53 protein-coding genes, 1 tRNA gene, 1 pseudogene and 1 riboswitch (1 of these 56 only partly in view) are annotated in these 54,729 nt (G+C 63.1%); of the genes and pseudogenes, 27 read left to right on the top strand and 28 right to left on the bottom strand.

The features are described from left to right. The first annotated feature begins 132 nt into the window (after positions 1-132). Positions 133-1,026: a sugar phosphate isomerase/epimerase family protein gene (locus AC0L2U_RS12395; protein WP_127809117.1), complete on the top strand. Its 894-nt coding sequence runs from the start codon at positions 133-135 to the stop codon at positions 1,024-1,026. A 339-nt stretch (positions 1,027-1,365) separates the two neighbouring features. Next, entirely contained in the window at positions 1,366-1,719 is a 354-nt protein-coding gene (locus AC0L2U_RS12400) for a cupin domain-containing protein (protein ID WP_127266678.1), read from the top strand. A 1,260-nt stretch (positions 1,720-2,979) separates the two neighbouring features. Here AC0L2U_RS12400 and AC0L2U_RS12405 read toward each other — a convergent pair. The 3 genes from AC0L2U_RS12405 to AC0L2U_RS12415 form a co-directional block, all read right to left on the bottom strand. Continuing rightward, entirely contained in the window at positions 2,980-4,902 is a 1,923-nt protein-coding gene (locus tag AC0L2U_RS12405) for a hypothetical protein (protein ID WP_473601979.1), read from the bottom strand. Positions 4,903-5,429: 527 nt separating this feature from the next. Next, positions 5,430-5,506 (bottom strand) — tRNA-Arg (locus AC0L2U_RS12410). 83 nt (positions 5,507-5,589) lie between these two features. Then, positions 5,590-6,753, bottom strand: a complete 1,164-nt coding sequence (locus AC0L2U_RS12415; RefSeq protein WP_127329985.1) for a M20 aminoacylase family protein — start codon at positions 6,751-6,753, stop codon at positions 5,590-5,592. 216 nt (positions 6,754-6,969) lie between these two features. Between AC0L2U_RS12415 and AC0L2U_RS12420 the strand changes: the two genes are divergently transcribed. Together AC0L2U_RS12420 and AC0L2U_RS12425 are read left to right on the top strand one after the other, a co-directional pair. After that, positions 6,970-8,133: a D-alanyl-D-alanine carboxypeptidase family protein gene (locus AC0L2U_RS12420; protein WP_127266676.1), complete on the top strand. Its 1,164-nt coding sequence runs from the start codon at positions 6,970-6,972 to the stop codon at positions 8,131-8,133. Positions 8,134-8,136: 3 nt separating this feature from the next. Beyond that, entirely contained in the window at positions 8,137-9,261 is a 1,125-nt protein-coding gene (locus AC0L2U_RS12425; protein WP_473601980.1) for a CobW family GTP-binding protein, read from the top strand. A 9-nt stretch (positions 9,262-9,270) separates the two neighbouring features. Here the strand turns inward: AC0L2U_RS12425 and AC0L2U_RS12430 are convergent, their stop codons facing one another. The 5 genes from AC0L2U_RS12430 to AC0L2U_RS12450 form a co-directional block, all read right to left on the bottom strand. After that, positions 9,271-9,507 carry a sulfurtransferase TusA family protein gene (locus AC0L2U_RS12430; RefSeq protein ID WP_164761850.1) on the bottom strand — a complete coding sequence of 79 codons (237 nt, stop codon included), beginning with the start codon at positions 9,505-9,507 and terminating at the stop codon, positions 9,271-9,273. Between the two features lie 8 nt (positions 9,508-9,515). Then, a complete protein-coding gene (locus AC0L2U_RS12435; RefSeq protein WP_128288227.1) occupies positions 9,516-10,814 on the bottom strand; it encodes a L,D-transpeptidase family protein in 1,299 nt (432 codons plus the stop codon). A 217-nt stretch (positions 10,815-11,031) separates the two neighbouring features. Further along, positions 11,032-11,982 (bottom strand): acetyl-CoA carboxylase carboxyltransferase subunit alpha, encoded by a 951-nt coding sequence (locus AC0L2U_RS12440; protein WP_027038080.1) that lies wholly within the window; start codon positions 11,980-11,982, stop codon positions 11,032-11,034. 99 nt (positions 11,983-12,081) lie between these two features. Next, positions 12,082-12,999, bottom strand: a complete 918-nt coding sequence (locus tag AC0L2U_RS12445; protein WP_473601981.1) for a site-specific tyrosine recombinase XerD — start codon at positions 12,997-12,999, stop codon at positions 12,082-12,084. Positions 13,000-13,016: 17 nt separating this feature from the next. Next, positions 13,017-13,169 (bottom strand): histidine kinase, encoded by a 153-nt coding sequence (locus AC0L2U_RS12450; RefSeq protein ID WP_127266685.1) that lies wholly within the window; start codon positions 13,167-13,169, stop codon positions 13,017-13,019. 210 nt (positions 13,170-13,379) lie between these two features. On the opposite strand from AC0L2U_RS12450, the gene AC0L2U_RS12455 reads away from it, so the two are divergent. From AC0L2U_RS12455 to AC0L2U_RS12465, 3 genes are read left to right on the top strand one after another with little or no spacing between them, the layout of a single operon-like run. Continuing rightward, complete coding sequence (locus AC0L2U_RS12455) at positions 13,380-13,991, top strand: shikimate kinase (RefSeq protein WP_473601982.1); 612 nt, start codon at positions 13,380-13,382, stop codon at positions 13,989-13,991. Then, positions 13,988-15,130: a 3-dehydroquinate synthase gene (gene aroB, locus AC0L2U_RS12460; protein WP_473601983.1), complete on the top strand. Its 1,143-nt coding sequence runs from the start codon at positions 13,988-13,990 to the stop codon at positions 15,128-15,130. The genes AC0L2U_RS12455 and aroB overlap by 4 nt, the downstream gene beginning before the upstream one ends. Continuing rightward, positions 15,127-16,023, top strand: a complete 897-nt coding sequence (locus AC0L2U_RS12465; protein ID WP_127396955.1) for an HlyC/CorC family transporter — start codon at positions 15,127-15,129, stop codon at positions 16,021-16,023. The genes aroB and AC0L2U_RS12465 overlap by 4 nt, the downstream gene beginning before the upstream one ends. A gap of 24 nt (positions 16,024-16,047) precedes the next feature. Here AC0L2U_RS12465 and AC0L2U_RS12470 read toward each other — a convergent pair whose 3' ends face one another. The 3 genes from AC0L2U_RS12470 to AC0L2U_RS12480 are packed head-to-tail and all read right to left on the bottom strand — an operon-like array spanning position 16,048 to position 20,876. Then, positions 16,048-17,589, bottom strand: coding sequence for a SpoVR family protein (locus AC0L2U_RS12470; RefSeq protein WP_127396956.1), 1,542 nt, complete (start codon positions 17,587-17,589; stop codon positions 16,048-16,050). A gap of 9 nt (positions 17,590-17,598) precedes the next feature. Next, positions 17,599-18,909: a YeaH/YhbH family protein gene (locus AC0L2U_RS12475; RefSeq protein ID WP_127809179.1), complete on the bottom strand. Its 1,311-nt coding sequence runs from the start codon at positions 18,907-18,909 to the stop codon at positions 17,599-17,601. Between the two features lie 17 nt (positions 18,910-18,926). After that, positions 18,927-20,876, bottom strand: a complete 1,950-nt coding sequence (locus AC0L2U_RS12480) for a PrkA family serine protein kinase (RefSeq protein ID WP_127398465.1) — start codon at positions 20,874-20,876, stop codon at positions 18,927-18,929. Between the two features lie 240 nt (positions 20,877-21,116). Between AC0L2U_RS12480 and AC0L2U_RS12485 the strand changes: the two genes are divergently transcribed. Continuing rightward, positions 21,117-21,923 (top strand): alpha/beta hydrolase, encoded by an 807-nt coding sequence (locus AC0L2U_RS12485; RefSeq protein ID WP_127809180.1) that lies wholly within the window; start codon positions 21,117-21,119, stop codon positions 21,921-21,923. 100 nt (positions 21,924-22,023) lie between these two features. After that, positions 22,024-23,577, top strand: coding sequence for an acetolactate synthase large subunit (locus AC0L2U_RS12490; RefSeq protein WP_127396396.1), 1,554 nt, complete (start codon positions 22,024-22,026; stop codon positions 23,575-23,577). A 30-nt stretch (positions 23,578-23,607) separates the two neighbouring features. Here the strand turns inward: AC0L2U_RS12490 and AC0L2U_RS12495 are convergent, their stop codons facing one another. Continuing rightward, positions 23,608-23,910, bottom strand: coding sequence for a BolA family protein (locus AC0L2U_RS12495; RefSeq protein ID WP_013529365.1), 303 nt, complete (start codon positions 23,908-23,910; stop codon positions 23,608-23,610). A gap of 181 nt (positions 23,911-24,091) precedes the next feature. Here AC0L2U_RS12495 and AC0L2U_RS12500 point away from each other — a divergent pair, with 181 nt between their 5' ends. The 4 genes from AC0L2U_RS12500 (at position 24,092) to AC0L2U_RS12515 (ending at position 28,769) form a co-directional block, all read left to right on the top strand. Beyond that, positions 24,092-24,721 carry a J domain-containing protein gene (locus AC0L2U_RS12500; protein WP_013529366.1) on the top strand — a complete coding sequence of 210 codons (630 nt, stop codon included), beginning with the start codon at positions 24,092-24,094 and terminating at the stop codon, positions 24,719-24,721. Between the two features lie 123 nt (positions 24,722-24,844). Beyond that, entirely contained in the window at positions 24,845-25,831 is a 987-nt protein-coding gene (cobS, locus tag AC0L2U_RS12505) for a cobaltochelatase subunit CobS (RefSeq protein WP_013529367.1), read from the top strand. Positions 25,832-25,842: 11 nt separating this feature from the next. Beyond that, on the top strand, positions 25,843-27,744 hold the full coding sequence (gene cobT, locus AC0L2U_RS12510; RefSeq protein WP_063169108.1) for a cobaltochelatase subunit CobT: 1,902 nt from the start codon (positions 25,843-25,845) through the stop codon (positions 27,742-27,744). Beyond that, positions 27,741-28,769, top strand: coding sequence for an esterase-like activity of phytase family protein (locus AC0L2U_RS12515; RefSeq protein ID WP_473601984.1), 1,029 nt, complete (start codon positions 27,741-27,743; stop codon positions 28,767-28,769). Before cobT ends, AC0L2U_RS12515 begins: the two co-directional genes overlap by 4 nt. A gap of 10 nt (positions 28,770-28,779) precedes the next feature. Here the strand turns inward: AC0L2U_RS12515 and AC0L2U_RS12520 are convergent, their stop codons facing one another. The 3 genes from AC0L2U_RS12520 to rpmB all read right to left on the bottom strand — a co-directional run bounded on the left by AC0L2U_RS12520 (position 28,780) and on the right by rpmB (position 30,671). Continuing rightward, the gene (locus AC0L2U_RS12520; protein ID WP_473601985.1) at positions 28,780-29,451 is read right to left on the bottom strand and encodes a hypothetical protein; all 672 of its coding nucleotides are present in this window, start codon (positions 29,449-29,451) and stop codon (positions 28,780-28,782) included. Between the two features lie 59 nt (positions 29,452-29,510). Further along, the gene (locus AC0L2U_RS12525; protein ID WP_127266961.1) at positions 29,511-30,191 is read right to left on the bottom strand and encodes a queuosine precursor transporter; all 681 of its coding nucleotides are present in this window, start codon (positions 30,189-30,191) and stop codon (positions 29,511-29,513) included. 183 nt (positions 30,192-30,374) lie between these two features. Continuing rightward, complete coding sequence (gene rpmB / locus AC0L2U_RS12530; RefSeq protein WP_013529373.1) at positions 30,375-30,671, bottom strand: 50S ribosomal protein L28; 297 nt, start codon at positions 30,669-30,671, stop codon at positions 30,375-30,377. A gap of 257 nt (positions 30,672-30,928) precedes the next feature. On the opposite strand from rpmB, the gene AC0L2U_RS12535 reads away from it, so the two are divergent. Genes AC0L2U_RS12535 through AC0L2U_RS12545 form a run of 3 tightly spaced genes read left to right on the top strand, consistent with a single transcriptional unit; the run spans position 30,929 to position 33,370 of the window. Next, on the top strand, positions 30,929-31,717 hold the full coding sequence (locus tag AC0L2U_RS12535; protein WP_023811078.1) for a DUF3108 domain-containing protein: 789 nt from the start codon (positions 30,929-30,931) through the stop codon (positions 31,715-31,717). Between the two features lie 34 nt (positions 31,718-31,751). Continuing rightward, positions 31,752-32,687: an aromatic amino acid exporter YddG gene (yddG, locus tag AC0L2U_RS12540; protein WP_127318422.1), complete on the top strand. Its 936-nt coding sequence runs from the start codon at positions 31,752-31,754 to the stop codon at positions 32,685-32,687. Then, entirely contained in the window at positions 32,684-33,370 is a 687-nt protein-coding gene (locus AC0L2U_RS12545; protein WP_127399012.1) for a lysoplasmalogenase family protein, read from the top strand. Before yddG ends, AC0L2U_RS12545 begins: the two co-directional genes overlap by 4 nt. Before the next feature lies 1 nt (position 33,371). Here AC0L2U_RS12545 and AC0L2U_RS12550 read toward each other — a convergent pair whose 3' ends face one another. Then, complete coding sequence (locus AC0L2U_RS12550; protein ID WP_127399013.1) at positions 33,372-33,800, bottom strand: cupin domain-containing protein; 429 nt, start codon at positions 33,798-33,800, stop codon at positions 33,372-33,374. A gap of 19 nt (positions 33,801-33,819) precedes the next feature. Next, complete coding sequence (gene gloB, locus AC0L2U_RS12555) at positions 33,820-34,587, bottom strand: hydroxyacylglutathione hydrolase (RefSeq protein ID WP_473601986.1); 768 nt, start codon at positions 34,585-34,587, stop codon at positions 33,820-33,822. 136 nt (positions 34,588-34,723) lie between these two features. Here gloB and AC0L2U_RS12560 point away from each other — a divergent pair, with 136 nt between their 5' ends. The 3 genes from AC0L2U_RS12560 (at position 34,724) to AC0L2U_RS12570 (ending at position 38,355) form a co-directional block, all read left to right on the top strand. Further along, a complete protein-coding gene (locus AC0L2U_RS12560) occupies positions 34,724-35,506 on the top strand; it encodes a class I SAM-dependent methyltransferase (protein WP_127811338.1) in 783 nt (260 codons plus the stop codon). Positions 35,507-35,638: 132 nt separating this feature from the next. Continuing rightward, positions 35,639-37,465 (top strand): ABC transporter ATP-binding protein/permease, encoded by a 1,827-nt coding sequence (locus tag AC0L2U_RS12565; RefSeq protein ID WP_127809184.1) that lies wholly within the window; start codon positions 35,639-35,641, stop codon positions 37,463-37,465. A gap of 86 nt (positions 37,466-37,551) precedes the next feature. After that, complete coding sequence (locus AC0L2U_RS12570; protein WP_473601987.1) at positions 37,552-38,355, top strand: DUF1194 domain-containing protein; 804 nt, start codon at positions 37,552-37,554, stop codon at positions 38,353-38,355. A gap of 70 nt (positions 38,356-38,425) precedes the next feature. Here AC0L2U_RS12570 and AC0L2U_RS12575 read toward each other — a convergent pair whose 3' ends face one another. Continuing rightward, a complete protein-coding gene (locus tag AC0L2U_RS12575) occupies positions 38,426-39,361 on the bottom strand; it encodes a glycosyltransferase family 2 protein (RefSeq protein WP_127396310.1) in 936 nt (311 codons plus the stop codon). Between the two features lie 15 nt (positions 39,362-39,376). After that, positions 39,377-40,333, bottom strand: a complete 957-nt coding sequence (locus AC0L2U_RS12580; protein WP_245482664.1) for a glycosyltransferase family 2 protein — start codon at positions 40,331-40,333, stop codon at positions 39,377-39,379. Positions 40,334-40,660: 327 nt separating this feature from the next. On the opposite strand from AC0L2U_RS12580, the gene AC0L2U_RS12585 reads away from it, so the two are divergent. After that, positions 40,661-40,981 (top strand): DUF1330 domain-containing protein, encoded by a 321-nt coding sequence (locus tag AC0L2U_RS12585; RefSeq protein WP_127396312.1) that lies wholly within the window; start codon positions 40,661-40,663, stop codon positions 40,979-40,981. A gap of 7 nt (positions 40,982-40,988) precedes the next feature. On the opposite strand, the gene metW is transcribed toward AC0L2U_RS12585, so the two are convergent. Both metW and metX read right to left on the bottom strand, forming a co-directional pair. Then, complete coding sequence (metW, locus tag AC0L2U_RS12590; RefSeq protein WP_127268377.1) at positions 40,989-41,606, bottom strand: methionine biosynthesis protein MetW; 618 nt, start codon at positions 41,604-41,606, stop codon at positions 40,989-40,991. Beyond that, positions 41,603-42,772, bottom strand: coding sequence for a homoserine O-acetyltransferase MetX (gene metX / locus AC0L2U_RS12595; RefSeq protein ID WP_127271091.1), 1,170 nt, complete (start codon positions 42,770-42,772; stop codon positions 41,603-41,605). Before metX ends, metW begins: the two co-directional genes overlap by 4 nt. 114 nt (positions 42,773-42,886) lie before the next feature. Beyond that, positions 42,887-42,964: riboswitch (SAM riboswitch) on the bottom strand. Positions 42,965-43,100: 136 nt separating this feature from the next. Between metX and hisC the strand changes: the two genes are divergently transcribed. Beyond that, the gene (hisC, locus tag AC0L2U_RS12600; RefSeq protein ID WP_128288221.1) at positions 43,101-44,210 is read left to right on the top strand and encodes a histidinol-phosphate transaminase; all 1,110 of its coding nucleotides are present in this window, start codon (positions 43,101-43,103) and stop codon (positions 44,208-44,210) included. A 5-nt stretch (positions 44,211-44,215) separates the two neighbouring features. After that, positions 44,216-45,151: a prephenate/arogenate dehydrogenase family protein gene (locus tag AC0L2U_RS12605; protein ID WP_206622036.1), complete on the top strand. Its 936-nt coding sequence runs from the start codon at positions 44,216-44,218 to the stop codon at positions 45,149-45,151. Positions 45,152-45,240: 89 nt separating this feature from the next. Here AC0L2U_RS12605 and AC0L2U_RS12610 read toward each other — a convergent pair whose 3' ends face one another. Together AC0L2U_RS12610 and AC0L2U_RS12615 are read right to left on the bottom strand one after the other, a co-directional pair. Further along, positions 45,241-46,164: a sugar kinase gene (locus tag AC0L2U_RS12610; RefSeq protein ID WP_128288219.1), complete on the bottom strand. Its 924-nt coding sequence runs from the start codon at positions 46,162-46,164 to the stop codon at positions 45,241-45,243. 7 nt (positions 46,165-46,171) lie between these two features. Then, positions 46,172-47,170, bottom strand: a complete 999-nt coding sequence (locus tag AC0L2U_RS12615; protein WP_473601988.1) for a DUF2125 domain-containing protein — start codon at positions 47,168-47,170, stop codon at positions 46,172-46,174. A gap of 142 nt (positions 47,171-47,312) precedes the next feature. Here AC0L2U_RS12615 and AC0L2U_RS12620 point away from each other — a divergent pair, with 142 nt between their 5' ends. From AC0L2U_RS12620 to AC0L2U_RS12630, 3 genes are all read left to right on the top strand, one after another. Then, positions 47,313-47,834 (top strand): gamma-glutamylcyclotransferase, encoded by a 522-nt coding sequence (locus tag AC0L2U_RS12620; protein ID WP_127318398.1) that lies wholly within the window; start codon positions 47,313-47,315, stop codon positions 47,832-47,834. Positions 47,835-47,955: 121 nt separating this feature from the next. Beyond that, a complete protein-coding gene (locus AC0L2U_RS12625; protein WP_128288217.1) occupies positions 47,956-48,903 on the top strand; it encodes an aldo/keto reductase in 948 nt (315 codons plus the stop codon). 91 nt (positions 48,904-48,994) lie between these two features. Continuing rightward, complete coding sequence (locus tag AC0L2U_RS12630) at positions 48,995-49,621, top strand: LysE family translocator (protein WP_473601989.1); 627 nt, start codon at positions 48,995-48,997, stop codon at positions 49,619-49,621. A gap of 25 nt (positions 49,622-49,646) precedes the next feature. Here AC0L2U_RS12630 and AC0L2U_RS12635 read toward each other — a convergent pair whose 3' ends face one another. Further along, on the bottom strand, positions 49,647-50,447 hold the full coding sequence (locus AC0L2U_RS12635; protein ID WP_128288215.1) for a lysophospholipid acyltransferase family protein: 801 nt from the start codon (positions 50,445-50,447) through the stop codon (positions 49,647-49,649). A gap of 124 nt (positions 50,448-50,571) precedes the next feature. Then, on the bottom strand, positions 50,572-51,474 hold the full coding sequence (locus AC0L2U_RS12640) for a LysR family transcriptional regulator (protein WP_127809195.1): 903 nt from the start codon (positions 51,472-51,474) through the stop codon (positions 50,572-50,574). Positions 51,475-51,591: 117 nt separating this feature from the next. Between AC0L2U_RS12640 and AC0L2U_RS12645 the strand changes: the two are divergent. Continuing rightward, a pseudogene (locus AC0L2U_RS12645) lies at positions 51,592-52,061 on the top strand (nuclear transport factor 2 family protein). Between the two features lie 24 nt (positions 52,062-52,085). Continuing rightward, positions 52,086-52,718: a pyridoxamine 5'-phosphate oxidase family protein gene (locus AC0L2U_RS12650; protein ID WP_128288213.1), complete on the top strand. Its 633-nt coding sequence runs from the start codon at positions 52,086-52,088 to the stop codon at positions 52,716-52,718. Here AC0L2U_RS12650 and AC0L2U_RS12655 read toward each other — a convergent pair whose 3' ends face one another. From AC0L2U_RS12655 to ftsE, 3 genes are all read right to left on the bottom strand, one after another. Continuing rightward, on the bottom strand, positions 52,719-53,444 hold the full coding sequence (locus tag AC0L2U_RS12655) for a YdcF family protein (protein WP_127270825.1): 726 nt from the start codon (positions 53,442-53,444) through the stop codon (positions 52,719-52,721). A 133-nt stretch (positions 53,445-53,577) separates the two neighbouring features. Continuing rightward, entirely contained in the window at positions 53,578-54,573 is a 996-nt protein-coding gene (locus AC0L2U_RS12660; protein WP_128288212.1) for a cell division protein FtsX, read from the bottom strand. Beyond that, positions 54,566-54,729, bottom strand: the 3' end of a protein-coding gene (ftsE, locus tag AC0L2U_RS12665; protein ID WP_010911739.1) for a cell division ATP-binding protein FtsE. Its footprint extends 496 nt past the window's final position; only the last 164 of its 660 coding nucleotides appear in the window; the start codon falls outside the window, past its right edge — the gene reads right to left on this strand; it ends in the stop codon at positions 54,566-54,568. The genes AC0L2U_RS12660 and ftsE overlap by 8 nt, the downstream gene beginning before the upstream one ends.

Genomic DNA, 54,729 nt, shown 5'->3' on the forward strand with positions numbered 1-54,729 from the left:
CCCCCCCCCCCCCCCCCCCCCCCCCCCCCCCCCCCCCCCCCCCCCCCCCCCCCCCCCCCCCCCCCCCCCCCCCCACGTCTTGTCCAGGCATCGGTTCCCCATGGGGCCGATGCGCAGAAGCCGGAGACGATGATGTCGCGTATTGGAATCCATTCTTTTGTCTGGTCGGCGGGCTCGGCTCAGGCCGATCTCGAGCGCACGCTGGCCAACACCAGGGAGGCCGGCTTCGACCTCATCGAATTCTCCTATCTCGACCCCGCCAATGTCGACATCGGCGGGCTCGCCAGGCGCATTGCCGATCTTGGCCTCGGCGTCGCGATCAGCATCGGATTGCCTGTTGATGGCGACATTTCGAGCGCCGACAAGGCGATTGCCGCGCGCGGCGTCGAAATCCTCAACGACACCATCGCGCTGACGCGCGATCTCGGCGGCCGGAAGGTCGCCGGCATTCTCTCGACCAGCCACGGATTGCAGGTCGAGGCGCCGACGCGCGATCAATGGCAGCGCAGTGCCGGCACGCTGGCCAAGGTTGCCGAGACAGCCAAGGCGGCCGGCGTCACGCTCAACCTCGAGATCGTCAACCGCTTCGAAAGCAATCTGCTCAACACCGCCGCGCAAGGGCTGGCCTTCATCGAGGACACAGGCTCGGACAACATCTTCCTGCATCTCGACACCTTCCACATGAACATCGAGGAGGCCGATGTCGGGCTGGCCATCCGTCATGCCGCGGATAAGATCGGCTATGTCCATATCGGCGAAAGCCATCGCGGCTTCCTCGGCACCGGCAATATCGACTTCGCCGCGATCTTCGATGCGCTGACCGCTATCGGCTACAGCGACGACCTCAGCTTCGAATCCTTCTCTTCGGAAATCGTCGATGAGAACCTGTCGAAGAAGACCGCGATCTGGCGCAATCTGTGGACGGACAACATGGCGCTGGCCAAGCACGCGCGTGCTTTCATCGGTCTGGGAATAGAGACGGCAAGGCGCAAGGCGGAACTCGTCTCGGCGCGGCACAAACCCTGACCCGCCCGTCGAGGGCCGAAGGACGCGGCGTGCGCCACAGGGCAGGGTGCCGAACTCAGATTAACAACAGGCCTCGAGGCAGCCGGTATTGGCGGCTTTTGTGCCGCCATTTTTCCGAGATAGGAATTTTTTCTTGACGCGGTGACCTCAGCTATGGTACATATTTGCCTATGGTGCTGACTTGCGCCAGTGACCCGCCGCACAGGCGGGTTTTTTGTTTGATGCACCGTCAGCCAAGGTGCCGGCCGTATGGCGCCGGCATTGCTCGCGGCAGGTGCATCGGTTATCTGACCGGCCAGGCAAACAACGCCACGCAATCCACCAAACGGAGCCCAGCACATGACCCGCGAGACAATCCTCAAATTCGGCACCGTCGAACACGCGGACGCCGGCGATCTGGCTGGCTGGATCGTCGTCGAGGGCAAGCCGACCATGCAAACCGCCGTCCAGCACACGACCGAGGACGGCAAGGTGTTGTCGGGCACCTGGCGCGCGACGCCCGGCACCTATCACGCCACCTATACCGACTACGAGTTCGTGCACATGATCGCCGGCCGCATCATCATCACGCCGGACGGCGGCACACCGGTCGAGGTCGGCCCCGGCGATGCCTTCGTGGTGGAAGCCGATTTCAAGGGAACCTGGAAGATCATCGAGCCGGTGACGAAGCATTTTGTCGTGCGGGTCGGCTGAGGCGGGGTGATCCGTCTGGCCCGCCATGGTTCGCATGGCGGGCGAGTGCTCAAGCGAACGCTTTTTCGTGCCTCCGCGGGGCCTTTTGGAGGCCATCCCACCCGACATCGCGTGGCTGTCGCCGATGACTCGGAGGAGGTGCGCTGACCTGAAGCGCGGTAAGCCTATTCGCTGATCTCTGCATTCGCCGGGGCCTCGGCCAGGCCAATCGCCGGACTCCGGCCATTGGATCACGAAGGCGTCTGCGGCGTCATCCACGGTCGGCATCGACTGAGTGATACGGCACTCGCCAGCCAAGCGATCTCTCACCGGTGCTTACCAGCCAAGTATCCTTGATACACCGGATTGATCCCCTAGTTCTTTCGGGGGCGCGGCAATCGCGAGGTTGCCGCGGGGGCAGCGGCGGTTCGCGCCGTTCTGACTGCAAGCCGCGGAAAGACGGTTGGACCGACGCATCCATGGAGGTTGTCGTGCGTCAATCGTGTGGATTCACCTGTGCGTATTTCGTCTTAGCTTGCTCGATCGCGGTAGTTTGCGCAGGAGCTGCAACCGGTGGTCAGCAGGGCGGAGGGCATGGCAACGGCGGCCATGGTTCTGGTGGCCATGGTGGCGGCGGAGGTCATGACGCCGGCGGCAACCACGGCGGCTCGCAGAAAGGGACTAGCGATGACCCCGGCGGCTCCAGTTCGTCGGCGGACGACGGCGAGACCAGCACAAGCGGCACTGCGACAGTCCCTGGGACGGTAGGTCCGGCCGCCGCTACTGCTGTTGCGTCCGCAAGGGGCGGACAGTCGCTCGACCTGCCGGCCGCTCTCCAGCCTCCCAGCGACAGCAACACTCAATCAACAGTCAGCCGAACCGAGGCGCTGCCGGGCGTCCCGGATAAAGTCGTTCGGGCCTGCCATGATGCCATCGAGTCGGCCGCCGCTCCGTTTGGGGCGACCAGCGTGCGCGTCGCCAGCGCGGGCGTCGTACATCAGTTGAGTCGGGCGACGATCTCGGCCCCTATCGAGGTCAGCATCGACTATGTGCGGCAAGGCAACGTGGAAACACGGCAGGCGGCGGTCCAATGCGAATTGGACGCGACAGGCAGCGTGATCGGCCTGAGATAGCGAACCGCGCAGAACACCTCGCTGATGAAGCAGGGTGAATTCGAGAGGCCATTCATCTTTGGCCGAAATGGCAGCAGGCCTCGGGTGTGTTACCAAGGGTGCGGGGCATCAAAGATGGCCTTCCACGGAAGGGACCGCGCAGTCGGAATCACTGTGGTGTCGCGTGTCTTGGCAAGAGCGAGTAAGGAAGTGTGATCGAACGCACCCGGGTCATCCGCGAAGGGTTGCGAACCTTGCCAGTCTTCTTGCTGACGGCCGTCACCTGGCTGGCTGCCGCGCGGCCAGAACGCGGCTTCAGGGGCGGTTCGATCTGCGCGCTGCGGCGCTCAGTCCTGAGCCTGTCGTTGTCCCCGCGCGCCGCAGCCAAGTCGCGGGCAAGAGAAACAGTGGCCTCGCGTTGCTCGTCCAGAGCCTCCTGAAGCTTAGCGACACGCACCAAAAGAGCTTGGGCGGCGGCTTCGCGCTCGATGCGGGCTCTGTCGAGATCCTTACGATTCATGACGGCTGTAGTACGTTCCCGTGCCAGAGCCTGTGCCGTCTCGGTTGCGGCCTGCTCGGCACGCTCTTTCGCTGAGACTGCTTTGGCTCGCTCCAGTTCAGCCGCCTGGCGCTCGACGCGAGCTTCTTTCAGCTCCTCAACGGCCGCTGCTGCTGCAGCGCGTTCTCGTGCGAGCGTTCGCTCCGTGTCAGCTGCGGTCCGCTCCACTTGTTGTCTCGCTGTGACCGCGTCGGTCCGTTCCTGCTCAGCCGCGGCCGTACGCTTCATGAGTGCGGCATTGGCCAGTTTCGCTTCGGCGAGATCGCCACGAAGCAGCTCCGCCTTCCGGCGTTCGTCGTCGAGCATGCCGCTCGCCTGCCCCAGTGAAGCCTTGGCCGTGGCGCGATCCTCGGCGGCCTGGGTCTCAAGCTGTTCAATTTGGACGCGCGCTTGCGATAAATCGCGCGCCTGCCTTTGGGCCTGCTCCTGCTCGAGATGAGCAGCGGGCATCTCCTCAAGGACATAGCTGGTGGCCTCGCTCAGCATCGTGCGGGCATCTCCCGCAATGCGCCGCAACGCGTCAAGAGTGCGGGCCGCCGCGAGTTCATTGCGCAACCGCTCCTCGCGCGCGTCATCGGCAGCTGCCATGCTTGCCCTCAGCGTGTGGATCTGCTTGCTCGCCTCGAGGAGCGCTCCCTGCAGAGCGGCGCTCCTGGCACGCTCGCCTTCCGCCGCCCGGTGTTCCTGGTCGGCCAATTGTCTCGCAGCGGCAGACTGAGCACGATCCGTCCCGTCTTGCGCCTGGTTAGCCGTGAGATCCGGGCCAAGCAATTCGGCACTCGCCTGAAGTTTCAACGGGCGCGAAAGGTCTCGATGGGCCTGGTCTTGGGTTTGCGAGATGGCTGAAGCGCTTTCGACCCAGATTTGTCTCGTCATCGCATAGCCAATCGGCGCGGCCAGACAAATGGCGGCGAGACCCAAACGCGATACAAGAACGATCGGCCTGCGAACGACAGGGTTTGAGGCAGGCGCCATGGCCGGGTCGGGATCTCCCATCTGAGCTGTGAAATTCAAACCGCGATCCGCAGCATAGGCCAACGGAGCAATTTTTGGCGGTGAAGCTCTATGGCGCAATTGGTCCCATGCCGACCCGCAAATCCGCTTCCCATATTCCGCGATCGCGCTGATGGATGCTGCAAGCCGGCCAGACTGCACACTGTTCGGTGCAGGAGCACCGGTCACCAACGAGCTCCCGCTGGGTTCGGATGTCGCGGCGAAATGCTCGATTCGCACTCCGAACCGAGAGTAGTTGGTATTTTGAGCCCGAACATCCAGGCCGACCGCATGCAAGGGGTTGGCAGCCTTGGAAGAAGCAGGTCGGGCGACAAGTCCGGCCGGGCTTTCCCATTCCCAAGAAGCCTCGTCGGCGATACCGGATCTGCCTTCGTCAAACGCTGCAAGGCGGCTCCGTCGCACCGCGGCAAGGATACGCCGGAGCACAAGATAGGCGCCTACCGATGCAAGCGTCACTACCGCGCTCAGAATGGTCAAATTTACGTCGTTTGCATACATTTCGGCAAGATAATTTGGCATTGCCGTGCCCGTGCGTTCTGGGGTGTATCGTCAAGTTCGTAAAGCGATGTCTGGTCATCCGCCTTGGTATTGGCCAAGGCCTTACCGCCCTCGAAACGTCGCTTTCATCGGGATCCTTCTGGTACTTGCGAATTGTTGCGGATGGGGCGCCGGTCGCGTGCTGATAGATCGCCGCGGTTTATATTCGTTGGCGGGCAATGGCCGACCAAGGACACATGCGGGGCCCTGAGACGCCGATTTGCGCCTCTGCATATCAACCTCGCGAGAGTTCGCCGGTGCGGACAATTCGCCACTTCCCGGCTCTTGACTGTCCATCATGAACTTTAAGCTAGGTCACAGCGCACCACGGTCAACCATCACCTCGCAATGATCCTGCCGGCAGCCTTCGGCCAGACAAAAGGGCCATTGTAGTGCCCGCTCTTCGGAGCGAAGCTGGATCGTTCGGCGATGCATTCCCGGCGAAATTAGAATTCGTCGTACTGTTTCGCGAAAAGTACGACGTCAGTTTGCTAAGCTGGTGAAAAGCGTGGTGATCCCGACAGGAATCGAACCTGTGACCTACAGATTAGGAATCTGCCGCTCTATCCTACTGAGCTACGGGACCACGCGGCCAGACACATAGCCGCTTCGGATCGTTTCGCCAAGAGGCCGGCCGAAGGCAATCCGGCCGGCTTTGCGCTGCCGCCGTCAGGCGGCCAGCGCGGTTTCCGCCAGTTTCACCCAGTAACTCATGCCGTGCGGGATGACCTCGTCGTTGAAATCGTAGGCAGGGTTGTGGAGACCGGCGGTGTCGCCATTGCCGATGAAGATGAAGGCGCCGGGGCGGGCTTCGAGCATGTAGGAAAAATCCTCGCCACCCATCACCGGCTGGATGCCGCGGTGGACATGGGCGTCGCCGGCGACACTCATCGCGACATCACCGGCAAACACCGTCTCTTCCGCGTGGTTGAAGGTCACGGGGTAATTTGCCTGGTAGTCGACCTCGATCTTTGCCCCGAATGCGGTCGCCAGCCCGTCGCATATGCTGCGGATGCGCTCTTCGGACTTCTTGGCGATCTCCTTGCGCAGGGTGCGCACGGTGCCGGCGATTTCAGCGGTTTCGGGGATGATGTTGTAGGCGTCACCGGCGTGGAACTTGGTCACCGACACCACCACGGCCTCGACCGGATCGGTGCTGCGCGAGGCGATCGTCTGCAAGGCGCCGACCAGTTGGCTGGTGATGACGATCGGGTCGATCGTGCCGTGCGGCATCGCCGCGTGGCCGCCCTTGCCGCGCACGGTGATGGTGAACTCGGCGGTCGCCGCCATGATCGGGCCCGGGCGAATGGCGAACTGCCCGACAGGCAGGCCCGGCATGTTGTGCATGCCGAACACCCTGGAGATGTCGAAACGCTCCATCATGCCGTCCTTGACCATCTCGTTGCCGCCGCCGCCGCCCTCTTCGGCCGGCTGGAAGATCACCGCCACGGAACCGGTGAAGTTGCGCGTCTCGGCGAGGTATTTGGCCGCGCCCAGCAGCATTGCCGTGTGGCCGTCATGGCCGCAGGCGTGCATCTTGCCGGGGATGGTCGAGGCGTAGGACTTGCCTGTGATCTCGTTGAGCGGCAGCGCGTCCATGTCGGCGCGCAGGCCGATGGTGGGGCCTTCGCCCTGCCGGCCGCGGATGATGCCGACGACGCCGGTCTTGCCGAGGCCGGTGACCACATCGTCACAGCCGAAGGCTTTCAGCTTCTCGGTGACGAAGGCAGCGGTCTTGAAGACGTCGAAGTTCAGTTCTGGCGTCTGGTGCAGATGCTGGCGCCAGCCGGCAACTTCGTCCTGCATTTCGGCGGCACGGTTCAGGATTGGCATGATGGTTCCATCTCGCTGTTGGGACAGGCGGGTGTCGTCCGCTGCCTTGCAATTGTGATCGCCAGGCACTTTGCCATCTTGGCGTCACATAGGGTAAATAGCACCGCAACGATGCGGTCCGGTTTTTGAGGGTCGGACCAATCATGCTGGCGATCGCGTAACGAAATCTTACGGAGCCAGGGGCGACTACGGCAAGAGGCGATTTCGGATTTGATCATGCGGTACAGGCATTTCCTCAAACTATTCTCGGTTGGCACAATCGCGCTGTCGGTCGTGGCCGGGCCGGCGCTGGCCAATCCGGTGGTCGTATTCGATCTCGGCAGCGGCAAGATCCTGCAGCATCAGGACGCGTTCAAGCGCTGGTATCCGGCATCGCTGAGCAAGCTGATGACCGCTTATGTCACCTTTCGGGCGATCGCCGCCGGCGAGGTTCAGCTTGATTCGCCGATCAAGGTGACCAAACACTCCGCCGCCGAGCCGCCAAGCAAGATGGGCTTCAAGCCGGGCTCGGTGATGCGGCTCGACAACGCGCTGAAGATGATGCTGGTCAAATCGGCCAACGACATCGCCATGGCGGTGGGCGAAAATGTCGGAGGTTCGCAGGCGGCCTTTGCCGACCGGATGAACGCCGAAGCGACCCGGCTCGGCATGAACGGCACGCATTTCGTCAATCCGAACGGGCTCTATTCGCCGGATCAGTACACGACGGCGCGCGACCTCGCCGTGCTGGTGATGGCGATCCGCCGCGAATTTCCGCAATATGCGCCGTGGTTCTCGATCGAAGGCCTTGCCGTCGGCAAGAAGGCTATCCCCAACTACAATCTCTTGATTGGCCGTTATCCCGGCGCCGATGGCATGAAGACCGGCTTTGTCTGCCCTTCCGGCTTCAACATGATCGGTTCGGCGACCCGCAACGGGCGCACGCTGGTCGCGGTGGTGCTTGGCGAGAAATCGGCGGTCACACGTGCTGAGACCGCGGCAAAACTGCTCGATCAGGGTTTTGACGCGCCTGCCGCCGGCTCGGCCACCGTCACCACGCTGGCGCCCTATGGCGACACGGTCTCGCCCAACGACATGAAGGACGAGGTCTGCAAGAAGAAGACGCCGCAGGAGCAGTCGGAGGCGCCGCCGGTCGTCGCCAAGGACGTGCCGAAATCGCCCTATCAGGAAAAGCTCGACCATGTGCCAACGCTGGTTGCCGTCGGCCTTGGCGGCGCCACCGGTCCGGCGCCGAAGGCCATCCTCGACCGGGGCGGTCAGGAATATGCCGATGTGCCGATCCCGAGCTGGCGGCCCGACAGGCCGGCACCGGCCGGCGCAGGCCCGAAGATTGCCGGCTCCGCCGCGCAGGGCGACCAGCCGGCCAAGGTTGCGAACTAGCCAATGGGCAGCGGCTTCCCGATCCCCGTCTCGGTGCTGACCGGCTTCCTCGGCGCCGGCAAGACGACGCTGCTCAACCGGCTGCTCAAGGATCCGGCGCTGGCCGACACGGCGGTGATCATCAACGAGTTCGGCGAGGTGGCGATCGACCATTTGCTGGTCGAGCAGTCTTCCGACGGCATCATCCAGCTTTCGGACGGCTGCCTGTGCTGCACGGTGCGCGGCGAACTGGTCGATACGCTGGCCGACCTGGTCGACCGGCTGCAGACCGGCCGCATCGCCCGTCTGGCCCGCGTCATCGTCGAGACCACCGGCCTTGCCGACCCGGCGCCGGTGCTGCAGTCGATCATGGCCCATCCGGCGCTGATCCAGGCCTTCCGGCTCGACGGCGTCATCACGCTGGTCGATGCCGTCAACGGCAACGCCACGCTCGACGCCCATGTCGAGGCGGTCAAGCAGGCTGCCGTCGCCGATCGCATCGTGCTCAGCAAAGCCGATCTGGTCGTCGATCCCAATGAGTTGGAAATGCTTCGGGCGCGCCTGCGGCAGATCAATCCGGGCGCCGAACTGCTCGATGCCGGCGACACGGGGACAGGCGTGGCGGCGCTGTTTGATTGCGGCCTCTACAACCCGGCAACCAAATCCGCCGATGTGCGGCGCTGGCTGGGCGAGGAAGCCGCTCATGATCATCACCATCATGATCATGATCACCATGATGGGCATGATCACGAACATGGCCATGACCACGGTCATCGCCACGATTCGCGGGTGCGTTCCTATTCGCTGGTGCATGACGGCCCGGTGCCGTTTTCGGCGATCGAGATGTTCCTCGACCTGCTGCGCTCGACACATGGCGAGCGCCTGCTGCGCATGAAGGGCGTCATCGAGCTCAGGGAAGACCCGTCGCGGCGTTTGGTGATCCATGGCGTGCAGAAGATCCTGCATCCGCCGGTGCAATTGCCGTCCTGGCCAGATGGCCAGCGCGGCACGCGGCTGGTGCTGATCACGCTCGATATGCCCGAAGATTATATCCGCAGGCTGTTCGCCGCCTTCACCAACCGGCCGTCGATCGACACGCCCGATCGCGCCGCGCTGGAAAACAACCCGCTGGCGATTGCCGGGCGGTAGCTCCCACGATTACGGCGCGCCGCGCTCGACCAGGAATCGATGGCCGCCGGAGACCGCCGCCGTTTCAATCAACTGGTGGCCGCTCTCCGAACAGAATGCCGGAATGTCGATGACGGCCAGCGGGTCGGTGGTCTCCAGCCAGAGCCGGCTGCCCGGTTGCATCCCCGCCAGGCGCTTCTTGGCCTTGAGCACGGGCAAGGGGCAGTTCAGCCCCTTGAGGTCATAAATAGCGGCGCGATCATCCACGGGCGAAATCAACCGCCGAACATGCCGAGCAGCTTGTTCTTCAGCTTCGTCACGCGGCTCTCGTCGGCACTCGCCGCCTGCGTCTCAGCCATCGGTGCCGCTTCCGAAGGGGCCGCGATGGTCGCGGTGGCGACGGGGGCTTCCTTGGCGGCCTTTTCGGCCTCCTTTTCGGCCAGAGCCTGAGCCTTGGCGGCTTCCTTGGCTTGCTTGGCCGCCTCTATGGCAGCGAGCCTCTGCTCCTCGGCCTTCTGCTTGGCCGCCTTTTCGGCATCGAGGGCCGCCATCTTGCGGCCAGCGGGCGAATCGATGCGACCCATGCGTGCCGTCTCGGTGACCGAGCCGTCATTGTTGAGCGACGGCGGATCGATCGGCACGCGTTCGCCGCGTGCGCGGCGCTTGGACCAGTCGGAGACGATGCTGGCTTCCTTGATACCGGCAATGGTCGGCTTGGGCGCCGGCACGCTGGCCTTGACCGCGCCGCTGAACGCAGCGTCGTAGGTGCTCATGTAGGAGTTGTAGGCACTCTTCAGCGAATCAGGCTGCGTCGTCGCCGGGCAGGCGCCGGCCGGATCGAATGTCTGACCGTCGGCGGCAACCTGGTTGAAGACATAACGCTTCTCGCAGACATCGACCTTCGGCGGCACCTTGGTGATCTCGAAATTGTCGTAGCCGACCTTCAGCATCTTCCAGAAGTCGTAATTCGGGTCGTTGCGGTAGCGCGCCATGTTGGCGGCGGTCATGCGGAACGGAAACGCCTGGATCTGGAACTCGGTCTGGCCGCCCTGGAAGGCGTCGCGGCCAAAGGCATAGATCTGCTCGATCTGCGCATCGGTCATCGAATAGCAGCCCGAAGACGAACAGGCGCCGTGCACCATCAAATTGGAGCCGGTACGGCCATTGGCGCGGTCATAGGCGTTGGGATAGCCGATGTTGAAGGACAAATGGTAGTTCGAGCGCGGATTCATCTGCGCCGGGCGCACCGTGTAGAAGCCTTCCGGCGCCTGGCGGTCGCCTTCGGTGTATTTCGGCCCGAGCTTGCCCGACCATTTGCAGATGTCGTAGCTGGCGACCATGTCGTAGCGGCCGTTGGTCTTGGCCTTCCAGATCTCGAGCTTGCCTTCTTCCTTGAAGATGCGGGCCATCACCGACGAGGTGCGGACCATGCCCTTGGCTCTCATGTCGGCGAGGATCTTGTCGGGCAGCGGCTTGTTGGCCTCCGGGGCAAAATCCTTCATCGACGAATTGTTGCAGCCGGCAACGCCGAGGGCAGCGATCAGGATTCCGGTGCGGGCAAGCTTGACAAACATGGCTACGGATATCGTCTTTTCTCTGGCGCCAGGACGCTTCCTGCCCCGGCTGCTACACTGCGCATCGACGGACCCTAAGCCCGTTAACCCTAATAAATTCCTTACCGCAAGTGCCGACGCATCCCCCTGCGGCAGTCTCATTGAGCCGAATGCAGCGGCATTTTTGTGGCAAAAATGCTCCGCCCCGCCACATTGTTGCGGCCAAGGCTGCCTGTGGTCAGAGACTGCGGCCCATGGCCAGGTATTTTTCGCGGCGCTGCTCGCGGAAATCGGTGTTGGCGCCGGCAAAATCCTTCATCGTCCTGGCGATGAGGTCTCCGGTCGCGGCGATCACCGTTTCGGCGCCGCGATGCGCACCGCCGAGCGGCTCGGGGATGATGGCGTCGATGATCTTTAATTCAAAAAGATCCTGCGCGGTGATCTTCATGTTGGTCGCCGCGTCCTTCGATCGCGTTGTGTCGCGCCACAGGATCGAGGCGGCCCCTTCCGGCGAAATCACCGAATAGATGGCGTGTTCGAGCATGTAGACGCGGTTGGCGGTGGCGATGGCAATGGCGCCGCCCGAACCGCCTTCGCCGATGACCACCGAGATCGACGGCACTTTCAGGCCGAGACAGGTCGAGGTTGAACGGGCGATAGCCTCCGCCTGGCCGCGCTCCTCGGCGTTGACACCGGGATAGGCGCCGGCCGTGTCGACCAGCGTCAGCAGCGGGATCTTGAAGCGGTCGGCCAGTTCCATCAGCCGTACCGCCTTGCGGTAGCCCTCCGGGCGAACCGATCCGAAATTGTGTTTCAGGCGGCTGGCTGTGTCGGAACCTTTTTCCTGGCCGATGATGGCAATGGGTTCGCCGCGGAAACGGGCGAAACCGCCGACGATCGCCTGGTCCTCACCGAAATTGCGGTCGCCGGCCAGCGGCGTGAAATCGGTGAACAGGCCCTTGATATAGTCGACGCAATGCGGCCTGTCTGGATGGCGAGCCACCTGCACCTTCTGCCACGGCGTCAGCGCCTTGTAGGCGTCGCGCAGCGCGTCGCGGGAGCGCTTCTCAAGACGGCTGATCTCGTCGCCGACATCGACCGCCTCGCCATTCTCGGCAAGCTTCTTCAGCTCGAGGATCTTGCCCTCGAGGTCCTGCACCGGCTTTTCGAAATCGAGGTAATTATACATGCGTGAGCGGACCGATACGTCGGAAGGCAGTGGCTGACGGAACCCTTGAATCCAAGGCTCCGGGCGGTGAAATGTCGTCCTCACATAGCGATATGAGGCCTAGTCGGCAAGCGGATGATGATCGTTGACCAGCCGCACCAGCCGCTCTTCCAGCACATGGGTGTAAATCTGTGTCGTCGATATGTCGGCATGGCCAAGCAATTGCTGCACGGCCCGGAGATCGGCGCCGTTCTGCAGGAGATGGCTGGCGAAAGCATGGCGCAGCACGTGCGGCGAGATCTTCGCCGAGGCGATGCCGGCCCTTGCCGCCAGCCCTTTCAGGTCACGCGCGAAGACCTGGCGCGAGAGATAGCCGCTGTCGGAGGCGGCCGGAAACAGGAACGGACTGTCGGCAAAGGCGGGCACCCTGGCGCGGGCGGCAAGCCAGGTCTTCATCGCCGTGCGTGCCTTGGCCGAGAGTGGCACCATGCGCTCCTTGTCGCCCTTGCCGCGCACCATGAAGAAACGGTCGTCGCGCTGCGCCACCGTCACCGGCAGGCCGACCAGCTCGGAAACGCGCAGGCCGGTGGCGTAAAGCACCTCGACCAGCGCATGCAGGCGCAGTGACGCCAGACTGTCCCCATCGCCCGACGAGGCATCGCCGGCCTCAAGCGCCGCTCGGTCGATCAGCCGGCCGGTGTCGGCCTCGCTCATCGTCTTGGGCAGCGGGCGGCCCTTTCTCGGGCTGTCCAGCGTGCCGGTCGGGTCATCGCCGCGCAGGCCTTCGGCGTAGAGGAATTTGAAGAACTGGCGGATCGCCGACAGTTTGCGCGCCTGCGACGTGGCGGCAAAGCCGCGGGCGGCAATGTCGTCGAGATAGGCGCGGATATCGGCGGCGGCGGCACCAGCCAGCCCGCCATCGATCGCGCCAGAAGCGTCCTCGAGGTCGCGGCGGTAGGAGGAAAGCGTATTTTCAGCCGCGCCCCGCTCGGCGCTCATCATTTCCAAAAAGGCTTCGATGCGGGCGGCGCTGTTCATTCAACTTTTCTTCGGGTTCAGCTTTTCTTGGGGTTCAGCTTTTCCGGAGGGATGCGCACGCTCATTTCGCCCTTCTTTGGCTCGACGAACATCACCAGTGCGAACATCGCACCATAGGCAATGCCTGCCAGAATCGCTGTTACCACGACAAAGCGAAACAGTGTCGGCATCAATTTTCGCCCGTCTTCTTGTTCTGCGTTTCCAAACCCTGTCCCCTTATGGGACGCCAATCCGGCCAATTCAAGGAAGAAGCGGAGGCCTGTTAGCAACTTCTGATGCAGACCCTGCTGGTCCATATCGGGTTCAAGGCGCTTGCCCCGCTTGACGCAAACGGGCTTTTCATGTCGATACGCCGGCAAAGAGGGCCTTCGAAACATCCGATGAACGCGCTGCCAGCAAATCCTCCAGACGAGATCCACGCCGCGTTGCTTGGCCGGCTGGGGAGCCGTTCCGTGGTCTTCGTCGGATTGATGGGCGCCGGCAAGACGGCGATCGGCCGCAAGGTGGCGACGATGCTGGCGCTGCCCTTCATCGACAGCGACCAGGAGATCGAAAGCGTCTCGCGCATGACCGTTCCGGAGCTGTTCGAGCGCTATGGCGAGACCGAATTCCGGGCGCTGGAGCAGCGCGTCATCCTGCGCGTGCTGGAAAACGGCCCGCAGGTGCTGTCGACGGGCGGCGGCGCCTTCATGAACGCGCAGACGCGCGAGGCGATCGCTGCGCAGGGCGTGTCGGTGTGGCTAAAGGCCGAACTCGACCTTCTGATGGACCGCGTCTCCAAGAAACAAAACCGGCCGCTCCTGAAAAGCGACGACCCCCGCGCCGTGCTGGAGCGGCTGATGGGCGAGCGCTATCCGGTCTACGCGACATCCGACGTCACAGTGCCGACCCGCGATGATCGCAAGGAAGTCATCGCGACCGAAGTGGTGGACGCGCTGTGCCGGCATTTCGGCATCGATGAGACGACGGCGACGGGCGAGGTGGAACAGTGAGCATCGAGGCACCCGTTGTCGTCGAAGTCGGCCTTGGCGACCGGACCTACGATATCCTGATAGGTTCGGGGTTGTTGGCCCGCGCGGGCGCCGAGATATCGGGTCGCCTGCCGGGTACACGCGCCGCGGTCGTCACCGACGCCAATGTCGCGGCAGCGCATCTCGCTGCCCTTCAGGCCAGCCTCGAAACGGGCGGCATCCAGACCGCCGTGATCACGTTGCCGCCCGGCGAGAAGACCAAGAGTTTTGCTCATCTCGAAGAGGTGGTCGACGGTGTGCTGGCTGCGAAACTGGAACGTGGCGACATCGTCATCGCCTTCGGCGGCGGCGTTATCGGCGACCTTGCCGGCTTTGCCGCCGGCATCGTGCGGCGCGGGATGAATTTCGTGCAGATCCCGACCTCGCTGCTGGCGCAGGTCGATTCCTCGGTCGGCGGCAAGACCGGCATCAACAGCCCACGCGGCAAGAACCTCGTCGGCGTCTTCCATCAGCCGAAACTGGTGCTGGCCGACACCGGAGTGCTCGACACGCTGCCGATCCGCGAATTCCGCGCCGGCTATGCCGAACTCGCCAAATACGGGCTCATCGACCGGCCAGAATTTTTCACCTGGCTGGAAAAGAATTGGGCCCAGGTTTTTGCCGGCGGGCCGGAGAGGACGCAGGCGATCGCCGAAGCCTGCCGCGCCAAGGCCGACGTGGTTGCGCGCGACGAGTTCGAGACCGGCGACCGCGCGCTGCTCAATCTCGGCCACACATTCGGCCACGCGCTGGAAGCCGCCACCCAATATGACGGAAGCCGCCTCGTCCATGGCGAAGGCGTCGCCATCGGCATGGCGCTGGCCTACCGGTTCTCGTCGCGGCTCAATCTGGCCAGCCCCGACGATGCCGCGCGCGTCGAGGCGCATCTGCGCGCCGTCGGCCTGCCCTGGCGGATAGCCGACATATCGGGCGATCTGCCTGACGCCGAGGCGCTGCTGGCATTTATCACCCAGGACAAGAAGGTGTCGCGCGGCGCGCTGACCTTCATCCTGACGCGCGGCGTCGGCCAAGCTTTCATTGCCAAGGATGTTCCGGCATCGGAAGTGCTGTCGTTTCTGACAGAAAACCATCCGGACCAGCAGAAAATGCGGCCGAGATGACCAACGAGCCCGGCTGGATCGTCGTTGCCGTCCTTGCCATCCTCATCGTGCTGCTCGTTGCCGTGCGCACGCGCCTGCTTGCCATGTTCGGATACGAGCTTTCGCGCATCGAGCCGCAGCGTTCCAGCCAGGACGAATTGCGCGGCGCGGTCGATGATTTCCGCCGCGACGGCCAGGTGGTGCGCGAGGATCGCGACCGCGTCGGCGGCCTGTTCGATCTCGCCGAGCTCGAAGTCTCCGACATCATGGTCCACCGCACCAATATGCGCTCGGTCAATGCCGACAATGCGCCGGAAGCGGTGGTGCGCGAGATTTTGCAAAGCCCGCACACCCGCATGCCGCTGTGGAAAGGCTCGCTCGACAACATCGTCGGCGTGCTGCATGCAAAGGATCTGCTGCGCGCCTTGAACGAAGTCGGCAACGACTTCTCCAGGATCGATGTGATGAAGATCGCCTCGAAACCATGGTTCGTGCCCGACACCACGACCTTGCAGGAACAACTCAACGCCTTCCTTCGCCGCAAGGCGCATTTCGCCGTCGTGGTCGACGAATATGGCGAGGTCGAAGGGCTGGTGACGCTGGAGGACATTATCGAGGAGATCGTCGGCGAGATCGCTGACGAGCATGATGTCGACATACAGGGCGTCAAGCAGGAGGCCGACGGCTCCGTGGTCGTCGACGGTACGGTGCCCATCCGTGATCTCAACCGGGCTCTCGACTGGAACCTGCCGGATGAGGAGGCCACCACCATTGCCGGCCTCGTCATCCACGAGACGCAATCGATCCCCGAGGAGAAGCAGGCTTTTACGTTCCACGGCAAGCGCTTCATCGTCATGAAACGCGACAAGAACCGGATCGCAAGGCTGAGGATCAGGCCAGCCGGCGACACCTGATACGTGCAGGGAGGCCGGGGCACGTCATCCGGCGATCTGGCTTGTCGAGCGTTCGTGGATCGTCGCGCCGGTCTCTGCATCTATGGCCGCCAGGCTGACTTCATAACCCCAAAGCCTGCGGATGTGACGAAGCGTGGCGTCGCGGCTGGCATCCTCGAGCAGGATGCCGTCATTGACCTTGTGCTGCAGGCGCAAATGGCGGTCGCCGAGCAGATCGACATCCACCACCTGAATGTCCGGCCGGTTCGCGCCGAGATCATAGCTGTTGGCGAGCGTGGCGCGTATCTTGGCGTAGCCGCGCTCGTCGTGGATCGAGGCGACCAGACAATGCGGTTGGTCGGCAGCGTCGCCAAGCACAAAAAACCGCCATTTCCGGATCAAGGCGGGACTGAGGTACTGGCGGATGAAGGATTCGTCGCGGTGCTCGGCCCAGGCGTCAAGCAGGACCTCGCGCCAGTTGCCCTGGCCAGCGATGTCGGGGAACCAATCGCGGTCCTCAGCCGTGGGTTTGGTCGAAATGCGCTGAATGTCCTGCATCATGTCGAGGCCGAGAGCATAGGGGTTGATGCCTGAAAAACGCGGATCGTCGAACGCCGGCTGAAAGACCACGTTGGAATGATTGCGCAGGATTTCGAGCATGGCGCCTTCGCTGATCTGGCCGCGGTCGAACAGCATGTTCATCAGCGTATAGTGCACGAACGTGGCGCAGCCCTCGTTCATCACCTGTGTTTGCCGTTGCGGGTAAAAATATTGCGCGATGACCCGAACGATCCTGATGATCTCACGCTGCCAGGGCTCCAGGACCGGGCTGTTCTTTTCCAGGAAATAGAGCAGGTTTTCCTCAGGCAGGTTTAGCGATTTCTTCCGCTCCGGGTCCTGGCCCTTGTCGTTGGCCGCTTGCTGCGAAGGCGGCAGCGTACGCCACAAGTCGTTGTAGGAGCGCTCCTCGTATTCGAGACGCTCGCGAATTCCTTCGCGCTGCCGTTCCGACGACAGCCTCGGCGGCCGGTGATAGCGAAACACGCCCTGATCCATCAGCGCGTGGGCGGAATCGAGCACAGCCTCGACGGCGGCGAGGCCGTGCCGCTCCTCGCAACGGACTATGTAGCCCTTGGCGAAGTCCAGGTAGCCGAGGATCGCACCTGCATCCGTCCATTGTTTGAACAATTGATTGTTCTTGAAGAAATGATTGTGCCCGAGAGCTGCATGGGCCGTCACCAAGGCCTGCAGGGCCATGGTGTTTTCCTCCATCAGATAGACGATGCAGGGATTGGAATTGATGACCAGTTCATAAGCAAGCCCTCGCCCGCCCTTGCGATAGAGCAGATCCTGGTGGAGGAAATGTTTGCCGAAAGACCAGTGACGGTACATCAATGGCATGCCAATGGACGAATAGGCGTCGAGCATCTGTTGCGAAGAGATGATCTCCATCTGAACGGGATAGGTGTCCAGATGAAGCTCTTCGACCGCAAGTGCCTCGATCGCGTCATAGGCCCGCGACAATGTTTTGAAATCCCAGTCGGACCCTGAAAAAAGCAGGCTGGATTTGCTGGCTTGTCTGACCATCGGGAACCCTCATGCCCGCTTGAGGGAGACCGGCTGCCTGCCGAAAAGCTGGCGAAAGACCGGGTAGATATCGGCGGGCGTAGCGATGCGGCTCATCTGGAAGTTCGGCCATTTCTGGTCGATGGCGTTATAGGCACGCCACAGCGATGTCCCGTTTTCGGTCGAGCCGAAAATATGGGCTTCACGCTCGTCGATGATCTCGACATAGGCAAAATACTGGCACAGCCGCATGAGCTCGCCGTTGAGAAGCGAAATGCATCGCTCTGAATCGCCGGCGAAATTGTCGCCGTCCGAGGCCTGGGCAGCATAGATATTCCAGTCGTGGGCCGGGTAGCGGCTCGCGATAATACGGTGCATTTCCTCCAGCGCGGTGGAAACGACAGTGCCGCCGCTTTGGGTGTTGTAGAAAAATGTCTCCTCGTCGACCTCCTGAGCCAGGTGCGTGTGGCGGATGAAGACAATCTCGATGCGGTCGTAGCGTCGTTTCAAGAACAGGTGCAGCAAGACGAAGAAGCGCTTGGCCAGATCCTTCTCGCGCTCGCCCATGGACCCGGACACGTCCATCAGACAGAACATGACGGCATTGGCGTTCGGCACCGGCCGGGAATCGAAGCGGTTGAAGCGGATGTCGACCGGATCGACATAGGCAATGCGTCGGCGGCGTCGTTCCAGCCGGTCAAGCTCTTCGCGCAATGCCGCGATACGCCGGCGCGCGTCGGCGCTGTATGGCGCCTCCTCGAGCGAGGCGATTTCCTCGAGGATCGCATCCAGTTCGACCTGCTTGGGGCGCCTCAGCGCAATGCGGCGGCCGTGGCTGTTGCGCATCGTGCGGCCGACATTGATGTTGGTCGGCGAACCGGTGGCGGCGAAGCCCGCCCTACGCGGCTTGAAGGCAAGGATCTCCTTGAGGTTGAGCTTGACCATGTCGGGGAGTTCGAGATCCTCGAAGAAAAGATCGAGCACTTCCTCGCGCGACAGTACGAAACGAAAGTCGTCCTCGGATGCCTTGTTTCCCGGGGACGACGCTCCCCCGCCGCCTCCGCCGGGCTTGGGGATCAGGTCTCCAGCGGAGAAATGCCTGTTGCCCGGCAAGATGTGCTGGCGCCTGCCGCTGTCGCGGGCGTTGTTGAAGCTCGGCTCGCTTGTGCCTCTTTCGGGCATGCGCACGGCGTGCTCGGAGTCCGCGTCGGCGATCCTGCCGGTGCGGATCTGGTCGCGTATGCTCCGTTTCAATTCCTCGCGCGCGCGTCGCAGGAAGCGCTGGCGATTGCCGAGGCTCTTGTCTTTCGGGTTCAGGCGGCGGTCGATGAAGATCGGCATGGAACCATCCGGGTTCTCTAACCCGCCCTGTTCACCCGCATGTACCAGTCCACAAGGCGACGAACCTGCCGCTCGGTGTAGCCGCGCTCGACCATCCGCTGCACGAATTCATTGTGCCGCTTTTCCGTGACGCTGTCCTGCTTGGAGCCGAAACTGATCACCGGCAGGAGGTCCTCGACCTGGCCGAACATGCGTTTCTCGATGACTTCCCGCAGCTTTTCGTAACTTGTCCACGCCGGGTTGCGGCCATGGTTTCTTGCACGGGCGCGCAGCGTGAATTTCACCACCTCATTGCGGAAATCCTTGGGATTGGCGATGCCGGCCGGTTTTTCGACCTGCGAAAGCTCGTTGTCCAAAACCTCGCGGTTGAGGATCTGGCCGGTGTCGGGATCCTTGTAGTCCTGGTCTTCGATCCAGGCGTCGGCATAGGCGATGTAGCGGTCGAAAAGATTCTGGCCGTACTCGCTGTACGATTCCAGATAGGCTTTCTGGATCTCATGGCCGATGAACTCGGCATACCGCGCGGCCAGCTCGGACTTGATGAACTCCAGATAGGCGGCTTCCGTCTCCTTCGGAAACTGTTCGCGCTTGATCGCCTCCTCCAGGATGTACATGAGGTGCACGGGGTCGGCGGCCACCTCTTCGGTGTCGTAGTTGAAGGTCTGCGACAGGATCTTGAAGGCAAAGCGCGTGCTGACGCCGGCCATGCCCTCGTCGACGCCGGCGGCGTCCCGATATTCCTGAACCGACTTTGCCTTGGGGTCGACCTCCTTGAGGTTCTCGCCATCATAGGCGCGCATCTTGGTGTAGAGCGGCGAGTTGTCGTGCTCGGCCAAGCGGGTCGAGACGGTAAACCGGCTGAGGATGTCCAGCACCTCTGGAGCGCAAGGACTGGCGGCCAATTCGCTCTCCCGCAGCAGTTTCTCGTAGATCCGCCGCTCTTCGGTTATCCGCAGGCAATACGGCACCTTGACCACGAGGATGCGATCGAGAAAAGCCTCATTGTTCTTGTTGTTCTTGAACTGCAGCCATTCCGACTCATTGGAATGGGCCACGATGATTCCCTGGTAGGGAAAGGCGCCGAAATTTTCGGTGCCGTTGTAGCTGCCTTCCTGGGTGGCGGTCAGCAGCGGATGCAGGACCTTGATAGGGGCCTTGAACATTTCGACGAATTCAAGCAGCCCCTGGGTGGTCCGGTTCAGTCCGCCACTATAGGAATAGGCGTCCGGATCGGATTGGCTGAAGTTTTCCAATTGCCGGATGTCCACCTTGCCGACCAGGGCCGAAACGTCCTGATTGTTCTCGTCGCCGGGCTCGGTCTTGGCGATGCCGATCTGGCGCAGTCGCGACGGCATCAGCTTGACGACGCTGAACTTGGAAATGTCGCCGGAAAGTTCGTCGAGGCGCTTGGCCGCCCATGGCGAAATGAGCCCATTCAACCGGCGTCGGGCAATGCCGTATTTGTCCTCCAGCAGGTCGCCCATGCGATCAGGATGGAAAAGACCAAGCGGCGATTCGAAAACCGGGCTGACCTGATTACCGACCTTCAGCGTGTAGATCGGGCGCTGTTCCATCAATTTCTTCAGACGCTCGGCAAGGGAGGATTTGCCGCCGCCCACGGGGCCGAGCAAATAGAGGATTTGCTTGCGCTCCTCGAGCCCCTGGGACGCATAGCGAAAATAGCCGGCGATGCGCTCGATTGTGTCCTCCATGCCATAGAAATCGGCAAAGGAGGGGTACACTTTCAGGGTCCGATTGGAGAATATGCGGCCGAGCCGCTCATCCTTGCTGGTGTCGACCAGGTTCGGCTCGCCGATCGCCTCGACCATTCGTTCAGGCGCCGAGGCATACATCGACTTGTCCTCGCGGCAGGCAAGGAGATATTGCTGGATGCTGATCTCTTCCTGCGCCGCGTTGGTGTAAATTTCCGAAAACAGATCGAAGACGTCAGACTGGTTCTCTCGCATGATGCTTTTGCCCTCGGAGCCGCTGTGGCTTCCATTCGGCTCACCTCGCATTCAACTGTCGGGGGGTACCGTTTGTTCCCTTCATGTGAAGAGGTGGCTGCGATCGTAAGATTCGAGGCCACTCCGAGATCAAGGCGCTCGGTGCGGAGCGGCATTCAGCGCGGGTAGCGGGTGTGTTGCGAATCCCTGACTGGACGGCTGGGGCCGCCGCGTGCAGTCTTGCCTCGCCAGGAGACAATGATGATCGATCGACGAAGCCTGATCATGGCCTCGGTGGCGGCGATGCTGCCGTTGGAAGCATCGGCCGCGTCGGAAACACGCCGACCCACGCCAAAGACCTTCGACTACGGGCCGGCCAAGCTCGACATCTATGCGCCCGATGGGGCAATCGGCCTGCCGGTCGTGGTTTTCGTTCATGGCGGTACCTGGCAGTTTGGCAAACGCAGTCAGGTCGACGCCAAACCGGCTTTTCTGCTCGCCAACGGCTTTTGCTTCGTCTCCATCGATTATCGCATGTTGCCGCAGGCCGATGTCGCCACCCAGGCCGGTGACGTCGAAAAGGCCTACGCCTACATCAGGGCCAACATCGCCCGGCATGGCGGCGATCCAAACCGCATCGTTGGCATGGGCCATTCGGCCGGCTGCCATCTGATTGCGCTGACCGGCATGCGCGGCGGATTGCCCGGCATAGCTGCGCTCATTCTCGACGATACCAGGGCCTATGATCTTGCAGCACTTGCCAGGAAGGGCGGCATGGTGCGGGCCTATGCCCGCGTCTTTTCCAATCCCGCGCAATGGGCGGCACTGTCGCCGGCCAGCCATGTCGACGGCCGCAAGCACCCGCCGACGTTCATTGCCTATTCGCGCGCCCCTGGCCGGAGTGAGGACTCCAAGGCCTTTGCCGAGCGCCTGCGCGCGACGGGCACCCAGGTCACGCTGTTCGACGGCAGCGCCTACACGCATATGTCGATCAATCGCGATTTCGGCGAGGACGGCGATGCGCTGACCGCGGCCGCGCTGGCATTCCTGAAATCGACGGTTGGCTGATCCTTACGGCACTGGATCAGATCAAAAGTGGCGGCGGGATATTGCTGTGCGGGCGCGCCCGGGTGCAAGTGCTCTTCGATCGTGAGCGGGAGGGAATTGCATGAACGGCGCCGATGTCCTGTGTGACGTGCTTCTGGCCAATGATGTGACGGTCTGCTTTGCCAATCCCGGCACCTCCGAAATGCATTTCGTTGCAGCACTTGACCGCAAGCCGAAAATGCGTTGCGTGCTCGGGCTGTTCGAGGGCGTGGTGACGGGTGCCGCCGATGGCTATGCGCGGATGACCGATCGGCCGGCCGCGACGCTGCTGCATACCGGTCCCGGCCTGGCCAACGGGCTCGCCAACATGCACAATGCCCGGCGTGCCTTCAGCCCGATGATCAACATCGTCGGCGACCACGCCTCTTACCATCTGCCGCTCGATGCCCCGCTCACCAGCGATATCGAGAGCCTTGCGGCGCCGATGTCCAACTGGGTCGGCCGCGTCAAGGGCTCGGCCGATATCGTGCCGGCAGCTGAAGCAGCCTTTCGTGCCTCGCTGACACCGCCCGGCGTCGCGACGATGATCCTGCCGGCGGATGCCGCCTGGGGCGCAGTCGACGCGGTTTCGGTCGGCAAGGTGAAGCTGGTGCCAGCGCCGGCCGTCGATATGGACGCCGTGCGCAAGGTCGCCGCGGCGATCCGTACCGCTCCGGGCCGGGCAGGCATGATCGTTCGCGGAAAGGCCGCACGCGCCGATGGGCTCGCCATCGCCGGGCAGATTTCGACGGGCAGCGATGTCCGCCTGTTCGGCGAGGTTCTGATCGCACGGATGCAACGCGGGCGCGGGCGTGTCGCGCCGACCCGCATTCCCTATCCGGTCGATGCGGCGATGGCTGTGCTCAGGGATGTCGATGTTCTGATCCTGGTCGGCGCGAAGGAGCCGGTGGCCTTCTTCGCCTATCCGGGGAAACCGGGACGGCTCGTCCGGGAAGGCTGCGAGGTGCTGACACTGGCCGCCCATGGCGACGATCTGCATGCGGCGCTGGAGGCGCTTCGCGACGAACTTGGCATCAAGCCGTCACAACAACAGGTGCTCGCGGCCGCTTTTCCCGACGAGGCAACGCCGAACGGCAAGCTGACGGAAGATGCCATCGCGCTGTCGGTGGCGCGGAAACTGCCGGCCGATGCGATCGTTTGCGATGAAGCGGTCACCTCGGCCAGGCGTTTCTTCGCGCTGTCGGCCTTTGCAGCGCCGCACGACTACATGATGGGCACGGGCGGATCGATCGGCGGCGGCATCCCGATGGCGACCGGGGCGGCAATCGCCTGTCCGGACCGCAAGGTGATCAACCTCGAAGCCGACGGCAGCGGCATGTACACGGTACAGGGATTGTGGACGCAGGCGCGGGAAAAGCTCGACGTGGTGACGATCGTGTTTTCCAATCGAACCTATGCAATCCTGCATGGCGAGATGAAGAATGTCGGCGTGGGCGCGATCGGCGAGAACGCCAGGCGCATGCTCGACCTCGACCATCCCTCGCTCGACTGGGTGTCGCTGGCCAAAGGCATGGGCGTGGAGGCGGCTCGCGCCGATACGTGCGAGCGCTTCGAGGCGCTGCTGGACAGCGCGCTGTCACGGCGCGGGCCGTTCCTCATCGAAGCGGTGCTCTGAGCGCGGCGAAAAACGATCGGCGGAACCGAGCTACCAGCGGGTCTTTTCGCCGGGAGCCGCCGGTTCGATCGCCAGCGCGTGCACGCCGGCCTTCAATTCGTCGGCAAGCAGTTCATTGACGGCGCGGTGACGGTCGATGCGGCTCATGCCGGCAAAGGCGGAAGCGACGACGCGGACGCGAAAATGCGTCTCGCCGGTGCCGTCATAAGTGCCGTGATGGTCGGAGCCGTGATGGTGGTGGCCGGCATGGAGATGGCTCTCGTTGATGATAACCAGCCTGTCCGGCGAAAATGCCTTATTGAGCTTGTCTTCCATGGTCGCCTGTATGGACATCGCCATCTCCCTTCACCACATATCGCTGGCGTCTCGGCCTGGAAACCGAAAATCGGTTTCGCAAGGGGCCGCCGCCGAGCAACAAAATCCGCCATTCGCCTGCTTTATGCCGCGATTCAGCGGTTAGGGCGATGATCGCGAAAATGTCAATTCTTGTTTCGCATCTGCGAACGCCCCATAAATGGGTAAGATGAAGCCGTACCCCAAATATTTCGAGAAGATTCGCGTCCGCCCCGACAAGGACGCGGAGCTGAAGTCGCACTCGCCGATCTGCCAGTGGGACGGCTGCAAGGAAGCGGGCACCCATCGTGCGCCGGTCGGGCGCATGAAGGAAGGCGAGTATTTCCACTTCTGCTTCGATCATGTGCGCGAGTACAACAAGGGCTTCAACTACTTTTCCGGCGTGCCGGACACCGAGGTCGCGCGCTTCCAGAAGGAAGCCATGACCGGGCACCGGCCGACCTGGAAAATGGGCGCCAACGGAGCCTCGACGCGATCGTCGCCCGATATGGCCCAGATGCGTTCCGGCCGGGCCGGCTACTATAACCGCATGCGCGACCCGTTCGACCTGTTCAAGGGACCGAAGGATCCGCGCGAGGCGCGCGAGCGCAAGGCCAAGCCGCTTGAGGCCAAGGCGCTGGAAACGCTTGGTCTTGATACAAAGGCGACTGGCAAGGAGATCAAGGCGCGCTATAAGGAACTGGTGAAACTGCACCATCCGGATGCGAATGGTGGCGACAGAGGTTCGGAAGACCGGTTCCGCGATGTGCTGCAGGCCTATCGCGTGCTCAAACAGGCGGGCCTGTGCTGAGCGGCCATACGGTTCGTGTCGTTTTCCAACTTTCATAAGGTTGGAAAAGGCTCTAAGACCGCCCCCGGACAAAATCGATTGCCGGCGAAATCAGACGTTTCGCCCGTGGAGACGTTGAGAGATATGAACAAGGTCGATCGTGACATCGCCAACCTGCCCGACACGACGGTGTCGGTGAAGGAGAAATTCGGCTTCGAGTCCAAGATGGTGGTGCCGGCCTATTCGGTGACATCGGAGCATGTGCCGGACATCGATCCGGACTATCTGTTCGACAAGAACACGACGATGGCGATCCTTGCGGGCTTTGCCTACAACCGCCGCGTCATGGTGTCGGGCTATCACGGCACCGGCAAGTCGACCCATATCGAACAGGTCGCCGCTCGCCTCAACTGGCCTTGCGTGCGCGTCAACCTCGACAGCCATGTCAGCCGTATCGATCTCGTCGGCAAGGACGCGATCGTCGTCAAGGACGGTTTGCAGATCACCGAATTCCGCGACGGCATCCTGCCCTGGGCCTACCAGCACAATGTCGCGCTGTGCTTCGACGAGTACGATGCCGGCCGTCCGGATGTGATGTTCGTCATCCAGCGCGTGCTAGAATCGTCGGGCCGGCTGACGCTGCTCGACCAGAGCCGGGTCATTCGCCCGCATCCGGCCTTCCGGCTGTTCTCGACCGCAAACACGGTCGGCCTTGGCGACACCACCGGCCTCTATCACGGCACCCAGCAGATCAACCAGGCGCAGATGGACCGCTGGTCGATCGTCACCACGCTGAACTATTTGCCGCACGACAACGAAGTCGCCATCGTGCTGGCCAAGGCCAAGCACTATCGCGACGGCAAGGGCAAGGACATCGTCAACAAGATGGTGCGCGTCGCCGACATGACGCGCTCGGCCTTCATCAACGGCGATCTGTCGACCGTGATGAGCCCGCGCACGGTGATCACATGGGCCGAGAATGCCGAGATATTCGGCAATATCGGCATGGCGTTCCGGCTGACCTTCCTCAACAAATGCGACGAACTGGAGCGCTCGGTGGTGGCCGAGTTCTATCAGCGCGCCTTCGGCGAGGATCTGCCCGAGAGCGCCGCCAACGTGGTGCTGGGCTAAGCAGGGTCTCGATGGCGGGTCCGGGCGACAACACGCGCAACAAGTCGAAGACGGGGTCTGAAGCCGATAGCTTCAAGCGCGCCGTCACCGTCTGCATGCGCGCCATTGCCGGCGACAAGGAACTGGAGGTCGGTTTCGCAAAGGACCGGCCGGCGCTCGCCGGCAGCCGCGCGCGCTTGCCGGAGCTGCCCAAGAAGGCATCGAAGACCGATATTGCGATCACCCGCGGCCTCGGCGATTCCATGGCGCTGAAGCGCGCCTGCCATGATGTGCGCATCCACACCAAGCTGGCGCCGGAAGGCAAGGCGGCCCGCGCCATCTATGACGCGGTCGAGCAGGCCCGCGTCGAGGCGATAGGCTCACGCGCCATGCAGGGCGTCGCCGACAATATCGGCTCGATGCTGGAGGACAAATACGCCAAGGCCAACCTCGTCGACATCAAGGACAAGGCCGACGCGCCGATCGAGGAAGCTCTTGCCCTGATGGTGCGCGAGAAGCTGACCGGCCGTCCGATCCCGAAAAGCGGCGAGCGGCTGGTCGAACTCTGGCGCCCCTGGGTCGAGGAGAAGGCCAAGGCCGACCTCGACGGATTGTCGGCCAAGCTCGGCGACCAGCAGGCGTTCGCCCGGGTCGTGCGCGAGATGCTCGCCTCCATGGAAATGGCCGAGGAACTCGGCGACGACCAGGAGACGGAAGATTCCGAGGACAATGACGACAACCAGCCGCAAGGCGAGGAGCAGAGCGAGGAGGGCGGCGAAGAGGATTCCGGCTCCGAGCAGTCGCAGTCCGAGGATGCCGAAGCTTCCGCCGATGACGAGCAGTCGGCCGAGACGGAAGCCTCCGATGCCACCGCCGACGATCTGTCCGACGATGACGACGCCGATGCCGAAACACCCGGCGAGGCGCGCCGTAACGACAATCCCTTCACCAATCTGCCGAAGGAAATCGACTACAAGGTCTTCACCACCGCTTTCGACGAGACGGTCGGCGCCGAGGAGCTGTGCGAAGAGGAAGAACTCGACCGGCTGCGCGCCTTCCTCGACAAGCAACTGGCCAATCTGTCCGGCGTCGTTGGGCGGCTGGCCAACCGGCTACAGCGCCGGCTGATGGCGCAGCAGAACCGCTCCTGGGATTTCGACCTGGAAGAAGGTTACCTCGACCCGGCAAGGCTGGTGCGGGTCGTCATCGACCCGATGCAGCCGCTGTCGTTCAAGCAGGAGCGCGACACCAAATTTCGCGACACGGTGGTGACGCTGGTGCTCGACAATTCCGGCTCAATGCGCGGCCGGCCGATCACGGTCGCGGCAACCTGCGCCGACATATTGGCGCGCACGCTGGAGCGTTGCGGCGTCTCGGTCGAGATTCTTGGTTTCACCACACGGGCCTGGAAGGGCGGGCAGGCGCGCGAGAAATGGCTGAAGGACGGCAAGCCGCCGAATCCTGGCCGGCTCAACGATCTGCGCCACATCATCTACAAGTCCGCCGACCATCCGTGGCGGCGGGCGCGGCGCAATCTCGGCCTGATGATGCGCGAAGGCCTGCTCAAGGAAAATATCGACGGCGAGGCGCTGCTGTGGGCGCACAACCGGCTGATCGCCCGGCCCGAGCAGCGCAAGATCCTGATGATGATCTCGGACGGCGCGCCGGTCGACGATTCAACGCTGTCGGTCAATCCGGGCAATTATCTCGAGCGCCATCTGCGCGCCGTCATCGAGCTGATCGAGACGCGTTCGCCGGTGGAACTGCTGGCCATCGGCATCGGCCACGACGTCACGCGCTACTACCGCCGCGCTGTCACCATCGTCGATGCCGAGGAGCTGGCCGGCGCCATGACCGAGCAACTGGCTTCGCTGTTCGCCGAGGAAAGCGCGAAGGATACGCGACGGGGCGGTGGTATGCGGCGCGCCGGATGATTTCCAGGCGCGGCGGGTTTCGGCAGACGCTTTTCGCCGCCATCGCCCTGCTTTCCGGCGTGGCTTCGGCGGCAGCCGGTTCGGCTGACTCTGGTTCTGTCGAACCGGTCGAAATCTCGGCCCGCCCGATCACCCAATTCCACATTGGCCGTGCCGACAAGCAGTTCGGCGCTTTCGAATTCGTCGGCGGGCTGGAGATGACCTCGCCGACACGCGATTTCGGCGCGCTGTCAGCCTTCCGCTTCCTGAAAGCCGGCGGTGACTTCATCGGCGTTGCCGACACCGGCTTCTGGTTCTTCGGCACGGTGGTCCGCGACGCGGAAAAGCGACCCTCCGGCATCCAGAATTTCCGCATGCAGCAGATGGTGGACCAGACCGGCCGGCCGATCGACAGGAAATGGGAGGTCGATGCGGAAGGTCTCGCGGTCAAGGACGGCATCGCCACCGTCGGCTTCGAGCGCAGCCACCGCGTCGCCCAGTTCAAGATCGACCCCAACGACATGAAGGCGCCGTTCAAGCCGCTGGATTTCGTCGTGCCGGCCCGCGAGCTGCGCCAGAATCGCGGCTTCGAGACCGTCACCCACGCCAATGCCAACGGCCAGCATGAGGGCGGCCTGGTCGTGGTCTCCGAGAAGAGCCTGGACAAGGCCGGCAACATCTATGCCGCCATCATCGAAGGGCCGCACAAGGGCGTCTTCACCGTCAAGCGCAATGGCGATTTCGACATCACCGACGGCGCCTTCCTGCCCGATGGTGATCTGTTGCTTCTGGAGCGCAGTTTCTCGATGGCCAGCGGCGTCAAGATGCGGCTGCGGCGCATCTACGGCGAAAGCGTCGAGAAGGGCGCGGTCGCCGACGGGCCGGTGCTGCTGGAGGCCGACATGGACTACCAGATCGACAATATGGAAGGGCTCGACGTCTGGAGCCGCGACGACGGCGCGCTGATGGTGTCGCTGATCTCCGACGACAACCACTCGATCCTGCAGCGCAACCTCTATCTGGAATTCATTCTCCACCAGGATTGAGCCAGCCGGCTTACGTCCTGTTGGCGATCCAGATGACATGGCGGGCGCCGCGCTTGCCGTTGGCGCGCGTACTGACCTCTTCGACCGCGAAGCCTGCCTGCTTCAGCCGCCGCGTGAAGCCGCTGTCGGGGCCTTGCGACCACACCGCCAGCACGCCGCCGGGTTTCAGGGCGCTGCGTGCGGCTGCGAGGCCTTGCACGCTGTAAAGTGCGTCGTTGGATTTGTGGACGATGCCTTCCGGGCCGTTGTCGACATCGAGCAGGATGGCGTCCCAGGCCGCGGGCCGCGACCGGATCAACTGCCCGACATCGGTTTCCTGGATGGTGACGCGAGGATCGTCGAGACAGCCGTCAAAGATTTCGGCCATCGGGCCACGTGCCCAGGCGACGACGGCGGGCACCAGTTCGGCGACGACAATTCCGGCATCATTGGCCAATTCTGTGAGTGCGGCGCGCAAGGTAAAACCCATGCCAAGCCCACCGATCAGGATTGTGGGCCGGCTATGGCCGGCAATCCGCTCACAGGACAGTTTTGCCAGCGCTTCCTCGGAACCGCTGAGGCGGCTGTTCATGAGCTCGTTGGTGCCCAGCATGATCGAGAATTCGGTGCCGCGCCGCTTGAGGCGAAGTTCTTGTCCGCCGTCCGGGATCTTTGCCGAATCGAGCTGAACCCACGGGATCATGATCTTTGTCCGACCATGATCTTTTCCGAAAATCGGGTCCCACTTTTCGGGATCATGGTTTAAGCCGCAACCGCGGGCTGGCTCCAGCGGGCCGCGAGCAGACGGTAGGGGATCAACGCCACCACGGCGATGATCAGCTTCACGCTGAGGTCGCCCAGCGCCCAGGAGATCCAACGCATCGCGTCGACATGGAACACGCCCATCAAGGGTGCGTTTTCCAACGCAAAGCCGTCGTTGGGACCAGCGAAGGCAAAGGCGGCCGAGAACGCGACGGTGAAGAACACGGCTGTGTCGAACACCGACCCGACCAGCGTGCCGACGATCGGCGCCCGCCACCAGCTCTGGCGGCGCAGCCGGTTGAAGACAGTCACATCGAGCAATTGCGCGGCAAGGAACGCCGCTCCGGACGCGGCCGCGATCCGCACCAGCCGGTCGGCGGCGGTCTCGAATTCGATCAGGCCGTGACGGAACAGGAAGGGCGGGACAAGGATCGAGCAGATCACCGCCGTCATGAAGCCGACAAAGACGATCCGGCGCGCCACAGTGGGGCCGTAACGGCGGTTGGCGAGGTCGGTGACCAGAAACGAGAAGGGATAGGTGAAGGCCCCCCAGGTCAGAAGGTCGGCCAGCGAGAGGCCGCCGATCTGGCCCTGCATCGGGAATTGCACGAGAATGTTCGATGCCACGACGACAAGCGTCATGGCGGCCACGAAGGGCAAGTATCGCGAGAAGAAAGTCATTTTTTTATCCTGGGTAATGGAACCAGCGGAACGTATTCCGAAATCGGATTACGCTAGCTTCGTAATTTAAGCATCGGGTTGCCGAAACCTTGCGGCTTCGATCCGATGCCCAGGCCAACAAGAGGTCGGCCAGAGGCCAACAAGAGGTTGGCCAGGGCGGTCGTCCCCCGCCTTTGAACTGTTTTAAGCGGCAGCCTGTTCGGCGGTCTTCTTGGCGATCTGCTTCTTCAGCAAACGGGCGCGCTGCGACAATTCCTTGACGTCGGCCTTGGCCAGGAAGGCGTCGAGGCCGCCGCGATGTTCGACCGAACGCAGCGCGTTGGCCGAAATGCGAAGACGCACGTTCTGGTTCAGCGCTTCCGAAATCAGCGTCACATTGACGAGGTTCGGCAGGAAGCGACGCTTGGTCTTGTTGTTGGCGTGGCTCACATTGTTGCCGGACATGACTGCCTTGGCAGTGAGTTCGCAGGTGCGGGACATTGTTCTAACCTTCAGTTCTCGGGGTCTGCCAAACACTCAAGCCCACGCCGGGTGGCGCGCGGTTCTGGTCAGGCGGCCTTATGGAAAAAGTTGGCGTTCCATAGTTGCATTTCGCCGAGGCGTCAAGCTCCAGCTTGCCTGCGGACACGCCCGGCATTTCATATTAAGGCCGGAATTCATCCTATAAGCGGTTCCATAGGGACATGCCAGACCGGAGTTGCCCGCCTCCGGCCGAAAATCAAGGACCCGATCCCGCCATGCTTCGTTCGCCACATGCCCTTGTTGCCATGCTTGCCATAGCTTTGCCGTCCGCCGCGTCTGCTGCCTCGCCGCAGTCGTTCAAGGGCGAGTACACAGTGTCGTTCCTCGGCCTTTCGATAGCGAAATCAACGTTTTCCAGCCGCTATGAGAACGGCGCCTACGCGATCCAAGGCAGTGTCACCGCAGCCGGCCTCGCCAAGCTGTTCGACGATACGCGCGGCACGATCTCATCCAAAGGCACGATCGCGGGCAAGAAGATGGTGCCGCAGGCATTCCGCGCCGATTACACCTCCGGCAAGAAGGCATCGGTTGTCGATATCCGCTTTGCCAATGGCAGGGTCACCTCGACGAAGGTCGTGCCGGCGCCGGGCAAACGCGACCCCAAGAACTGGGTACCGCTCGGTGCCGGCGACCTGGCGTCGGTGCTCGATCCCATGGCCGCCACCGTCATTCATGCCGACAGTCTCGACCAGGTCTGCGGCCGCACGGTGAAGTTCTATGACGGCGAGATGCGTGCCGACCTGACGTTGACCTACGCGTCGAAAGGCACGATCTCGGTCCCAGGCTACAAGGGCGACACCGTCACCTGCCAGATGGGCTTCGAGCCGGTGGCGGGTTATCGCAAGGGCCGCAAGGCGCTCAACTATCTCAAGAACAAAAGCCGCATGATGGTGACGTTTGCACCGCTCGGCCAAACCGGCGTATATGCGCCGATCCGTGCCACGGTGGGCACGCAGATCGGCACCTTGACCATCAGCGCCGGGCGTTTCGAAGCCGTACAATAGCCAGGCGCGGAATTGGCGCGCCACTGGAGACAGAATGGGGCGCGCAACACTGATCGGCTTTTCGGCGGTCGCCATGTGGGCGTTGCTCGCACTGCTCACCGATGCGTCGGGCCAGGTGCCGCCGTTCCTCTTGTCGGCGATCACCTTCTCGATCGGCACCGGGGTCGGGCTCATCGCGCGGCTGTTCATGCCGGCACCCGACAAGAGCCAGAAGATACCGCCGCAGGTGTGGCTGATCGGCATTGCCGGCCTGTTCGGCTACCACTTCTTCTATTTCACCGCGCTGCGCAATGCGCCGGCGGTGGAGGCGAGCCTGATCGCCTATCTGTGGCCGCTGCTGATCGTGCTCGGCTCGGCGCTGATGCCGGGCGAAAAACTGGCGTGGAACCATGTCGTCGGCGCGCTGCTCGGCCTTGCCGGCACCGTGCTGATCGTCACCAAGGGTGGCGGGCTGGCCTTCGACGCCCGCTATTCCTTCGGCTATGCCATGGCTGCCGTCTGCGCCGTCCTGTGGTCGTCCTATTCGTTGTTGTCGCGGCGCTTCCCGTCGGTGCCGACCAGCATCGTCACCTGGTTCTGTGCTGCCACCGCGGTGCTGTCGCTCGCCTGCCACCTGGCGCTGGAACAGACCGTTCTGCCCGTCGGCGCCGGCCAGTGGCTGGCGGTGCTTGGTCTTGGCCTGATGCCGGTGGGCGCTGCCTTCTATGCCTGGGACATCGGCGTCAAGCGCGGCAACATCCAGGTGTTGGGTGCCGCAAGCTACGCCGCACCGCTGTTGTCGACGCTGGTGCTGATCGCGGCCGGCGTCGCCGAGCCGTCGCTGCGCATCCTCGCCGCCTGCGTGCTCATCACCGGCGGCGCGGCGCTCGCCGCAAAATCCCTGTTCCTGCGCAAGCCTGCGGCGACCGAGAGCCGAGCCGGGTCATCCGAAGGCGGAGCCCGGGGCATCCAAAGGCGGAGCCGGGCATGACGATGCCGTTTGCGGGCGGTATCGACGCCAATGCCAATGCGACACTGATTTTTTCGCTGGCGGCGGCGATGATCTATGCGTTCACGCTAGGCATGCCGCCGACGCTCGCCCGCTCGGCGGCAAAGACGCTTGCCGTGGCGATGCTTGCCGTTCTGGGCGGGCTACAGGGCGGCCCGCTGCTGCTGGTCGCCGCGCTCGCCCTCAGCGCCGCTGGCGACGCCTTCCTGTCGCGCGACGGCGAAAAGGCCTTTCTCGGCGGGCTGGCCAGTTTTCTCGTCGCCCACATCGTCTATGTCGCGCTGTTCCTGCGCAGCGGTGGCGGATTGGGAGTGCTTGGCGCCGAGCCGTGGCGCGGTGCGATCGCGCTCGCCATGGCGGTGTTCGTGGTCATCATGCTGGCGGCGCTGTGGCGTCGCGTCGGTCCCGGCCTGCGTATCCCGATCACCGTCTATATCGCCGCCATCCTGGCAATGGGCATCTCGGCGCTGACAACAAGCAATATGTGGGTGATCGGTGGCGCCGTGCTGTTCATGGTATCGGACGGGCTGCTCGCCACCGAGAAATTCCTTGTCGCCGCCATCTCGCCCCACCGCGCCTGGATGCGCCTCGCCGTCTGGGCGCTGTACTACGCCGCCCAGCTCGCGACGACACTTGGGTTCCTGCTAAATTTGGGTTCTTATTGAGTTAGGGTTGTTTCGGCTGCCAGCCGGGTTCGGCCAGCTCAAAGGCGGCAAACTCGAAGCCCGGCGCGACGGTGCAGCCGACCAGCGTCCATTCGCCCAGGCTGCGCGCCGACTGCCACCAGCCTGCCGGCACGACGATCTGAGGCCGCTCACCGGCTGCGAGATCGATGCCGAGGACTTGCTCTACAAGGGCGCTGCCTTCTTCCCACATCGAGAGCGCCAGCGGTGCGCCGGCATGGAAATGCCAGACCTCGGCGGCATCCTTGACCCGGTGCCAGGCCGAAACCTGATGCTCCTCAAGCAGGAAATAGATGGCAGTCGAATGGCCGCGCGCGCCGCCGGTGCCATCGCGAAAGGTCTCGGCATACCAGCCGCCTTCCGGATGCGGCTTCAGCCCGAGCGTCGCGATAATTTCTGCGGAGCTGGTCATGGCGACGACACTACCGGGCCTAGAAATTGTCCTTGCGCTTGCGGATTTCGGCAAAGACCTCGGCGTCCGAAGCTTTCTCCAGCCCCAGATGCTTGCGGATCGCCGGATCGTGCCAGCGCAGGAAGGGATTGGTCGACAGCTCTTCGCCGATCGTCGTCGGCAGCGTCGGCTTGTTGTCGGCGCGCAGCTTTTCGATCCTGGCGGCGCGTTCCTTCAATGCCGAATTGGTCGGGTCGACGGTCAGCGCGAAACGGGCGTTGGAGAGCGTATACTCGTGGCCGCAATAGATGGCCGTTTCAGCTGGAAGTGCAGCCAGCTTCTTCAGCGATTCATACATCACCGGCGGCTTGCATTCGAACAGCCGTCCGCAACCCAGCGCAAACAGCGTGTCGGCGGTGAACGCCACACCCGACGCCGGCAAATAATAGGAAACCTGGCCGGCGGTGTGGCCGGGCGTGGCGATGACTTCGATCTTTTCATCGCCAAGATGGAGAACCGAGCCGCCTTCGACGGTCTCGTCGATGCCGGGGATCTTGGCCTTTTCCGCTTCCGGGCCGACGATGCGCAGCTTGAAGCGCTCCTTCAGCGCCAGATTGGCCTCGACGTGATCCATGTGATGATGCGTGGTCAGGATCGTCGTCGGCGTCCAGCCAGTGCGCTTTATCGCTGCCAGGATAGGCGCTTCCTCGGGCGCGTCGATGATCGCGGTCTGGCCGCTTTTGGGATCATGCACCAGCACGCCGAAATTGTCGCTGCGGCACATGAACTGTTCGATTTCGACCGGCATCGCATCTCTCCGTTTATGGCCGCAGACATAGGGCGCCGGCGCGTGGATGTCATCCCGGATGTCGAATGACATCTCGGAATGTCGGATGTCGCGGCCTTTTGTTGAAACCCGCCGATATCACGGCTACATCCCTGCCATGCATTCCGACATCGTCGATCTTCGCTCCTTCTATTCGACAACACTCGGCCGTTTCGCCGAGCGTTCGATCACCATGGCGTTGTCGTCGATATGGGCAGCGGTACCCAACGAGCGGCTGGTTGGTCTGGGTTACACCTTGCCCTGGCTGGAGCGGTTCGGCACCGATGCCGAGCGGGTCTTTGCCTTCATGCCGGCAACGCAAGGCGCGGTGGTGTGGCCGGCGACAGGGCCGACGGCGACGGCACTGGTCTTCGACGAGGAACTGCCGCTGGTCGATTCCTGCATCGACCGCATGCTGCTCGTCCATTCGCTCGAACATGTCGAGAACCCGCGTGAGACGCTGAACGAGATCTGGCGCGTGCTGTCGCCGGCTGGCCGGGTGGTCATCGTCGTGCCCAACCGGCGCGGTGTCTGGGCGCGCTTCGAGCACACCCCATTCGGCAATGGCCGGCCCTTTTCGCGCGGCCAGCTTACCGAATTGCTGCGCGAGGCGAATTTCACGCCCGCCGCCTGGTCCGATGCGCTGTTCTTTCCGCCGTCGAGGCGCCGTTTCATGATGCGCTTCCACAATGTGCTGGAGCGCGCCGGCCGGCGGCTGTGGCCGATCTTTTCCGGCGTCATCGTCGTCGAGGCGCAGAAACGGCTCTATCAAGGCGTGCCCGTCGTCCAGCGCGCCTCGCGCCGCGTCTTCGTGCCGGTGCTGTCGCCGCATGGCGCCACCCGGCTTGGCCGTCACAAAGCCGATGCCGAGCCCTCGGCTGCGCGGGTGACGGCTTCGTGATCACGGCAAACGTGCCTGACGTCGTTTCCCGGCCTATCTGTCGCAAGTGGACCGACAGGCCATCCGGCAGCCCATACGAACGCCTGGCAAATTTCTCCATCCGGTTTCGGCACTGACGCAAGGACCTCGGCCATGGCTGATCAACCGGACAATGCCGCCGTCGTTCAGCCGGTTGCGGTGGCGGTCGAAGCCAGCAGCCTGCGCGATCAGGTGGCGACGATCCGGCGGGCGCTGGCGGGATCGCCGGTTCGCAAATGGTTGCTGTGGACGTCGGTCGGTATCATGGCCGTGATCATCGCAACGTCGATCGGCCAGGTTCTGCTCAACCGCTGGAACCAGCCTTTCTACGATGCGCTTGCGCGCCGCGACATGGCGGCCTTCCTGCACCAGCTCCTCGTCTTCGCGATGATCGCCGGCGGGCTGCTGGTGCTCAATATCGGCCAGACCTGGCTCAACCAGATGATCAGGCTCAAACTGCGCGAGGCGCTGACGCTGGATCTGATCGATCAGTGGATGCGGCCGGCGCGCGCCTTCCGGTTGGCCAATGCCGGCGCCATCGGCGTCAATCCCGACCAGCGCATGCAGCAGGACGCCGCGCATCTGTCCGACCTGTCAACCGATCTCGGCGTCGGGCTGCTGCAGTCGTGCATCCTGCTCGTGTCCTTCGTCGGGGTGCTGTGGGAGCTGTCCTCGGGCTTCGTGTTCCACATCGGCGGGACCTCGCTGGCCATACCGGGCTACATGGTCTGGGCCGCTATCCTTTACGCCGGCATCGCCTCCTGGCTGAGCTGGCTGGTCGGGCGCCCGCTCATCCGCCTGAACAGCGACCGCTATACACGCGAAGCCGAGCTGCGCTCCTCGATGGTGCGCGTCAACGAGAATGTCGATGCCATCGCGTTGTATCATGGCGAGGCCGACGCCAGGCGGCGGCTCGAACTCGATCTCGGCACGGTGCTGGGCGCCATGCGGCGCATCTACACCGCCCAGATCAACCTGTCCTGGGTGACCGACACCTATGGCTGGATCACCGTCGTGGCGCCCATACTGGTCGCTTCGCCGGTCTATTTCTCAGGTGATATCAGCTTTGGCGGGCTGATGATGGCGGTCGGCGCCTTCAACCAGGTCCACTCTTCCTTGCGCTGGTTCATCAACAACATCGGCAGCATCGCCGATTGGCGCGCCACGCTGATGCGCGTGGCCGATTTCCGCATCGCGCTCGATGAAACCGATGCGCTGCACGACACGGAAAAGCGCATCGCCTTCGGCCAAAACGTCGATGGCAGCCTGACTTTCGAGAAGCTCGAAGTGACCTCGCCGGAGGGTTGCACCAGACTCGCCGATCCGCATGTCGAAATCCGCCCCGGCGAGCGCGTCATGATCACCGGCGACCCCGGTGCGGGCAAGACGCTGTTCTTTCGTGCCATTGCCGGCCTGTGGCCATGGGGAAGCGGCCGGATCGGCCTGCCGTCGGGAGAAACCCCCATATTCGTGCCGCGCGTGCCTTATTTTCCGGTCGGCACGTTGCGCGAAGTCCTCGATCACCCGAACGGGCCCGCGCCGGCGAACGATGCCGACATTTCGGCGGTGCTGGCCGAGGTCGGTCTGGGACGGCTGTCCTCATCGCTCGACCGTGCGGGGCGTTGGGACCATGAGTTGGGCGATGACGAACAACGCTCGCTGGCCTTCGCCAGGCTCGCGTTGCGGCAGCCGAAATGGGTGATAATCGACGAGGCGCTGGATGCGTTCGACGGCCCATCGCTAAGACGCGTGCTGTCGATGCTCGAGAAGCGTTTGCCGGGGACAGCGATCCTCAACATCGGGCGCGGCCAGCACAACAACCACTTCTTCCCGCGCGCGTTGACGATCGTCAAGGATTCCGGTGCGCCAGCCCTGAAGCCCGCCCGCGTCAGGGCCGGCGCGATCGAACCGCCGCCAGCCGCCGCTCGTCGCAAGAAATGAGCTGATTTCCGGGCGGGGGAAGCAAAGCTTTATTTTGCCGCGATCGCGAGGGAAGCTCCTCGGGAGAAACAACCCTGGCGACGGCCATGCTTCATGCCCTGCGCCTGCTTGCCTGTCTTGCCTGCGCCCAGGCTGCCCCGATGGCCTCGCCGGCGGATGCGCTCGCCGTCGACGTCGAGCTGGTGCTGGCGGTCGACATCTCGCTGTCGATGGACGAGAAGGAGTTCGCCCTGCAGCGGGCCGGTTATGTCGAGGCGCTGCGGCATCCCGACTTCATCAAGGCTGTCCGCGCCGGCGCCACGGGCCGCATAGCGCTGACCTATTTCGAATGGGCCGGCACGGTGCGCGACGACGCGGTCATCGGCTGGCAGATTATCGATAGTGCCGAGAGCGCGAACAGCTTTGCCGACAAGGTCGCGGCTCGCCCGTTCCGCAGCTTTCGCGGCACTTCGATTTCCGGCGCGCTGGCCTTCGGCACCGAGCTTTTCGACCGCACGTCTTTCCAGGGCGAACGCAGCGTCATCGACATTTCGGGCGACGGACCGAACAATATCGGGCCGCCGGCCACCGCGACGCGTGATGCGGCGACTGCCAAAGGCATCGTCGTCAACGGGCTGCCGATCCTGATCAGCCCGTCGCCCACCTTCAGCCATCTCGACCAGTATTATGCGCAGTGCGTGATCGGCGGACCCGGTTCCTTCGTGCTGCCTATCTATGCCGCCGCCGAGTTTTCGACAGCCATCCGGCGCAAGCTGCTCCTGGAAGTGAGCGGCATTCAGGACGAGGTGAGAAGCATCCCCATCGACGCGGCGACGCCGATAGACTGCCTGCAAGGCGAACGGGACAGGCGGTTTCTATCGGATCCGTATTTTCCCGAACTTGACCGTTGAGCTCTCGACAGAGGGGTTAACGCGATCCGGAGGGAAAACCGTTCCACAATTTCCCGGAATCCCTCTCGGTTTAAGCGGGCCGGGCACCAAATTGATTGCGAAACTCGTTGGAGAGATCGCGGCGCCAGCGCCGGCCGTGGACATAGCCTTGCATCAATTCCGGCAGCGAATAGCCAAGCGTTTTGGATGAACGGTTGGCCATGTAGCCCTGAAATGCCTCCGGTATCCTGCCTCGCAGGATGTCGGCGATGAGTTGCCGCGAGATCATGTAAGGCGGAATGTGCGGGTAGGCATGGGCAATATGCGGATGTTTGCCCATCAGGTTCGCATAGGCCTCGACATAGCCGTCACGGCGGCCGGAAATCGAGTTCTCCGAATTGTATTTCGTCCAGTCCAGATCCCTGGACAACTGCGCACCGAAGCGCCGGGCAAGGCGCAGCAGCAATTCGCGATCCTGCATGCGGGTGATGTCGCTGTCGTAGCCGCCGATGGCCAGCAAGGCTTCGCGGCGAGCCGTGATCGCGGAGCCGGCAATGAAGATGGTCTGCCCAACCAGCGTCCGCTCAAGCATTGCGGGGCTCACGAACGCCTCGGGGTTGACGCAGTTTGTGATGCGACTGCCTTTCAGGGACACGAACGAACTGATCAGCACTTGCAGTACAGGATTTTCCTCGAACCAGGTCAGGGTTCGTTCGAGCCGGTGCGGCATGTAGATGTCGTCCGAATCGAGGAACGTCACCAACGGTGCCCGCGCGCGCTCGATGCCGGCATTCCTGGCTGCGTTGGCGCCTCGCCATTTCGCCCCGACATAGATCAGCCGCGGGTCCTGGATGCGGGCCAGCGCCGATTCGGTCCCATCGGTCGAACCATCGTCGACGACAATGTGCTCAAGCCTCGACATGCTCTGGGAGAGTACGCTTTCCACGGCGCGCAACACCGTTTCGCGTCGGTTGTGGGTCGGCGTAATGACCGTGATGAGAGGTGTCGGTTCGATGGTTTTGCCCATTTTGACCATAGTGCTTCAGCTATGTCCCACGTAGAGGGGCACGTTTTCAACCTTGTCCCGAACCAGCCCAAGGGCCATGGCCGCTTGTGCACAAAAAACCAGCGCGCAAAAGGCCAATCCGACGATCAGTGCAAACGGGATCTGCCATGCCGGCATTCCGAGCCGAGTTGCATGCGTCAGAATACGCCCGCCCACTTTCCAGGATGTCGAAAACCAACGTCTTGTCGCCTTCAGCACTCGCGCGGCTTGGGATGGCGATGCCAGTGCCACATATTTCCGGTCCGCATCGCGCCCGGTGACCAGGGCACGCCAAAAGAAAAACCGCCAACCGCGCGGAGGATAATGGCTGGCCCGGGCATCGACTCTGACAAAATCATGCCCGCTTGCTCGTAACTGGCTGGTGAGCAACGTGCAAGAAACCTTGAATCCATTGCTGGCCGGAAAGGGATGGCCGGCTAACCAGCTTCTGCGGAAGGCGCAATTGTTGGCGTTCATCGCGCGCTTGGAAGCAAAGCGTCGATCACCATCACGCAGCGGGAAGAACCACAGAAGCGCAAAGGTCCGCGAAGCGAAATCGTCACAGCCGAGATAGGTGTAACCGTTCACGGCGATCGTCTTCGGATCTTGGAGCGGTTTGAGAAGTGCCGACAGCCAGCCGTCTTCGATCACTGTATCGGAATCGCAGAAAATGACGATGTCGCCCTTGGCCAACGCGGCGCCTGCGTTCTTGACCTCATAGTACCGGCCGCCTGTGCAGGCGCTGAAGACCGTATTTGCTGCCATGCCAAGTTGCGGAACAATTTCGGTGAGACGATGCCGGAGAATCGGTGTGTCGGTATCTGGTCCGCTGTGAACGACGATGACCTCCGGTTTCAGGTATTGACCGGTTGTCGTCACGGCTTTTATTTCCCGTGCCAAAGCGCTGAACGAAACGCCGATCTCATCTTCATTGATGGACTTGGCGTTTTCCATTTCGACAACGATCGAATAGGTCAGGTTCCCCGCTCCGTGCTTCGCTCGGCATCGCGTCCGGCATGACGCTACGAAAAACATGCTCCCGTGTCATCATCTGGTTGCAGAGTTCAATCCGTCCGCAACCCCGAATTCGCAACCTTGCGTCTCAACGGCAACACCCTGAGGGCCGGAGACTGGAAACCGCCTCAGGATCGCGCAGGCCGATTCGTCTTGATCGCCTCATCTCATTCTTATTACTTTTGGGGTAATCGAATTCTGTCACGACCCTTGGCAATCTGTGCCTTCGGAGCCGGCAATCGGCTTCGATTGAAAGGGAGTGCACTTATGACCGCTTACGCCGTCGCCCATATGCGCCAAGCCACGATGGGCCCGCAGATCATCGAATACCTGCACAAGATCGATGCCACGCTGGAACCTTTCGGCGGCCGTTTTCTGGTCCATGGCGGCGATGTCGAGGTGATCGAGAACAACTGGCCGGGCCATCTGATCATCATCGAATTTCCCGACAGGCAGCATGTGCATGGCTGGTACAATTCGCCCGCCTATCAAGCGATTCTGGCGCTGCGCACGGACAATTCGGAGGCCGACGTGGTGTTTGCTGACGGCGTCGAACATCCGCACAAGGCCACGGACATCCTCGATTAGCTTGCGGCTACTGCCGTTTCAGCAGGAACACTGCCTGCTGGCCGAAGAAGTTCCAGAACCACCACGGCATCGACAGGCCGATCTTCTGGCCGTTGGCGTCGAGAGCGGTTGCCTTCTCGACGGTCGCGCCGAGCTCGTCGCACAGATTGACGAAGTCGCGGATGGTGCAGAAGTGGATGTTGGGCGTGTCGTACCAGGAATAGGGCAGGTCCTTGGTCACCGGCATGCGGCCGTTGACGAACAGTGACAGACGCACACGCCAATGGCCGAAATTGGGGAAGGAGACGATGGCGCGATTGCCGATCCTGAGCAGTTCGTCGAGCACCAGCTTCGGGTTGCGGGTGGCCTGCAGCGTCTGCGAGAGGACGACGAAGTCAAAGCCCTTGTCGGGATAGAATTCGAGATCCTTGTCGGCATCGCCCTGGATGACCGAGAGGCCGCGCGCCACGCATTCGTTGACGCCGCGCTGCGACAGCTCGAGCCCACGGCCGTCGACCTGCTTGCTGTCCTGCAGCAATTCGAGCAGCGAGCCGTCGCCCGAGCCGACATCGAGCACGCGCGACTGTGGTGGGATGAGGTTGGCGACGACTTCAAGGTCGACGCGCTGGTCGCGGTTGACGCTCATAGGCCCAGCCCTCTCGCCCTGGCGGCCGAGCCGATGAAGCCGTTGATGGCGGCAAACAGTTCCGGCTCGTCGAGCAGGAATGCGTCGTGGCCGCGGTCGGTCTCGATCTCGACGAAGGATACCGATGCTCCGGCGGCGTTGAGCGCATGCACGATCGAGCGGCTCTCCTCGGTCGGAAAAAGCCAGTCCGAGGTGAACGACACCAGGCAGAAGCGGGTTTTCGTGCCGGCGAAAGCATCGGCCAGCCGGCCGCCATGGTCGGCGGCAAGGTCGAAATAGTCCATCGACCGCGTCATGTAGAGGTAGGAATTGGCGTCGAAGCGATCGACGAAGGTCATGCCCTGGTGGCGCAGATAGCTTTCGATCTGGAAGTCGGCGTCAAAGCCGAAGGTCAGCGCTTCGCGATCCTGCAGATTGCGGCCGAACTTGCGGTGCAGGGCGGCTTCCGACAGGTAAGTGATGTGGGCGGCCATGCGCGCCACCGCCAGGCCCTTTTCCGGGCGTTTACCGTGCTCGAAATATTTGCCGCCATGCCAGTCCGGATCGGCCATGACAGCCTGGCGGCCAACCTCATGAAAGGCGATGTTCTGCGAGGAATGGCGCGCGCCGGTGGCGATCGGCAGCGCCGAGAAGACGCGCTCCGGATAGCTCGACGCCCATTCCAGCACCTGCATGCCGCCCATCGAGCCGCCGAGCACGCAAAACAGTTTCTCGATGCCGAAATGGTCGATCAGCATCTGCTGCGCCCGCACCATGTCGCGAATGGTGATAATGGGCAGGTCAAGCCCGTAGGGCTTGCCGGTGGCGGGATTGGTCGAGGCCGGACCGGTGGACCCAAGGCAACCGCCGATAACGTTGGAGCAGATGACGAAGAAGCGATTGGTGTCGATGATCTTGCCGGGGCCGATCAGCACTTCCCACCAGCCAGGCTTGCCGGTCACCGGATTGGTGCTGGCGACGTGCTGGTCTCCGGTCAGTGCATGGCAGACGAGGATGGCGTTGGAGCGGGCATCGTTCAGCGTGCCGTAGGTCTGGTAGGCGATCTGGAACGGTGACAGCAGCGTGCCGGCGTCCAGCTTGAGCGGCTTGTCGGATCCAAAACGCAAAACCGGGCTCGACGGCTGGTCGACCTCGTTGTTGGTTTTGCGGGCGCGCAGAACGGCCATGACATCCATCTCACACTTTGAGCCCACGCATCGCGCTTGTCGAAAGTCGAGGCCGATACGGGTGTCCGGCCGGGGCGGACAACAAAAAACCGGCATTGCAGTCGCAAAGCCGGTTACAGGATGCAAACGGCCCTTTAGCAAGTTGTTTAACGTGGCTGCAAGCCGACCGGCCAAATCACCACGGAAGTTCGCACCCCTTCTAGGGCTGTGGCGCGCCGTCGTCAACGGCCAGCCCTGGGCGATGGCTGTCGCCTCTCGACATTGCAGGCCACGGCTTGTATTTCCGCTGCGGCTTCCCTCAGGAAGCGTTCTCGACGGATTTTGCGACATGAGCCAGACACCGGACCAGGCACGTCCAACCCCGCGTGCGGGCATCATGGACATCGACGCCTATGTGCCGGGCAAGAGCACGGCGCCCGCCGGCGTCGCCAAGGTCCACAAGCTGTCATCAAACGAGAATCCGCTAGGGCCCTCGCCGAAAGCGATCGAAGCCGCGCGCGAGATTGCCGGCAAGCTCGACATCTATCCCGACGGCACCGCCAGGCGGCTGCGCGAAGCGATCGCCGAGGTGCACGGCCTCAACCCGCAGAACATCATCTGTTCCAACGGTTCCGACGAGATTCTCGGCCTGCTGGCGCAGACCTATCTGGCGCCCGGCGACGAGGCCGTCATCACCGAACACGCCTTCATGGTCTACAAGATCTACATCCAGTCGGCGGGTGCCGTTCCGGTGACGATCAAGGAAAGAGACGAGCGCGCCGACATCGACGCCATCCTGGCTGCGGTCACGCCGCGCACCAAGATCGTGTTCCTCGCCAATCCCAACAACCCGACCGGCACCTATGTACCGTTCCAGGAGGTACGCCGGCTGCATGCCACGCTGCCGAAGAACGTGCTTCTGGTGCTCGACGCGGCCTATGCCGAATATGTCCGCCGCAACGACTATGAGGCCGGCATCGAACTGGTCGGCAGCACCGAGAACGTGGTGATGACCCGTACCTTCTCCAAGATCGGCCTGGGTGGCGCGCGGATCGGCTGGATGTATGCGCCGATGCATATCGTCGACGCCATCAACCGCGTGCGCGGTCCCTTCAACGTCAATGCGACGGCGATCGAGGCCGGTATCGCAGCCATCCGCGACCGCGCCCATGTCGAGCGCAGCGTGGCGCACAACGAGACCTGGCTTGCCTGGTTGAGCGAGGAATTCACAAAGCTCGGGCTGCGGGTAACGCCGAGCGTCGGCAATTTCGTCCTCATTCATTTTCCCGATGACCAGAAGCATTCGGCGGCGGCGGCGGACGACTATCTGACGGCGCGCGGCTATATATTGCGGCGCGTTTCGGGCTATGGCTTTCCCAACGCGTTGCGCATGACCGTCGGCACCGAAGAGGCCAATCGCGGCGTTGTCGCCGCTCTCACGACATTCCTGAAAAGCTAGAGACCATGACATCACCGATGTTTGAAAAGATCGCGCTGGTCGGCATCGGCCTGATCGGCTCGTCGCTGGCCCGCGTCATCCGCCGCGAAGGTCTCGCCCGTCACTTGGCCATTTCGACCCGCAGTGCCGCGACACTGGCGCGAGCCGAGGAACTCGGGCTGGGCGATAGCTATACTACCGATGCGAGAGAAGCTGTCCGCGATGCCGACCTGGTCATCGTCTCGGTGCCGGTCGGCTCGTCCGGCGCGGTGGCCGAGGAAATCGCGCCGGCGCTGAAGCCGGGCGCGATCCTCACCGATGTCGGCTCGACCAAGGCGTCTGTCATCGCGCAGATGCAGCCTTATGTGCCTGAAGGTGTCCATTTCATTCCCGGCCATCCGCTGGCGGGCACGGAAAAATCCGGCCCCGACGCCGGTTTCGCCGACCTGTTCGACAATCGCTGGTGCATCTTCACGCCGCTGCCCGACACCAACCCGGACGCGCTGGAGAGGCTGTCGGAGTTCTGGCGCCGCTGCGGTGCCAACATCGACACGATGGACCCGCAGCATCACGACATGACGCTGGCCATCGTCTCGCATTTGCCGCACATCATCGCCTACAACATTGTCGGCACCGCCGATGATCTGCAGTCGGTGACCAAGTCCGAAGTGATCAAATATTCGGCTTCCGGCTTCCGCGACTTCACCCGCCTTGCCGCCTCCGACCCGACCATGTGGCGGGATGTCTGCCTGCACAACAAGGACGCCATCCTTGAAATGCTGGCGCGGTTCTCGGAAGATCTGGCGTCGCTGCAACGCGCGATCCGCTGGGGCGACGGCGAAAAGCTCTTCGATCTGTTCACCCGCACCCGCGCCGTACGCCGCTCGATCATCGAGGCCGGCCAGGACATCGACGTGCCCGATTTCGGTCGCCAGGCCGTCGAGCATCCCGCGAAGGGCTAGAGCAATTCCAGGAAAAGTGTGAGGCGTTTTTCCCGGGAAAAGCGCTAGCGCTTTCCCTTGGGAATTGCGTCAAAACAAAAGCGTCAGTTTCAGGCTGGCCAGGTCTGCGCAACCATGGCCAGCGTCTCGGCCCTATCCGGCGCGCCCAGCCTGCCGCCGAAGCGCAGGCATTTGAGCGCCGCGGCCGCACTGGCAAAGCGCAAAGCCTGCTCGACCGGCATGGCTTCCGCCAACCCGACGGCGAAGGCGCCGTGGAAGACATCGCCGGCGGCGAGCGTATCCACTGCCTTGATCCTCGGCGCCGCGACATGGCGCACACAGCCTGCGCGACGGTCGTGCCACCAACAGCCCGCCGCGCCGCCGGTTACCGCGACAAAGGCGTCGGTGCGGCTGGCGAGATCGGCGCAAGCCGTTTCCGGATCGAGCGCCTGGCCGCAGACGATGCGCGCCGCCGTTTCCGAAGCGACGATGTGCGTGGCGAGCGGCAACAGCTGTTCCAGAACTTCCAGCGGCGCGGTGTCGGCATCGAGGATCGCCGGACGCCCAACGGCGCGTGCCGCCTTGAGTGCCAACGCTGCCGCGCCCGGCCAGCGGACATCGACCAGCACGGCGTCGAATGCCGTGAGGTCGGCGACCGGCAAGACTTCGGGATCGGCCTGGGCCAGCCCGTCATAGAACGGCACGATGATGCGCTCGCCATGCGCGTCGACCAGGATCGAGGCCAGCGCCGAGCGGGCGCCTCTGACGCGGCGCACAAAGGTGCAATCGACGCCTTCGGCCTCGATGCCGGCGATGAGCTGGTCGGCGACGGCATCGTCACCCGCGCTCGCCCACAGCGATACCTCGGCCCCCAGGCGATGCGCGGCACAGGCAGCACTGGTGGCCATGCCCGAGGCGATCTGGAGGCCGTCGGAGGCAATGAACTTGCCCTGATGCACGGGCAGCGTCTCGACGCGCAGGATGGTGTCCAGCGTCAAGGCGCCAACGCTCAGCAGCTTCACGGGTTTTGCCATGGTTGAGCTATTCGACCGGCTTGATCTTGCCCAGCGGAATGAAGCCGAGCGAGGCCTTGCCCCTGACCACCTTCAGCGGCATCGACGGTTCGTTGCCGAGCACCGCCAGGGCAGAAAAACCCTGCTCGATCTGGCTTTTCTGCTCGGGTATGGCGGCGCCGAGGATGGCCGCCACCGCCTTCGGGTCCTTCAGCCTGATCGTCAGATCGGCGTTGACCAGGCCCTCGGCATCGACCGAGAGCGGTCCCGAAACGGTGATGCGCGCCGGCCCCGACGACAGGTCAAGGTTGCGGATTTCGATCGCCTGGCCACGAAGGCTCTTCACCTGCGTGCCGATCAGTGCGACGCCGTTCTTCAATGTCACGTCGCCGCTGGCATCGAGCGCCGGAAGCACGCGCCCGCCAATCGCGCCGGGGTCGATCTCGAGATCGCCGAAACTGCCGAGATAGTTGATATCCTCCCCGTTGGGCTGCAACTGGCCCGAGGCCTTGCCGGCGCTAAACAGTTGCACCGGATCGGTGTCGTCGGCCGGATCGGTCTGGCCGGACAGGCCCTCCGCCTCCAGCGAGATTCGCTGCGGCAGCGGCCACCACAATTTGAAACTGGCCTGCAGATTGTCCCAGTCGATCCACAGCGGCACCATGTCCGGAACGGAGGTCCTGAGCGGGCCGCGCAGATTGGCAACCGGCGACAGAGGCTGGATGATCTGGGCGGCCGCGTTGAAACTGCCGGCTGAGGCCGCGATGTTCCTGGCATCATCCTCATAGGCGAGGTTGTCGCAGGAGACGGTAAAGCTCAAGGGATAGCCGCTGACCTGGAGATTGGCGCAGCCGGCCTCGACGCCATTCTTGTTGAGCGTGGCAACCGCCTTGTCGGCCTCGCTCCTGACGCGGTCGGCCAGATAAAACCAGCCGCCGCTGTAGAGGGCGAACAGCACGACGATGAATGCTGCAAGCCAGAACAGGCGGCGACGTTTGTTCGGCTGGCGTTCGTCACTTGACGTCATGCTTTGGCTCTCGTTAACGCATGGGTGTTGCGGACGGGTGGTCGATTCCGCCAGGTAGGCAGACGAATAGTTAGACGGGACGGGCGGAAAAAACACCGGTCCGGGTGCGGTGTTGGCATCTTTTGCAATCAGGCGCGGCGATATGGGCGATTTTTGGGTGTTTGGCTATGGCTCGCTGATCTGGCGGCCGGGATTCGCGCATGTCGAGACACAGCGTGCCCGCCTGCACGGCTATCGGCGCTCGCTCTGCGTCTATTCCTTCGTGCATCGCGGAACGCGCGAGCGGCCGGGGCTGGTGCTCGGCCTCGACCGTGGCGGGTCCTGCGTCGGCCTCGCATTCCGCGTCCCCGGCGACTTGCGCGACGAGGTCATGGCCTATCTTCGCGAGCGCGAACTGGTCACCAATGTCTATCTGGAGCGCATGCTCAAGATTCGCCTCGACGGGGGCGATACGGTCGACGCCGTGGTCTACATCGTCGACCGCCAGCACGAGCAATATGCCGGAGCGCTCGACGTGGCGGATGCGGCGGCCGTGGTGCGCGGCGCGGTCGGCCAGTCCGGCAACAACGAGGACTATGTGCTGAGCACGCTGGAGCATCTCGAGGCATTGGGCATAAGCGACCACTGGCTGGAGGATGTCGCCAGCCAGGTCGCGCCTTTGTGAAGCTGGCTCTGCGGAAAAAGGCGGCCAGGCCTTTGACCTCGTTCAGGCAAGACCTAGGTTAGGCTCCGACCCTCAGCCCGCGGGCGCCATTTGCCCGCCCCAATCATCCCGGAGATCCGCCTTGCAGAAACGTCGTCTCGGTCGCACCGACCTGTCCATCGCGCCGCTGGTTCTGGGCGGCAATGTCTTCGGCTGGACCGCCGACGAGAAAACCTCGTTCGACCTGCTCGACCGCTTCGTCGGCGCCGGCCTCAACGCCATCGATACGGCGGATGCCTATTCGCGCTGGGTTCCCGGCCACAAAGGCGGTGAATCGGAAACCATCATCGGCAAATGGATGAAAGACCGTGGCAATCGCGACAAGGTCGTGGTGATCACCAAGGTCGGTTCGGATATGGGGCAGGGGCACAAGGACCTGTCCGCCGCATACATCGAAAAGGCCGTCGACGCATCGCTGAAGCGGCTGCAGACCGAAGTCATCGACCTCTATCTGTCGCACTGGCCGGACCCCGCAACGCCCTATGAAGAAACGCTTGGCGCCTACGAGAAGCTGCTCGCCAAGGGCAAAATCCGCTATGCCGGCTGTTCGAATCTCGACGCCGGCCAGTTGCGTGCCGCACTCGATGTGGCGAGCTTGCGCAGTCTGTCGCGCTACGAGGTGCTGCAGCCGGAATACAATCTCTACGATCGCTCGTCCTTCGATGGGCCGTTGCGCGATCTATGCGTGGCCGAGGACATCGGCGTCATCACCTATTTCAGCCTGGCCAAGGGTTTTCTCAGCGGCAAATACCGCAGCGATGCCGATCTCGGTCAAAGCCCGCGCGGCGGTGGCGTGAAAGACTACCTCAACGCGCGCGGCATGCGCATCCTTGCGGCACTCGACGCGGTTTCATCAAGGCATTCGGCCAAGCAGGCGGAAGTCGCGCTTGCCTGGGTGATTGCGCGGCCGGGTGTCACCGCGCCGATCGCCAGCGCCACCAAGCCTGAACAGATGGACAGCCTGATCAGGGCGGCGTCGCTGAAACTGACCGCCGCCGACATGGCCGAACTCGACAAAGCGAGCGGCTGAAGCTTCAGGCGCCGCGCCTCGCACGAACGTCCAAGACGCCCCTCTGGTCCTGCCATACTGTCTCTTCGCGCAAGGCAGGACAGAGGAGAAAATGACTGATCCGCTTCTTTCGCAGCCGGACTTTTGGGGACAACTTCTCGCGCTCGTGCTTGCCGCCCTGGTGATCATGGGCAGCCCGGGTCCGGCAACGATAAGCGTTACCGCCGTTGGGACCGCCTTCGGTTTGCGCCACTCGCTGGGCTATGCCTGGGGAATCATCCTGGGCACGATCGCCGTGCTTCTGGTTGTCGCGACCGGGGTCATGGCGGTGCTTACCTCGATGCCGAAGCTGGCGCCGTTGCTGGCTTTCGCCTCGGCGGCCTACATCCTCTATCTCGCCTTCAAGATCGCCACGGCGCCGCCCATGGCAGCACGCGGCGCGGAGGCTTCGTGTCCAACATGGCTGGCTGGATTCCTTCTCGCGGTCGCCAATCCGAAGGCCTATGTGGCAATCGCCGCCGTGTTCGCCGGTGCTTCGCCCAAACAGGGTAACACTGAGCTTGGTCCATGGCTGAAGCTGATGGCTCTCGCGCTGATGATCGTCGCCATCCATGCTCTGTGGCTTGTCTTGGGAGTGGCATTCGCGCGCTTCCTGCGCCGGCCGGCGGCCTCGCGGATCGTCAACCTGGTCTTTGCCGCGACGCTGGTGTTGACCACCGCGCTGGCCGTTTTCGGCTGAGAACTGCCGGCAGGAGACTTCCGGTTCAGGCTTTGTGTCTTGCGGCGTTGTCCAGCTCTTGCAGTCTTTTCACCGCTGTCGGCGGCAAGGCAGGCGGATTCGGGCCCCGCGCGGCATTAATCAGGAACTGGTCGCAGGCAGCCTCGGTCTCGCCGATCAGCCGGGCCATGAATTCGTCCTTGCTCAGTCCCGGTGGGATCGGCGGCAGGAAGCGCGCCTTCACGGTGCCGGGGTAGCGCAGAAATTTTCGACGCGGCCAATAGAGACCGGCGACATGGGCAACCGGCACCACCGGAACGCCAAGTTGCGCATAGATTTCGACGATGCCGTATTTGTAGGCCGGCTCGTCGCCCGGCGCGCGTCTTGTCCCTTCGGGGTAGATGATGAGCTGGCGAGGATTGCGCGCCATCTCCGCCTTGGTCGCGGCGACCACGGCCTTCAGCGCTTTCGAACGGCTGCCGCGATGAACCGGAATCATGCGCATCTTCATGATGTACCAGCCGAAGAACGGGATCCAGGTGAGCTCGCGCTTCAGGATGTAGAGAGGGTCGTGAAGATAGGGAAAGAAGGCGATCGCATCCCAGAACGACTGGTGTTTGGGGGCCAGGATGAAGGAGCCTTCGGGCAGGTTTTCCCGGCCGGTGATCTCGCTCTTCGTTCCGGCGATCTTGTCGTAAAGCCACATCGAGGTGCGCGACCAGAATTTCGGCACGAACCAGGCGCGGTGCCGGGGCGACAGGAAATAGTACGGGGTCCAGAGGATCATCTGGACGATCAGGTTGACGTAAAAGACGAAATTGAACGTCAGCGATCTGATGTAGAGCATTGGGGGGGAGCCCGGTGAGGAGGTGAGCGTTGGTTACACCAAGCGCGGGAAAAAAGGAAATGGCCGCAGGGCGCTTTGGTTGGCAACGAAGAAGGGTCGCCAATGGGAGATTGGCCTGGTTCCGCTACATCAGCTGTGCCAGCCGCTCCTTCAGGCGCGGGGCGGCAAAATCGAGGAATGCGCGCAGCTTGACCGGCAGCAGGCCGTGGCCCGCATGCACCAGGCTTACCGGCCACGACTTTGGCTCGAACTCCTGCAGCAGGATGCGCAGCGTGCCGGACCGCAGCGCGGCTTCGATCTGGTAGGAAAGCACGCGTGTCAGCCCGACGCCGGCAATCGCGGCATCGATGGCCGCTTCGGCGGTGTTGACCTGAAGCCGCGAGCGGACCCGAACCGGGATTTCGGCCTTGCCCCTGATGAAGCTCCAACTGGCGGCGGAGGCAAGTCCCTCGAAGGTGATGCAATCGTGTGTTTCCAGATCCTCCGGGGCCGTTGGCGTGCCGTGTTCGGCCAGATAGGCCGGGCTGGCGCAAACGACGCGGCGGATCGCGCCGACGCCGATGGCGACCAGGCTCGAATCGGGTAACTGGCCGATGCGGATGGCGAGATCGAAATGGTCCTCGACCAGCTGGGTTATGCGGTCGGCCAATGTCAGGCGGATGTCCACGTCGGGATAGGCGGCGAGAAAGCCGGTGACGACCGGCAGCACGTGCAGACGGCCAAAGACGACCGGCGCGGTGATGGCCAGTTCGCCGGTCGGAGCACTGTATTCGCCGGCTGCCGTGCGTTCGGCCTCGCCGACGTCGTCGAGGATGCGGCGGCAGGCGGCAATATAGGTCTGGCCGGCATCGGTCGGTGTTAGCCGTCGCGTCGAGCGATTCAGGAGGCGTGTGTTCAGATGGCGCTCGAGATCGGAAATCTTGCGGCTGACCGTCGCCAGCGGAATGCCGAAACGGCGGCTGGCTGCTGAAAGGCTGCCGGCCTCCACGGCGGCGACAAAGAGCGACATGGCTTCGAGACGATCCATAGCTTCTTCCGGAAAATGGAAGGACGGGTTACGAATATGTCATCTGCATTTGAATGATGGAAGGCTCTATATTGTGTCTGTCAGCCTGCCCGCAGCATGGCCCACAAAGGAGTTGCCATGTCCGAAGCCCGCCCGCCGATGCCGCCGTTTACCGCCGAGACATCAGCACAGAAGGCGCGCATGGCCGAGGATGCCTGGAATTCACGCGATCCGGCGCGGGTTGCGCTCGCCTATACCAAGGACAGCCGCTGGCGCAACCGCGCCGAATTCCTGCAAGGCCGCGACGCCATCCAGGCCTTCCTGACGCGAAAATGGAGTCGCGAGCTCGACTACCGGCTGATCAAGGAGGTCTGGGCCTTCCACGGCAACCGCATCGCCGTGCGTTTCGCTTACGAATGGCGCGACGACAGCGGTTCATGGTTCCGCAGCTACGGCAACGAGAACTGGGAATTCGATGAACACGGGCTGATGCGCCTGCGCATCGCCAGCATCAACGACTGCCGATCGGCGAGGCCGATCGTAAGTATCACTGGCCGCTCGGCCGGCGACCGGACGACCACCCGACGCTGTCGGAGCTCGGACTTTAGCATCTTGCCGCAAGGAAGCTTTCAATGAACGCGCATGCTTTCACCAGCGACGTCGCCTTCACGCCGACCGTCAAGGCGATCCAGGCCCGCAAGGGCTCACGTCAGTCCTATGCCCGCGTCGAGGAGCGTGGCGGCTGGCAGGCCGGCATCACCCCGGACCTTGCCGCCTTCATCGAAATGCAGACCAGCGTCTTCCTGTCGACCGCGAACGGCGAGGGGCAGCCCTATGTCCAGCATCGCGGCGGGCCGGCCGGCTTCCTCAAGGTGCTGGATGAACATACGATCGGCTTCGCGGATTTTTCCGGCAACCGGCAGTTCATCACGCAGGGCAATCTGGCCGACAATCCAAGGGCGTTCTTGTTCCTGATCGACTATATGCACCGCCAGCGCATCAAGATCTGGGGCACGGCGCGGGTCGTCGAGAGTGACGCTGAACTGATGGCGAAACTGATGCCGCAAGACTACAAGGCGCGCCCCGAGCAGGTCATCCTGTTCACCGTCTCGGCCTGGGATGCCAATTGCCCGCAGCATATTCCGCAACGGTTCGAGGCGGCCGACGTGGCGGCGGCACTCGGCGAGCGGGACAAGCGGATCGAGCGCCTTGAACAGGAGATCGCACGGCTCAGGGGAAATACGGGCGCGGCCGCAGCGGAATAATCAGCCGCCGGCCGCTGTTTCGGCCAGCGCTATGCCATTGGGCGTCGGCTTGACCGGCACGATGCCCCGCGCCAGCGCCAGCAAGTATTTGTTGTATTCGGTGAACAGCACGCGCAATGCCCGCGGCTTGGTCAGCCAGCCGCCATTGTCGAGGTTGGAATTGACCACCGGATAGGGCTCGAGCTTGGCGCCATGCAGCAGCCTGCCCATTTCCAGCAGGCTTCGGGGCATATGATAATTGTTGGTGACAAGGATCACCGTGCCATAGGCGTGGCTCTCGACCCATTTGGCGCTTTCCTCCGCATTGCCGATCGTATCGAGCGCGGCGCGGTCGATGTCGACGCAACAGGAGAACAGCTTCTTGTCGCCGCCGGTCGCCGCCTGCAACTGGCGACGGCTGGCCGAAGGATGGACGCCGCTGATCAGCAGCCGCTCGCCCTTGCCGGACGCCAGCAGATCCATCGCCGCATCAAGGCGGGACTGACCGCCGGTCAGCACGATGATCGCGTCCGCCTTGGCCGGATTGGCAGGCGTGGTCAGGTGACTGACCTTATTGGCGAACCAGCCGAAGCCGCCGGCAAACAATGTTGCGAGGATGAGGACAGAGAGAGCGGACAGGCGCAACGCGGCTCTTAGACGGCTCACAGTGGAGCGGCCATGCGAACGGGCAACCACCACTGGCATCTGCCCAGCCGTACCGGTCGAATCCCGCGCGTCCATCGCCATATGGTTAATCCTGAAATGCGGCTTTGGGTAGGTAAAAGACGCACTTTGCGTTACGTGAATTCTCCATCCGTGATCACCCTGTCCTATCTATGTCGTTGTCCCAAAACCGGTTCCCACTTTTGGGCGACATGAATTAGCCTGCATCCGGCTGGCGGACATCGATGTCGCTGAGATAGGCAACGACGGTGGCGTGGGACGTGGCAGCCGTCAGTCCGCCGATCACCAGCACCATCAACACGACACCGAGATAGCCTGCCGAACCGATGGCGAAATTGCCGAACAGGGCGGTCGCTTGGTCGGCCTGCGGCGTCGCCATATTGCGCGACGACCACCAGGAAAAGACGATGAAGACGAGCACTGCCGCGGCACCGCCAGCCGCCGCTCCCTTCATGCCGGTGACCAGGAAATGCCGGCGGAATTCGCGCGCGATGAAGCGTGCTTCGGCGCCGACGAAATGCAGCACTTCGATGATGTGACCGTTGCCGGCCATGGCGCCGCGCGTCGCGAACACCACGGTCAGCACGGTCGCCGACAGTATCAATGCCAGCACGGCAATGCCGATGGTCACCGTCGTGCGGGCCATCGCTACCAGCCGGTCGACCCAGGTGCGGTGATCGTCGAGCGATGCGCTCGGCAGTTTCGGCGTGATCGCGGCGCGCATGGCAGCGAAATCGGGCGGGCTGTTCTCGTCGATGGTGACGATGATCAGGCGCGGCACGGGTAATTCATCGATGTTGAGCCCCGAGCCCAGCCAGGGCTCAAGGAGCCTCGCGGTCGCCTCGCGGTCGATGATCCGGGTCGTCTTGACGCCAGGGAATTCACCGGCGATCTGGGAGGCCTGGGTAAGGGCTGCTTCCATGTCGAGGCCGTCGACCGGCTTGATCTGGATGGTCGCCTCGCGTGAAATCTGGTTCTCCCAGACGGACGCTGTGTCGCGCACCAGCGTCACCGCGCCGAAAGTCAGGCAGGACAGGAAGGTCATGATGGCGATGACCAGGACCAGTGCCCGGCCGGCGATGTTCTGCGCCGGCACGATCGGCGCCATCCTGCGCTGGGCGCGGGGCTTTGCCTCGGTCGCCTCGGCGTCCTGCTCCCGTTCCACAAAATGTTCGGCGGACAGTTCAGTCATAGATGTCCAGCCTTCCGCCGGCCAGGATCATGCGGCGCGCGTCGACCTGTTCCATCAGGCCAAGGTCGTGGGTGGCGATCACCACCGCGGTGCCGAGACGGTTGAGCTCGATAAACAGCCGCAACAGCCGTCGCGCCAGCGGCGGATCGACATTGC

The sequence above is a fragment of the Mesorhizobium sp. WSM4808 genome (assembly GCF_055811675.1).

What these genes read in the sequence shown, in the direction of transcription:
- AC0L2U_RS12395 (WP_127809117.1), top strand. Translation starts at nt 133, where the DNA reads ATGTCGCGTATTGGAATCCATTCTTTTGTCTGGTCGGCGGGCTCGGCT.
- AC0L2U_RS12400 (WP_127266678.1), top strand. Translation starts at nt 1,366, where the DNA reads ATGACCCGCGAGACAATCCTCAAATTCGGCACCGTCGAACACGCGGAC.
- AC0L2U_RS12405 (WP_473601979.1), bottom strand. Translation starts at nt 4,902, where the DNA reads ATGCCAAATTATCTTGCCGAAATGTATGCAAACGACGTAAATTTGACC.
- AC0L2U_RS12415 (WP_127329985.1), bottom strand. Translation starts at nt 6,753, where the DNA reads ATGCCAATCCTGAACCGTGCCGCCGAAATGCAGGACGAAGTTGCCGGC.
- AC0L2U_RS12420 (WP_127266676.1), top strand. Translation starts at nt 6,970, where the DNA reads ATGCGGTACAGGCATTTCCTCAAACTATTCTCGGTTGGCACAATCGCG.
- AC0L2U_RS12425 (WP_473601980.1), top strand. Translation starts at nt 8,137, where the DNA reads ATGGGCAGCGGCTTCCCGATCCCCGTCTCGGTGCTGACCGGCTTCCTC.
- AC0L2U_RS12435 (WP_128288227.1), bottom strand. Translation starts at nt 10,814, where the DNA reads ATGTTTGTCAAGCTTGCCCGCACCGGAATCCTGATCGCTGCCCTCGGC.
- AC0L2U_RS12440 (WP_027038080.1), bottom strand. Translation starts at nt 11,982, where the DNA reads ATGTATAATTACCTCGATTTCGAAAAGCCGGTGCAGGACCTCGAGGGC.
- AC0L2U_RS12445 (WP_473601981.1), bottom strand. Translation starts at nt 12,999, where the DNA reads ATGAACAGCGCCGCCCGCATCGAAGCCTTTTTGGAAATGATGAGCGCC.
- AC0L2U_RS12450 (WP_127266685.1), bottom strand. Translation starts at nt 13,169, where the DNA reads ATGCCGACACTGTTTCGCTTTGTCGTGGTAACAGCGATTCTGGCAGGC.
- AC0L2U_RS12455 (WP_473601982.1), top strand. Translation starts at nt 13,380, where the DNA reads ATGAACGCGCTGCCAGCAAATCCTCCAGACGAGATCCACGCCGCGTTG.
- AC0L2U_RS12465 (WP_127396955.1), top strand. Translation starts at nt 15,127, where the DNA reads ATGACCAACGAGCCCGGCTGGATCGTCGTTGCCGTCCTTGCCATCCTC.
- AC0L2U_RS12470 (WP_127396956.1), bottom strand. Translation starts at nt 17,589, where the DNA reads ATGGTCAGACAAGCCAGCAAATCCAGCCTGCTTTTTTCAGGGTCCGAC.
- AC0L2U_RS12475 (WP_127809179.1), bottom strand. Translation starts at nt 18,909, where the DNA reads ATGCCGATCTTCATCGACCGCCGCCTGAACCCGAAAGACAAGAGCCTC.
- AC0L2U_RS12480 (WP_127398465.1), bottom strand. Translation starts at nt 20,876, where the DNA reads ATGCGAGAGAACCAGTCTGACGTCTTCGATCTGTTTTCGGAAATTTAC.
- AC0L2U_RS12485 (WP_127809180.1), top strand. Translation starts at nt 21,117, where the DNA reads ATGATCGATCGACGAAGCCTGATCATGGCCTCGGTGGCGGCGATGCTG.
- AC0L2U_RS12490 (WP_127396396.1), top strand. Translation starts at nt 22,024, where the DNA reads ATGAACGGCGCCGATGTCCTGTGTGACGTGCTTCTGGCCAATGATGTG.
- AC0L2U_RS12495 (WP_013529365.1), bottom strand. Translation starts at nt 23,910, where the DNA reads ATGTCCATACAGGCGACCATGGAAGACAAGCTCAATAAGGCATTTTCG.
- AC0L2U_RS12500 (WP_013529366.1), top strand. Translation starts at nt 24,092, where the DNA reads ATGGGTAAGATGAAGCCGTACCCCAAATATTTCGAGAAGATTCGCGTC.
- cobS (WP_013529367.1), top strand. Translation starts at nt 24,845, where the DNA reads ATGAACAAGGTCGATCGTGACATCGCCAACCTGCCCGACACGACGGTG.
- cobT (WP_063169108.1), top strand. Translation starts at nt 25,843, where the DNA reads ATGGCGGGTCCGGGCGACAACACGCGCAACAAGTCGAAGACGGGGTCT.
- AC0L2U_RS12515 (WP_473601984.1), top strand. Translation starts at nt 27,741, where the DNA reads ATGATTTCCAGGCGCGGCGGGTTTCGGCAGACGCTTTTCGCCGCCATC.
- AC0L2U_RS12520 (WP_473601985.1), bottom strand. Translation starts at nt 29,451, where the DNA reads ATGATCCCGTGGGTTCAGCTCGATTCGGCAAAGATCCCGGACGGCGGA.
- AC0L2U_RS12525 (WP_127266961.1), bottom strand. Translation starts at nt 30,191, where the DNA reads ATGACTTTCTTCTCGCGATACTTGCCCTTCGTGGCCGCCATGACGCTT.
- rpmB (WP_013529373.1), bottom strand. Translation starts at nt 30,671, where the DNA reads ATGTCCCGCACCTGCGAACTCACTGCCAAGGCAGTCATGTCCGGCAAC.
- AC0L2U_RS12535 (WP_023811078.1), top strand. Translation starts at nt 30,929, where the DNA reads ATGCTTCGTTCGCCACATGCCCTTGTTGCCATGCTTGCCATAGCTTTG.
- yddG (WP_127318422.1), top strand. Translation starts at nt 31,752, where the DNA reads ATGGGGCGCGCAACACTGATCGGCTTTTCGGCGGTCGCCATGTGGGCG.
- AC0L2U_RS12545 (WP_127399012.1), top strand. Translation starts at nt 32,684, where the DNA reads ATGACGATGCCGTTTGCGGGCGGTATCGACGCCAATGCCAATGCGACA.
- AC0L2U_RS12550 (WP_127399013.1), bottom strand. Translation starts at nt 33,800, where the DNA reads ATGACCAGCTCCGCAGAAATTATCGCGACGCTCGGGCTGAAGCCGCAT.
- gloB (WP_473601986.1), bottom strand. Translation starts at nt 34,587, where the DNA reads ATGCCGGTCGAAATCGAACAGTTCATGTGCCGCAGCGACAATTTCGGC.
- AC0L2U_RS12560 (WP_127811338.1), top strand. Translation starts at nt 34,724, where the DNA reads ATGCATTCCGACATCGTCGATCTTCGCTCCTTCTATTCGACAACACTC.
- AC0L2U_RS12565 (WP_127809184.1), top strand. Translation starts at nt 35,639, where the DNA reads ATGGCTGATCAACCGGACAATGCCGCCGTCGTTCAGCCGGTTGCGGTG.
- AC0L2U_RS12570 (WP_473601987.1), top strand. Translation starts at nt 37,552, where the DNA reads ATGCTTCATGCCCTGCGCCTGCTTGCCTGTCTTGCCTGCGCCCAGGCT.
- AC0L2U_RS12575 (WP_127396310.1), bottom strand. Translation starts at nt 39,361, where the DNA reads ATGGGCAAAACCATCGAACCGACACCTCTCATCACGGTCATTACGCCG.
- AC0L2U_RS12580 (WP_245482664.1), bottom strand. Translation starts at nt 40,333, where the DNA reads ATGGAAAACGCCAAGTCCATCAATGAAGATGAGATCGGCGTTTCGTTC.
- AC0L2U_RS12585 (WP_127396312.1), top strand. Translation starts at nt 40,661, where the DNA reads ATGACCGCTTACGCCGTCGCCCATATGCGCCAAGCCACGATGGGCCCG.
- metW (WP_127268377.1), bottom strand. Translation starts at nt 41,606, where the DNA reads ATGAGCGTCAACCGCGACCAGCGCGTCGACCTTGAAGTCGTCGCCAAC.
- metX (WP_127271091.1), bottom strand. Translation starts at nt 42,772, where the DNA reads ATGGCCGTTCTGCGCGCCCGCAAAACCAACAACGAGGTCGACCAGCCG.
- hisC (WP_128288221.1), top strand. Translation starts at nt 43,101, where the DNA reads ATGAGCCAGACACCGGACCAGGCACGTCCAACCCCGCGTGCGGGCATC.
- AC0L2U_RS12605 (WP_206622036.1), top strand. Translation starts at nt 44,216, where the DNA reads ATGACATCACCGATGTTTGAAAAGATCGCGCTGGTCGGCATCGGCCTG.
- AC0L2U_RS12610 (WP_128288219.1), bottom strand. Translation starts at nt 46,164, where the DNA reads ATGGCAAAACCCGTGAAGCTGCTGAGCGTTGGCGCCTTGACGCTGGAC.
- AC0L2U_RS12615 (WP_473601988.1), bottom strand. Translation starts at nt 47,170, where the DNA reads ATGACGTCAAGTGACGAACGCCAGCCGAACAAACGTCGCCGCCTGTTC.
- AC0L2U_RS12620 (WP_127318398.1), top strand. Translation starts at nt 47,313, where the DNA reads ATGGGCGATTTTTGGGTGTTTGGCTATGGCTCGCTGATCTGGCGGCCG.
- AC0L2U_RS12630 (WP_473601989.1), top strand. Translation starts at nt 48,995, where the DNA reads ATGACTGATCCGCTTCTTTCGCAGCCGGACTTTTGGGGACAACTTCTC.
- AC0L2U_RS12635 (WP_128288215.1), bottom strand. Translation starts at nt 50,447, where the DNA reads ATGCTCTACATCAGATCGCTGACGTTCAATTTCGTCTTTTACGTCAAC.
- AC0L2U_RS12640 (WP_127809195.1), bottom strand. Translation starts at nt 51,474, where the DNA reads ATGGATCGTCTCGAAGCCATGTCGCTCTTTGTCGCCGCCGTGGAGGCC.
- AC0L2U_RS12650 (WP_128288213.1), top strand. Translation starts at nt 52,086, where the DNA reads ATGAACGCGCATGCTTTCACCAGCGACGTCGCCTTCACGCCGACCGTC.
- AC0L2U_RS12655 (WP_127270825.1), bottom strand. Translation starts at nt 53,444, where the DNA reads ATGGCGATGGACGCGCGGGATTCGACCGGTACGGCTGGGCAGATGCCA.
- AC0L2U_RS12660 (WP_128288212.1), bottom strand. Translation starts at nt 54,573, where the DNA reads ATGACTGAACTGTCCGCCGAACATTTTGTGGAACGGGAGCAGGACGCC.